At 61.3% G+C, this 57,671-nt stretch carries 49 protein-coding genes and 1 pseudogene (1 of these 50 cut by a window edge); 38 read left to right on the forward strand and 12 right to left on the reverse strand.

Going from position 1 to position 57,671, the window contains the following annotated elements:
• Positions 1–2,191: 2,191 nt before the first annotated feature.
• The 3 genes and pseudogenes from RWV98_RS19375 to RWV98_RS04995 all read left to right on the forward strand — a co-directional run.
• Positions 2,192–2,983, forward strand: a pseudogene (locus tag RWV98_RS19375) (YDG domain-containing protein); the annotation flags it as partial.
• A 1,210-nt stretch (positions 2,984–4,193) separates the two neighbouring features.
• Positions 4,194–5,021 carry an S-layer homology domain-containing protein gene (locus RWV98_RS19380; protein WP_442872100.1) on the forward strand — a complete coding sequence of 276 codons (828 nt, stop codon included), beginning with the start codon at positions 4,194–4,196 and terminating at the stop codon, positions 5,019–5,021.
• A 270-nt stretch (positions 5,022–5,291) separates the two neighbouring features.
• Entirely contained in the window at positions 5,292–6,173 is an 882-nt protein-coding gene (locus RWV98_RS04995) for a helix-turn-helix domain-containing protein (RefSeq protein ID WP_317865694.1), read from the forward strand.
• A gap of 65 nt (positions 6,174–6,238) precedes the next feature.
• Here RWV98_RS04995 and RWV98_RS05000 read toward each other — a convergent pair whose 3' ends face one another.
• On the reverse strand, positions 6,239–7,237 hold the full coding sequence (locus tag RWV98_RS05000; RefSeq protein ID WP_317864193.1) for an ABC transporter permease subunit: 999 nt from the start codon (positions 7,235–7,237) through the stop codon (positions 6,239–6,241).
• Between the two features lie 26 nt (positions 7,238–7,263).
• Complete coding sequence (locus RWV98_RS05005) at positions 7,264–8,754, reverse strand: sugar ABC transporter ATP-binding protein (RefSeq protein ID WP_280960911.1); 1,491 nt, start codon at positions 8,752–8,754, stop codon at positions 7,264–7,266.
• A 616-nt stretch (positions 8,755–9,370) separates the two neighbouring features.
• Here RWV98_RS05005 and RWV98_RS05010 point away from each other — a divergent pair.
• The 7 genes from RWV98_RS05010 (at position 9,371) to RWV98_RS05040 (ending at position 16,491) form a co-directional block, all read left to right on the forward strand.
• A complete protein-coding gene (locus RWV98_RS05010) occupies positions 9,371–10,381 on the forward strand; it encodes a sugar ABC transporter substrate-binding protein (RefSeq protein ID WP_317864194.1) in 1,011 nt (336 codons plus the stop codon).
• 348 nt (positions 10,382–10,729) lie between these two features.
• Positions 10,730–11,494, forward strand: coding sequence for an IclR family transcriptional regulator (locus RWV98_RS05015; protein ID WP_280960913.1), 765 nt, complete (start codon positions 10,730–10,732; stop codon positions 11,492–11,494).
• 112 nt (positions 11,495–11,606) lie between these two features.
• Complete coding sequence (locus RWV98_RS05020) at positions 11,607–13,433, forward strand: sensor domain-containing diguanylate cyclase (protein ID WP_317864196.1); 1,827 nt, start codon at positions 11,607–11,609, stop codon at positions 13,431–13,433.
• Positions 13,434–13,510: 77 nt separating this feature from the next.
• On the forward strand, positions 13,511–14,533 hold the full coding sequence (locus tag RWV98_RS05025) for a LacI family DNA-binding transcriptional regulator (protein WP_280960915.1): 1,023 nt from the start codon (positions 13,511–13,513) through the stop codon (positions 14,531–14,533).
• A 62-nt stretch (positions 14,534–14,595) separates the two neighbouring features.
• A complete protein-coding gene (locus RWV98_RS05030) occupies positions 14,596–15,366 on the forward strand; it encodes an alpha/beta hydrolase (RefSeq protein ID WP_317864198.1) in 771 nt (256 codons plus the stop codon).
• The gene (locus tag RWV98_RS05035; RefSeq protein WP_317864200.1) at positions 15,366–15,863 is read left to right on the forward strand and encodes a GNAT family N-acetyltransferase; all 498 of its coding nucleotides are present in this window, start codon (positions 15,366–15,368) and stop codon (positions 15,861–15,863) included. Before RWV98_RS05030 ends, RWV98_RS05035 begins: the two co-directional genes overlap by 1 nt.
• 322 nt (positions 15,864–16,185) lie before the next feature.
• The gene (locus tag RWV98_RS05040) at positions 16,186–16,491 is read left to right on the forward strand and encodes a DUF6809 family protein (protein ID WP_317864201.1); all 306 of its coding nucleotides are present in this window, start codon (positions 16,186–16,188) and stop codon (positions 16,489–16,491) included.
• Between the two features lie 184 nt (positions 16,492–16,675).
• Here RWV98_RS05040 and RWV98_RS05045 read toward each other — a convergent pair whose 3' ends face one another.
• Genes RWV98_RS05045 through RWV98_RS05055 form a run of 3 tightly spaced genes read right to left on the reverse strand, consistent with a single transcriptional unit; the run spans position 16,676 to position 20,481 of the window.
• Positions 16,676–18,181 carry an AAA family ATPase gene (locus RWV98_RS05045; protein ID WP_317864203.1) on the reverse strand — a complete coding sequence of 502 codons (1,506 nt, stop codon included), beginning with the start codon at positions 18,179–18,181 and terminating at the stop codon, positions 16,676–16,678.
• Positions 18,178–19,491 (reverse strand): vWA domain-containing protein, encoded by a 1,314-nt coding sequence (locus RWV98_RS05050; protein WP_317864205.1) that lies wholly within the window; start codon positions 19,489–19,491, stop codon positions 18,178–18,180. Before RWV98_RS05050 ends, RWV98_RS05045 begins: the two co-directional genes overlap by 4 nt.
• A gap of 15 nt (positions 19,492–19,506) precedes the next feature.
• Positions 19,507–20,481, reverse strand: coding sequence for a leucine-rich repeat protein (locus RWV98_RS05055; RefSeq protein WP_317864206.1), 975 nt, complete (start codon positions 20,479–20,481; stop codon positions 19,507–19,509).
• Positions 20,482–20,758: 277 nt separating this feature from the next.
• Here RWV98_RS05055 and RWV98_RS05060 point away from each other — a divergent pair, with 277 nt between their 5' ends.
• Complete coding sequence (locus tag RWV98_RS05060) at positions 20,759–21,139, forward strand: desulfoferrodoxin family protein (RefSeq protein WP_280960922.1); 381 nt, start codon at positions 20,759–20,761, stop codon at positions 21,137–21,139.
• 668 nt (positions 21,140–21,807) lie between these two features.
• On the opposite strand, the gene RWV98_RS05065 is transcribed toward RWV98_RS05060, so the two are convergent.
• Positions 21,808–24,189, reverse strand: coding sequence for a phosphoketolase family protein (locus tag RWV98_RS05065; RefSeq protein ID WP_317864208.1), 2,382 nt, complete (start codon positions 24,187–24,189; stop codon positions 21,808–21,810).
• 537 nt (positions 24,190–24,726) lie between these two features.
• Between RWV98_RS05065 and RWV98_RS05070 the strand changes: the two genes are divergently transcribed.
• From RWV98_RS05070 to iolG, 8 genes are all read left to right on the forward strand, one after another.
• The gene (locus RWV98_RS05070; RefSeq protein ID WP_280960924.1) at positions 24,727–25,857 is read left to right on the forward strand and encodes a sugar ABC transporter substrate-binding protein; all 1,131 of its coding nucleotides are present in this window, start codon (positions 24,727–24,729) and stop codon (positions 25,855–25,857) included.
• 143 nt (positions 25,858–26,000) lie between these two features.
• Positions 26,001–27,518 (forward strand): sugar ABC transporter ATP-binding protein, encoded by a 1,518-nt coding sequence (locus tag RWV98_RS05075; protein ID WP_280960925.1) that lies wholly within the window; start codon positions 26,001–26,003, stop codon positions 27,516–27,518.
• Positions 27,519–27,521: 3 nt separating this feature from the next.
• Positions 27,522–28,679 carry a sugar ABC transporter permease gene (locus tag RWV98_RS05080; RefSeq protein ID WP_317864211.1) on the forward strand — a complete coding sequence of 386 codons (1,158 nt, stop codon included), beginning with the start codon at positions 27,522–27,524 and terminating at the stop codon, positions 28,677–28,679.
• Between the two features lie 119 nt (positions 28,680–28,798).
• Positions 28,799–30,322 (forward strand): xylulokinase, encoded by a 1,524-nt coding sequence (gene xylB, locus RWV98_RS05085; protein WP_317864213.1) that lies wholly within the window; start codon positions 28,799–28,801, stop codon positions 30,320–30,322.
• 11 nt (positions 30,323–30,333) lie between these two features.
• Positions 30,334–30,975: a DUF4867 family protein gene (locus RWV98_RS05090; RefSeq protein ID WP_280960928.1), complete on the forward strand. Its 642-nt coding sequence runs from the start codon at positions 30,334–30,336 to the stop codon at positions 30,973–30,975.
• Positions 30,976–30,992: 17 nt separating this feature from the next.
• On the forward strand, positions 30,993–32,468 hold the full coding sequence (locus tag RWV98_RS05095; protein ID WP_280960929.1) for an L-fucose/L-arabinose isomerase family protein: 1,476 nt from the start codon (positions 30,993–30,995) through the stop codon (positions 32,466–32,468).
• 260 nt (positions 32,469–32,728) lie between these two features.
• Positions 32,729–33,565 (forward strand): sugar phosphate isomerase/epimerase family protein, encoded by an 837-nt coding sequence (locus RWV98_RS05100; RefSeq protein WP_317864215.1) that lies wholly within the window; start codon positions 32,729–32,731, stop codon positions 33,563–33,565.
• Positions 33,566–33,593: 28 nt separating this feature from the next.
• Complete coding sequence (gene iolG, locus RWV98_RS05105; RefSeq protein ID WP_280960931.1) at positions 33,594–34,610, forward strand: inositol 2-dehydrogenase; 1,017 nt, start codon at positions 33,594–33,596, stop codon at positions 34,608–34,610.
• Positions 34,611–34,870: 260 nt separating this feature from the next.
• On the opposite strand, the gene RWV98_RS05110 is transcribed toward iolG, so the two are convergent.
• The 5 genes from RWV98_RS05110 to RWV98_RS05130 all read right to left on the reverse strand — a co-directional run bounded on the left by RWV98_RS05110 (position 34,871) and on the right by RWV98_RS05130 (position 40,254).
• The gene (locus RWV98_RS05110) at positions 34,871–35,800 is read right to left on the reverse strand and encodes an alcohol dehydrogenase catalytic domain-containing protein (protein ID WP_317864217.1); all 930 of its coding nucleotides are present in this window, start codon (positions 35,798–35,800) and stop codon (positions 34,871–34,873) included.
• 37 nt (positions 35,801–35,837) lie between these two features.
• Positions 35,838–36,788, reverse strand: coding sequence for an ABC transporter permease (locus RWV98_RS05115; RefSeq protein ID WP_280960933.1), 951 nt, complete (start codon positions 36,786–36,788; stop codon positions 35,838–35,840).
• Complete coding sequence (locus RWV98_RS05120; protein ID WP_317864219.1) at positions 36,789–38,276, reverse strand: sugar ABC transporter ATP-binding protein; 1,488 nt, start codon at positions 38,274–38,276, stop codon at positions 36,789–36,791.
• Positions 38,277–38,362: 86 nt separating this feature from the next.
• Complete coding sequence (locus tag RWV98_RS05125; protein WP_317864221.1) at positions 38,363–39,394, reverse strand: sugar ABC transporter substrate-binding protein; 1,032 nt, start codon at positions 39,392–39,394, stop codon at positions 38,363–38,365.
• 41 nt (positions 39,395–39,435) lie between these two features.
• Positions 39,436–40,254, reverse strand: coding sequence for a sugar phosphate isomerase/epimerase family protein (locus RWV98_RS05130; RefSeq protein WP_280960936.1), 819 nt, complete (start codon positions 40,252–40,254; stop codon positions 39,436–39,438).
• Between the two features lie 386 nt (positions 40,255–40,640).
• Here RWV98_RS05130 and RWV98_RS05135 point away from each other — a divergent pair, with 386 nt between their 5' ends.
• The 12 genes from RWV98_RS05135 (at position 40,641) to RWV98_RS05190 (ending at position 51,124) form a co-directional block, all read left to right on the forward strand.
• Entirely contained in the window at positions 40,641–41,666 is a 1,026-nt protein-coding gene (locus tag RWV98_RS05135) for a LacI family DNA-binding transcriptional regulator (protein WP_317864223.1), read from the forward strand.
• 80 nt (positions 41,667–41,746) lie between these two features.
• Entirely contained in the window at positions 41,747–42,895 is a 1,149-nt protein-coding gene (locus RWV98_RS05140; RefSeq protein ID WP_317864225.1) for a Gfo/Idh/MocA family protein, read from the forward strand.
• Between the two features lie 223 nt (positions 42,896–43,118).
• Positions 43,119–44,777: a hypothetical protein gene (locus RWV98_RS05145; protein WP_317864227.1), complete on the forward strand. Its 1,659-nt coding sequence runs from the start codon at positions 43,119–43,121 to the stop codon at positions 44,775–44,777.
• On the forward strand, positions 44,774–45,538 hold the full coding sequence (locus tag RWV98_RS05150; RefSeq protein WP_317864229.1) for a hypothetical protein: 765 nt from the start codon (positions 44,774–44,776) through the stop codon (positions 45,536–45,538). Before RWV98_RS05145 ends, RWV98_RS05150 begins: the two co-directional genes overlap by 4 nt.
• Complete coding sequence (locus RWV98_RS05155; protein WP_317864231.1) at positions 45,493–46,836, forward strand: hypothetical protein; 1,344 nt, start codon at positions 45,493–45,495, stop codon at positions 46,834–46,836. Before RWV98_RS05150 ends, RWV98_RS05155 begins: the two co-directional genes overlap by 46 nt.
• Positions 46,837–46,846: 10 nt before the next feature.
• Positions 46,847–47,413 carry a Pvc16 family protein gene (locus RWV98_RS05160; RefSeq protein ID WP_317864233.1) on the forward strand — a complete coding sequence of 189 codons (567 nt, stop codon included), beginning with the start codon at positions 46,847–46,849 and terminating at the stop codon, positions 47,411–47,413.
• On the forward strand, positions 47,410–47,796 hold the full coding sequence (locus tag RWV98_RS05165; RefSeq protein WP_280960943.1) for a DUF4280 domain-containing protein: 387 nt from the start codon (positions 47,410–47,412) through the stop codon (positions 47,794–47,796). Before RWV98_RS05160 ends, RWV98_RS05165 begins: the two co-directional genes overlap by 4 nt.
• A 56-nt stretch (positions 47,797–47,852) precedes the next feature.
• Complete coding sequence (locus tag RWV98_RS05170) at positions 47,853–49,697, forward strand: phage tail sheath family protein (protein ID WP_317864235.1); 1,845 nt, start codon at positions 47,853–47,855, stop codon at positions 49,695–49,697.
• A 15-nt stretch (positions 49,698–49,712) separates the two neighbouring features.
• Positions 49,713–50,144, forward strand: a complete 432-nt coding sequence (locus RWV98_RS05175) for a phage tail protein (protein WP_280960945.1) — start codon at positions 49,713–49,715, stop codon at positions 50,142–50,144.
• A 12-nt stretch (positions 50,145–50,156) separates the two neighbouring features.
• On the forward strand, positions 50,157–50,525 hold the full coding sequence (locus RWV98_RS05180) for a hypothetical protein (RefSeq protein WP_317864237.1): 369 nt from the start codon (positions 50,157–50,159) through the stop codon (positions 50,523–50,525).
• A 2-nt stretch (positions 50,526–50,527) separates the two neighbouring features.
• Positions 50,528–50,701, forward strand: coding sequence for a DUF6760 family protein (locus RWV98_RS05185; RefSeq protein ID WP_317865696.1), 174 nt, complete (start codon positions 50,528–50,530; stop codon positions 50,699–50,701).
• Between the two features lie 15 nt (positions 50,702–50,716).
• Positions 50,717–51,124, forward strand: a complete 408-nt coding sequence (locus tag RWV98_RS05190) for a phage tail protein (protein WP_317864239.1) — start codon at positions 50,717–50,719, stop codon at positions 51,122–51,124.
• Here RWV98_RS05190 and RWV98_RS05195 read toward each other — a convergent pair.
• Positions 51,100–51,369, reverse strand: coding sequence for a hypothetical protein (locus tag RWV98_RS05195; protein ID WP_317864241.1), 270 nt, complete (start codon positions 51,367–51,369; stop codon positions 51,100–51,102). The genes RWV98_RS05190 and RWV98_RS05195 overlap by 25 nt on opposite strands.
• Before the next feature lie 7 nt (positions 51,370–51,376).
• Between RWV98_RS05195 and RWV98_RS05200 the strand changes: the two genes are divergently transcribed.
• The 7 genes in view from RWV98_RS05200 to RWV98_RS05230 are tightly spaced (at most 21 nt apart) and all read left to right on the forward strand, a layout consistent with a single transcriptional unit that may run on beyond the window.
• Positions 51,377–51,976: a hypothetical protein gene (locus RWV98_RS05200; protein WP_317864243.1), complete on the forward strand. Its 600-nt coding sequence runs from the start codon at positions 51,377–51,379 to the stop codon at positions 51,974–51,976.
• A gap of 3 nt (positions 51,977–51,979) precedes the next feature.
• Complete coding sequence (locus tag RWV98_RS05205) at positions 51,980–52,642, forward strand: CIS tube protein (RefSeq protein ID WP_317864244.1); 663 nt, start codon at positions 51,980–51,982, stop codon at positions 52,640–52,642.
• A gap of 21 nt (positions 52,643–52,663) precedes the next feature.
• Positions 52,664–53,734 carry a phage late control D family protein gene (locus RWV98_RS05210; protein WP_317864245.1) on the forward strand — a complete coding sequence of 357 codons (1,071 nt, stop codon included), beginning with the start codon at positions 52,664–52,666 and terminating at the stop codon, positions 53,732–53,734.
• A 19-nt stretch (positions 53,735–53,753) separates the two neighbouring features.
• Entirely contained in the window at positions 53,754–54,512 is a 759-nt protein-coding gene (locus tag RWV98_RS05215; protein ID WP_280960952.1) for a phage baseplate assembly protein V, read from the forward strand.
• A gap of 13 nt (positions 54,513–54,525) precedes the next feature.
• On the forward strand, positions 54,526–54,900 hold the full coding sequence (locus RWV98_RS05220; RefSeq protein WP_317864247.1) for a GPW/gp25 family protein: 375 nt from the start codon (positions 54,526–54,528) through the stop codon (positions 54,898–54,900).
• A 2-nt stretch (positions 54,901–54,902) separates the two neighbouring features.
• Positions 54,903–57,248, forward strand: coding sequence for a hypothetical protein (locus RWV98_RS05225; RefSeq protein ID WP_317864249.1), 2,346 nt, complete (start codon positions 54,903–54,905; stop codon positions 57,246–57,248).
• Positions 57,249–57,671: the beginning of a baseplate J/gp47 family protein gene (locus tag RWV98_RS05230; RefSeq protein ID WP_317864251.1), read on the forward strand. It continues 978 nt past the right edge of the window; only the first 423 of its 1,401 coding nucleotides appear in the window; its start codon is at positions 57,249–57,251; the stop codon falls past the right edge of the window.

The raw sequence follows: 57,671 nt of genomic DNA on the forward strand, positions 1-57,671 counted from the left end.
CATCAAGGATGTGGAGACCGGCACCGCGATGACCACGGGCAAGGTCCAGTTCTATCTGGGCGAGGCCGCGCTAGGCGCTCCGGTGAGCTACAGCGCCACGAGCGGCTTTGGGAAGCAAAAGGGCTTCGCCCTCTCTGTGGTCTGCGGACCTAGTTCTTTCACGCATCTCAATGTGGGTGACAACACCATTAAGGCCGTCTATACGTCCGCCACCGGACAATCGGTGACCTCCGAACCCTTCACGGTCACTGTCTCCGATAAGATGAATGGCAACAAGTATATCAGCAGTATGATGGTGGAAAATTTAACCGGCGACGGTGTCAACTACGTCGCACCCGTTCAGTTCGGCGTGTCCAACAACGGCGGTGACGTGGGGATTAAAGCCTCCGACTTTGTCATAACCGGAACCAAGGACGGCAATGCGCTTGTGAAGGGTACGGATTTCACGGTAAATTCGACCCCTAAGGACGCGACTGTCCTTGTAAAGGAGCCGGGCACCTATGTCTTTACGGCGACGCTCCCTGATTCCAGCGCCTATGCGGCCATAGAGGTCTCCGACCCTGTCGTCGTTCTGGCCCTTTATCAGGTCTCCTGCACGCTGACCAACCTGACGGCGGAAGCGCAGCCCGCAGCCGTTAAGTACGGCAAGCCCCTCACCGTCACCCTCACGGCGGCGGACGGCTACAGCCTGCCCGACTCCATTTCCGTCACCATGGGCGGAGAAACGTTGGCATTGGACGATGAGGCCGGCTACACCTACGAAAGGCGCGGCGGCACGGTGAGCATCGCCCACGTCACCGGGGATGTGGTCATTACCGCCGCCGGGGCCTACGGCGTGTGGGTGGGCGGCACGCAAGTCACCCCGGAGAATTCGGCCAACGTGCTGGGCGACGGGAAGGTATCCTACAATGCCGCCAGCAATACGCTGTCCCTCAACAGCGCGGCCATCACAGGCACACACAAAGGCGCGGGAATCTACGTGGAGGACAGCACGGACTTTACCATGGCGCTGACCGGCGATAATGTCGTCGGCAACGATGCGGACGCCGCGCTGAACTGCGGCGTCCGGTGCCTAAACAACCAGCTTCTCATAAAGGGCGCGGGCAAACTCACCGTCTACCTCAAACGAGCCCAGGACGGAGGCGGCGTGTCGGGCGTGAGCGCCAACAAGGGGCTAACCCTAAACGGCGCGACGCTGAAGATCATCAACAAGGATACGACCTTAGAGCCCGAAGCCTCTTACGTCGGATTGCAGGCGGATGAAGGGATCACCCTCAGCGGCGCGAATCTTACCCTCACAAACCTCATGACGGGCATCAACGCGGCGGGCGGAGACATCGCGATTGACCAGCGTTCCACTCTAACCGCACGCACGGGGGACAGTGCCATCAACGGCAAAAATGTACTGATCTCCGACTCCAAGGTGGACGTTGAAAGCACCCTGACGGACAAAAACGCCATCATCGCTCTGCTGCATATCACCGTTAACGGCGATGCGGACGTCAAGGCGGTGAGCGACTTCCCCGCGCTCTATGCGGAGCATGCGGCGGATTTTCCCGACGTGCCCGATTATACGAAAAACTGCATCACCATCAGCGGCGGGACCGTCAGCGCCATCTCCAACAAAGACGCCGCAATTTATACGCCCGGCACAATTTCCATCAGCGGCGACACGACCAAGGTGACGGCTAAGGGCTATTATGCCGGCTTGCAGGGCAACGGCGGGATTGCCATTTCCGGCGGCACCGTCAACGCCGCCTCCACCCACGACTGCGGCATCTTTACGCCCGCCGCCCTTGCCATCAGCGGCGACGATACCAAGGTGACGGCCAAGGGCTATTATGCCGGCCTGCGGAGCAACGCGGGCGTTACCATCTCCGGCGGCACCGTCGACGCCGTGAGCACGAACGACGTCGGGATTTTCTGCATGGGCCACATCGAAATCACCGGTGGCAGTATCCACGCAAAAGGCGGGCCCGGCTTTGCCGCCATCGCCGCTAGAACGATGAAAAGCGGTGAGACACAGCCGCCGGTAACCATTACGCTGACTGGCTTGGGGGAAGAAAACGGCTGCAAGCCCATGGCGTCGGACTGGTTTACCGTTACGCTGTCGGACGGAGGAACGGAAACCAGAAGCTGGACCGCCTTCGTCCCGGAGAACGCGGACGCGCTTACCGTTTCCAACGGCGCCATGACCAACGCGGTCAATGAGGTTTGGTTGGGAACGCCCACCGTCACCGCCGTGAGCGTCACCCCACCGGCGGCCATTGTACAGAAGGGCCACACCCGGCAGTTTAACGCCACGGTGGCCGGCACGTATTCCCCGGCGCAGTCCGTGACGTGGACAATCGAAGGCAGCTACGACACCGGCACCGTCATTTCCGAAGCGGGTCTGCTGACCGTGGCCGCCGGTGAGACGGCAACTTCAATAACCGTCAAGGCCACCTCCACCGTAGCCAGCGGCAAGAGCGCCACGGTCATCGTGACCGTCACGGACAAGGCCGCGTTGACGGAGGCGCAGATGTCCCTCGCCATGGATGGCTGGACCTACGGCGAGGCGCCTAATGTGCCCTTGGGCTCCGTGACTGTCACGGACGACAACGGCGGCATCACTTATCAATACAGCGCCGACGGCGGAAATATCTGGGCGGACGATCTGCCCGTTTCCGGCGCGGGCGAGGCTAAGGCGGGCACCTATCAGGTGCGGATGAGCTACGAGGGCGACGTCTACACCGGCACCAAGACGGCCAGCTTTACCGTGGCTCCCAAAGCCGTCATTCTGGGCGTGGGCACCCTCGCGGCCAGCAAGGTCTATGACGGCGACACAATAGCTATACTCACCGGCGCGCCTGCCCTTACCGGCGCACTGGAACATGACGCGGTGACCGCCGGGGGCGGCACTGGCGTGTACGCCACGGCGGACGCGGGGACGGGAATCGCCGTTACCGTCACCGGCGTCACGCTCAACGGAAATGACGCGGGCAACTATACCACCACCGGCACGGTACCCGGCTTGACCGGGACCATCACCCCGGCGGACGGCAAGACCTATTCCAGCTACGCCGACGCGCTGGACGCGCTGCACAAGGTGCACATCGTCACCAACGTGACGCCGACGCTGGGGGACGTGACGCTGCCCGCCGGCTGGGCGTTTACCGGCGACAAGACGGCGCGGATCGCCGCCGGCAACGACAACGGCGGCAAGCAGGCATTTCCGGTGCGGTACACGCCCGCCGATCCAAACTACGCTCCCGTAGACCTGACGGGCGAGGACGCCCTGTTCCCGGTATCCACGGTAGAACTGACCGCCAGCGAAGGACTGGGCATACAAACCGTCGCGGCCGGGCAGCAGTTGACGCTCTCCGGGGTAACGCTTCAAGTGACCGGCGCGGCCCTGCCCAATGAGGGCGACTACGCCATTGCCAACATGAAATGGAGCAGCAGCGCGGAGGCGGTCGCCACCGTGACCGGCGCGGTCTCCGGCGGAAGCATGACCGCCACCGTTTCGGCAGTCGCCGGCGGCGTGACTATGGTGGGTGTGGCCTACCAGAATGGCGACATGCTGGGCTACGTGCTGGTAAAGGTCACGGGCGGTAGCGGCGGGACCGCCAATCAGGTAAGCGACATTACGGACATCGCCGAGACGCTGGATAAGCTGATCGACCCGGAGCGCCCTACCGAAACCGACAAGGCGGCGGTGGACGCCGTGGCAGCCGAGGTGACCAAGCTGTCCGGCGCGGCCAAGGAAAACCTTACCGCCGATGACGTGAAGACGCTGGATGAGCTGAAAAAGACCGTGGGCGAGAACATTTCCGACGCGGACAAGAAACTGACGATCACCATCGAAGACGAAGCCGAGGGACCGGTTCCCGCGCCGGAGAACATAAAGGTGGTGGGCGCGGCCATCGCCTGCGGCGTGGACAGCGGCAACGTGGTGGTCACCATCAAGCCCGTTATGCCCAGCGGCTCCGACACCAAGCTGGAACTGAAAATGCAACTGACGGTGAATAACAACGAAGCGGAGCTGGCGGCACCGATGTTCTTCCAGATGGTCGTGCCGGAGGATATCGACCTGAACAACCTGGAAGCTGTACCATGTGAAGGACGACGGCAGCAAAACGGAGCTTCCTTTTACGAAGGGAGAGGGGCGCGCCATTTCGTTCAAAATGCTGTCCTTCTCCAGCGTGCAGTTCGTGGTACCCACCGGCGGCGCGACGGGCGGCGGCTCCACCACCTATTATACCCTGACCGCCACGGCGGGCGGGGGCGGCAAGATCGCCCCCAGCGGCAAGGTGCGCGTCAGCCGGAACAGCGACAAGACGTTTACCGTGACGCCCGGCGATGGCTACGAGATCGCCGACGTGCTGGTGGACGGCAAGAGCGTGGGCGCGGTGGATTCCTATACGTTTGAAAGGGTCAGGGCAAACCACACCATCGCGGCCAGCTTTCAGGCCGAGGGCCAGCGGCCCGTCTGGTATCCCTTTGCCGATGTGAAGGAGGACGCGTGGTATTACGACAGCGTGAAGGATATCTATGAGCGCGGCCTGATGAACGGCACCAGCAAAACCACGTTTTCGCCGGAGCTTGCCACCACCCGCGGCATGATCGTCACGATTCTGTGGCGGTTGGAGCAGGAGCCGGAGAGCGGCGCGGCCATGTCATTTACTGATGTAACGGCGGGCAGCTACTGCTTTGACGCCGTTCGCTGGGCGGCGGAGCACGAGATCGTCAAGGGCTACACCGCCACGGCGTTCGGCCCGGCGGACACCATCACGCGGCAGGAGCTTGCGGCCATTCTGTACCGCTATGCCCGGTACAAGGGCGCGGACGTAAGCGCGGCCGACGATTTGGCGGCCTTTACCGACCGGCCCGACGGCTGGGCGGAGGACGCCGTGAAATGGGCCGTGGGCGCCGGCGTCCTCTCCGGCAAAGGCAGCGGCGTTTTGGACCCCAAGGGGCGGGCCACCCGCGCCGAGGTCGCGGCCATGCTTCACCGGTTTCTTTCCAACACAGCAAATTGAACGACCCCAGAACACATTTGCCATTACCTTGCTCTCCGGGCGGGGCGGTATCTCTACCGCCCCGCCCGGCCGATTCAAGAACCCGTTTTTACAAGGAAACGGGTTCTTTTTGCCTGTATTCTACTTTTTTTCGCAACGGGAAAGCGTAGCGGGGCGGCGCTTGGCTGAACCGAGTACGCGGTGGAATTGACGCGCGCGGGCAAATTCGGTATAATGAACAAATGATAGCAGCGCAAATGCCGGAAAAGGGAGGAAGCCCACGTGAGCAGCATGTATGAAACAGATTATTTCGCGCGAGTGATGCAAAAATCCGGAATAGACAGAGTGGCGATGCCTTCGCTGCTCTATATCACCAAGCAGCAGGCGGGCGGCAAGAAGCGCGACCGGCCCATGCACGGGCATGATTCGCTGTGCGAGATCCTGCTGGTTTATCGGGGCGTTGGCTCCTATGCCATCCGCAACCATACCTATCCCATTCAGGCGGGCGATATCCTGTATTATAATCAGGATGAAGCGCACGAGGTGCGCGCCATGTCGGATGAGGAGATCGGCACCTACTGCTTCGGTATCGGCAACCTGCATTTAAGAGACCTGCCGGTAAACCACATGATCCCGGAGGACAGCCCCCCCGTGCGACCCTCCGGCGCGATGTTCGGTTTTTTCGAGGGCCTGTGCGAGCGCGCCTATCAAATGCTGGATGATAACCCGATGCACCGGGCCGTGGCGCAGTGTCTGGCCATCGCCTTTTTGCTCGCGGCGATCGGGGTGGAGGACGAAGCGCCGCGCGCCGTCGCTTCCGCGCAGGATACGCAAATGGGCGACCGCATCCGCGAGTATCTGGATATCCATTACACGGAGCCGATCGATCTGAAATCGATCGCGGCGGCGTTCCAGTGCAGCGAGCCGTATATCTCGCATGTGTTCAAAAAGGCGATGGGCTATTCGCCCATCCAATATGTGATCCGGCGGCGCGTCGGGCTGGCGCAGACCTATTTAATCAGCAGCGATTACACCGCCACGCAGATCGCCACCTTGGTCGGTTACGACAATACGAATTACTTTAACACCATCTTTACCAAGGTGGTCGGCGTGTCGCCGATCCGCTATAAAAAACAGTACATAGAAGCGCTGCACGGCAACGTGACGCAGTAGCAAATAAAAACCGGAGCCGCGACCCCTTACGAGGGGACCGCGGCTCCGGTTTTTATGTAAGCTTCTTACGCCTTCTTGGCGTTCTTGCGCATATCGAACACCACCGCGAGGATGATGATCGCGCCCTTGAAAACCTGCTGCACATAGGGCGAAATCTTGAGCAGCATCATGCCGTTTTTCAGCACGCCGAGGATGAGGATACCGGCAATAACGCCGGAGATCCGGCACACGCCGCCCGAGTGGGAGGTGCCGCCCACGGTGGCCGCCGCGATCGCGTCCAGCTCGTAGTTGACGCCGACCGAGGCGTTGCCCGCGCCCGAACGAGCCGCCAGCAGAACGCCGCCGACGGACGCGCAGAACGCGCACCAGGTGTATACCTTGATCAGATTCTTTTCCACGTTGATACCGGCCACGCGCGCGGCTTGATCGTTGCCGCCGATCGCATAGATCGATTTGCCGAACCGCGTCTGTGTGAGCATAAAGCCGGATATCACCGCAAAGATGACGAAGATGACGATGACGACCGTGACGGACGCGCCGCTGATGTTGAACAGCTCAAACTGCGCCACATTTTTCAGGCCGGGCTTTAGCTCCGGGATGGGGTAGGCGTTGGTGTAAAGCAAGGCGAGCGCGCGGGCGATCAGCTGGGTGCCCAGCGTGGCGATGAAAGCGGGGATTTTGGTGTAGGCAATCAGCCAGCCGTTGAGCACGCCGAACAGCGTGCCGACGACCAGACCGGCCACAATCGCGACGACGACCGGGATATCCGGCAGGTTCGGGAACAGGCGGGACGCGCCGTACTCAAACTTTTGCGCGAGCGAGGCGGTCACAACGCCGGTCAACGCGACCAGCGCGCCGGGCGAAAGGTCGATGCCCTTGGAAAGAATACACCACATAACGCCGACCGTTAGGATGCCGGTGATGGATTCGGTGGTCAGTACGGAAACAATATTTTTGGCCGTTAGAAACGTGGGCGATAAAAAGGCCATCAGGATGACCATAAAAACAAAGACGACCCAGATCGAGTTCTTGCTCATAAATTTTTTGGCTTTTGTCGCATTCACAGGAAGTACCCCTTTCTCTTTTTCCCTTATTCTTTTTGACCGTGGCATAGCGCCATGATGTGTTCGGAGCTCCATTTATCGCTGTCGCGCTCGACAACGCCGGTGACCTCGCCCTCGTACATGGCGACGATACGGTCGGCCATGCCCATGACCTCGGGCAGCTCGGAGGAGATCAGGATGATCGCCTTGCCTTGGCCCGCAAGCTGCGAGATCAGCGTGTGGATCTCGGCCTTGGCGCCAACGTCGATGCCGCGCGTCGGCTCGTCCACGATCAGCACGTCCGGATCGGTCAGCAGCCACCGGCCGATCAGCACCTTTTGCTGGTTGCCGCCGGATAGGTACATGATCAGCTGCTCGTTCGAGGGCGTTTTTGTGTTCATCGCCTTGACGTACTTGTCGGTATCCTCCCGGATTTTCTTGTGGTTGATCGGGAAGCCGTAGGCCGGCAGATTCGCCAAGATCGTGTTGTCCATCACGCTGCGGATGCCGACGATGCCGTTGCCGCGCCGGTCCTCCGTGAGCAGGGCGATGCGGTGGGCGATCGCGTCGTGCGGGCTGCGGATGGTCAGCTCCTGACCGTCCTTAAAGACCTTGCCGCTGTCCTTATGGCGCATGCCGAACACGGTCTCCACCGTTTCGGTGCGGCCCGCGCCGACTAGACCCGCGAAGCCCAGTATCTCGCCGCGCCGCACATCGAAGGAAACGTTTTTTACCTGCTTGCCGGAGTTGAGTCCCTGCACCTCGAATACGGTCTCGCCGATCTCGCAGGGGATTTTCGGGAACATTTCCGCGACTTCGCGGCCCACCATTTGGGTAATCAGCGCGTCCACCGTCGTGTCCTTCGCAAAATCATGGCCGACGAACTGGCCGTCGCGCAGCGTGGTCATTTCGTCGCAGATCTGGAAGATCTCGTCCATCTTGTGGGAAATGTAGATCAGGGCGCAGCCGCGCTCCTTCAGCTTTCGGATAATCTGGAATAGATGCACGACCTCGCCCTCCGTCAGCGAGGAGGTCGGTTCGTCCAGAATCATCACGTCGGGGTTATAGGAGACCGCCTTGCAGATCTCCACCATTTGCATCTGGGCGACCGTTAGGTTGCCCATTTTTTCGTCCGGATCAATGTTGAGATCCATTTCGCGGAACAGGTCTATGGTATCCGTCCGCATTTTTTTATGGTCGATATGAATGCCCTTGTACGGTTCGCGTCCCAGCCACACATTTTCGGACACCGGACGTTCAAGCACCGGGCTCAGCTCCTGATGGATCATGGAAATGCCGCTTTGCAGCGCTTCCAGCGGTCCTTTAAAGTCGACCTCCTTGTCGCGGAACCGGATCGTGCCCTCGGTTTTGTGATAAATGCCGATCAGGCATTTCATCAGCGTGGATTTTCCCGCGCCGTTTTCGCCCATCAGTGCGTGTACCGTGCCGGGGCGAAGCTTTAACTCCACGCCGTTCAGCGCCCGTACGCCGGGGAAATCCTTGACGATCCCCGTCATCTCCAATATGTACTCGCTCACTTTGCCACCTCCACTTTTCTTCTCTCCTCTTCGTTGCTTGTCGGGGCGGAACTGACGGGGTCCCGCCTGCGATAATACTATTGTAGCGTATTCTATCCGGCCGCCCCTCCACTATCTTGTAGCGCGTCCGGCGAAAGCGCCCAAATTTTTCACAAAAAACAGGGCATTAAATTTGGTTGTTCCACAATCTTGTTATCTGTCCCGCAAACAGCAGAATCGAAAATATCAAAATGAATTTCCAGTGTGTTCCTGTGTAACGAAAAACGGTGCGCGCGGACGCACGTGCGAAAGAATAAAATATACTAAAATGGAATACAAAAGAGGCGAATGCGGAAATACGTATATATATAATAAGGTATCACTAAGCGCGGGGAAAACAGGGCGTGATCTGGCCGAAAAGGCGGTATTTATGTGTTTTTAAGGGGCGTGCGAACAGGATAGTGGAGTTGCCAAAGTTGGCGGCGGTATATTTGTGCGAAATATCCGGGAAACAACGAAGGGTGAAAACAATATAGTGAAGGTTTTCTATCCGGGGGATGGTATAATGATTAGCATAGAAGCAAGACACTGCAAACAGTGCCGTGCACACAATCGAAAAAGAGAAGGAGAGAATGACATGAAGAAGAAATTAATTGCTTTATTGCTGACGGGGGTCCTGAGCATCGGCCTGTTGGCCGGCTGCGGCAGCACGCCCGCGGCTACGCCGGATACGGACGCGGACACGGGCGCGCAGGGCGGCGACGCGGGCGGCCCCTATCAGGTGGGCTTCTCGATCGCTATGCGCGACCAGTTCTGGACCTCGATGGAGAACGCGATGAAACCCTTCGCGGAAGCCAACAACATAGAGCTGAACACGCTGGACGCCAATCAGGACGTTGCAACGCAGCTGAGTCAGGTACAGACTTGGGCGGCGGACGGCTATGACGCCGCGATCATCGGCCTTGCCAACAACGATTCGGCGGAGGACGTGCTGAAGGCAGCGGGCGATATGAAGGTGGTATTCGTCAACCGCCAGCCCAGCCTTGACCTGTTACAGGACGGCAAGGTCGTTTACGTAGGCACCGATGAAACGCTGTACGGCAAGGAACAGGGCAATTTCCTATCCAAGATCTTTGAGGACGAAGGCAAGACCGAGGTCAACATCGCCATGTTCATGGGCACGCTGGGTCTGGATAACGTGACCAAGCGCACCGATTCCGCGAAGCAGGCGCTGGCGGACAACGGGATCAAGGCCAACTATGTATTTGAAAACACCGCTGAGTGGGACCGCATCAAGGCGATGGACCAGTTCAGCCAGTTCATGGGCACCGGTGAAACGGTGGACGCCGTGATCTGCAATAACGATGAAATGGCGCTGGGCGTTATTGAAGCGATGAAGACCAACGGCGATAAGACCGTGTTCTGCCCGGTCGTCGGTATCGACGCGACCGACGTTGGCTGCGCGGCCGTCAAGGAAGGCACGATGGCTTGCTCCGTGTTTCAGGACCCGGTCGCGCAGGGCGAAGGCACGCTCAAGTGCGCGCTCGGCCTGATCGAAGGCACCGCGGTGGACGGCCTGACCGATAACTACTACAACATTTTGCCCAAGCTGGTCACCAAGGACAATGTGGATGAGTTCATGAAGTAAATAGAGTACGGAATCTGTTCGCTTGATTGCGCTGGCAGGGGGACGGTGCACACGGATCGACCGGTTGCACCGTCCCCCTGCTATGTTGCGCGGCGCTTGGCGTTCGGGCGGATGATCCAATCGCTACCCCACTTTCTTCTTTTCATAGAGGCGTGCAGTTTTATCTCTTCTGTACGTCGCCAAGAGCCGCCGGAAAATTCCGGCGGCTCTTGGTTTTTTGTTGGTCAGCCGTCGATCTGCAACAGTTTTTGGCAGAGATTTTATACAATGTTCCGCTTGTTTTTTGGGGCATAATACTTTAAAATGAAACTTGGTTTCACAATATAAAACCGTTACAGGAGCGAAATTATGGCTGAACATTCCAACGTACAATCACTCGACCGGGCGTTCGATCTGCTGGAAGCGCTGTGCGGCAGCCGGAACGGCATGACGATCGCCGCGCTTTCGCAGCGGACCGGCTTGCATAAATCCACCGTGCACCGCCTGCTTGCCAGCATGTGCGCGCGCGGCTATGTGCTGCGCGATGAAGAGACCAGTATTTACCGCGCGGGCATGCGCCTGTGCGAGCTTGCGGGCTGTATTACGGATAATATGGATGTGATCGACCGCGCCCGCGCGCCGATGGAGCGTTTGGGGCGGGAAACGGACGAGACCATCCATCTGGTCATGCAGGATGATTGCGATATCGTGTATATCCATAAGGTGGAGAGCCTGAGCGGCGGCATTCGCATGTTCAGCCGCATCGGCATGCGCAGGCCGCTTTACTGCACGGCGGTCGGCAAAGCGATTTTGGCCACATGGCCGGAGGACGAAGCCTTCGCGCTGTGGCAGGGCAGCGAGGTGCGCGCCTGCACCGCGCACACGATCGTATCCGAACCGGAATTTTTGCGCGAGCTGATGCGCGTGCGGCGGCAGGGTTACGCGGTCGATAACGAGGAGACCGAGCTGGGCGTGTGCTGCATCGCGGCGGCCATACCGGATTACCGGGGACGCGCGTCCTACGCGCTTTCTATTTCCGCCCCCCTAGCCCGGATGAGCGACGACCGGATCGACGAGCTGCGCCGCCCGCTGCTTGCCGCGCGCAATGAGATTTCCGTGGCGCTCGGCGGGTAAACGGCGCCTTTTGTGTGAAAAACATGCCGAAATATTCCTTGGCGGCAAGGATTGGTTGAACCTCCGGCGGCAGGGACGTATAATAGAAGCAGCATAGAAGGGTGGGAGCGGCATGGGCAAGACGGAAAAGATTGATAAACGCGCCCTAATCCTATTCGGCGTCTGCCTCGCGGTCATCCTCGTGCTGATCAACCTGCTGTTTATCCGTTACCGGCGCGGGTTGGATCAAAACTTTTACACGCTGGAAGAGCAGCTGCTTGATTCGTTTATCGGCGGGCAGCGGGACGCGGCGGAAGCCAAGCTGACCGACCTGCAAAATAACCTGAAAGCCACGGCTGCGCTGATCGAGCAGACCGGCGTCGACCCTAATAGTCCCGGTCTGATCGACTACTTAAAGGAAATGGGCGAGATACACAGCGGCTATCAGGTGCAGTACATACCGCTGGAAACGCTGGCCGCGGGGCTGGAAGAGCAGGGCATTCAGCCGAGCGACTATGAAATATATCAAAAGCTGGCCGCCGGTCAGTCCGTCGTATCCGAGCTGCGGCGCTCCAAAAGGCTGAATGGCACCTATTTCAGCATTGCCGAGCCGGTGCTGCAGGATGGAAAAACCATCGGCGTGCTGCGCAGTCTGCTCGACGCGGAACTGCTTTTAAAGGATACGCAGTCGTCCACGCTGTACGCTATCAGCTTCCAGTGCGTGACCGATTCCTCCGGCACGGTGCTGTATACGCCCAACCGTCAGGACTGGGTGGGGGCCGATCTGGTATCCGGCTTGTCAGAACGCGGTATGAAGGACGCGGTGTCGAAGCGCCTGCGCGCCGCGCTGGGAAGCGCGGACGCGACGACCATTCTGATCGGTGAGGGCGATGGGGAAACGCACTTTGTTTCGTCGGTCGGGCTGAAGTATAACAACTGGCATTTGGTCAAAATTGAAACGACCACCGTACTGGACGAGGCTTCGCGCGAGATCATGCATCGCATGATCTGGATCAGCGGCTCGCTGATGCTGCTCACCTTCCTCGTCGGCCTGTTGTTGCTTGCCGGTGTGCTGCGCCAGCAGCGCAAGCAAAAGATCGAGCATGCGCGCTATGCCGCTATCGCCAATTTTACCGATACGGTCTTGTTTGAATACAATTATAAAGAAGACATTTTAGAAATGACGGACAACGGACACGGGCTGTTTTCCTCTGTGGGCGACCGCATACGCAACCTGCGCGCGCACCGCTTTGATCTGCTGGGGGAAAAGGACCGCGCGCGGTTTCTCGCCATGCTCGACGAGGCGGCGAAGAGCGCCGCGCCGCGCTCGATCGAGCTGTGCTTTGCCGATCCTTCAAGCGTGCGCTGGTACGAATGCAAGGCGCAGGCGCTGGGCGGCAAGCCGGGCAGCCCGGAGATCCTCATCGGCAAGATGACCGATATCACCGCCCGCAAGAGCAAGGAATTGCTGCTGATCGAGCGCGCCGAACGCGATCAGCTGACCGGCTTGCTCAACAAAGTATCGACGGAGCAGGCCATCCGCGCGCTGTTGCAGCAGGATGGACGGGGCCTGTTGTTCATGATTGATCTGAACCGCTTCAAAAAGATCAACGACACCTATGGGCACGACGCGGGTGACCGCGCGCTGCGCGCCATGAGCGAAGCGCTGAGAGCGGTATTCCGCGCCTGCGACCCCGTGGGCCGCATCGGCGGCGACGAGTTTTTGGCGCTCATGGCGGATGCGGACGACGAAACGGTCGCCGCGCGCAAGGCGGAGCAGATCGAAAAGCAGCTGGAACGGATTTCCGCGGCGCAGGGGCTGGAGATCACGGCCAGCATCGGCGTGGCGTGCTGCCCGAAAAACGGAAGCAATTATGACGCGCTGTTCAAGGCGGCGGATAACGCGATGTATCAGGCCAAAAAGCAGGACAGCGGCGTTGTCCTGTCCGATGAAAAATAAAAAAAGCGCCCCTTGCACCGGCCTCCCGGACGTGATATCATGGGAAACAGAATGCTGAAAAATAAGGGGGTGCGGGCATGGCGGTGACCATAGCGAAGATTGCGGAGATCGCGGGCGTTTCACGCGGCACGGTGGACCGTGCGCTCAACAACCGCGGCCGGGTCGATCCCAAGGTCGCCGCCCGCATCCGCTTGCTCGCCAAGGAACTGGGCTACCAACCCAACCGCGTGGGCAAGCTGCTTGCGCTGGCGAAAAACCCGATTCGGATCGGCGTGATCGTGCAATCGGTCGAAACCGCGTTCATGGGCACCGTGCTGCAAGCGGCCGAGCGCACGCGCGACCGCCTTGCGGCCGAAGGGGTGGAGGTGCTGGTGCGTTCCACCGGCACGGTCGACGTCGAGCGTCAGCTTGCCGCGATCGACGAACTGGTGCGCGCGGGCGTGGGCGGCTTGGCGCTTTCCCCGGCGGAGGATGGCCGCATCCGCCAGCGGGTGCGCGAGCTGGCGCCGCATATGCCGATCATCACCTTTAATACCGATCTGCCGGATTCGGGGCGGCTGTGCTACGTCGGTTTGGACAATTACGCGAGCGGCCGCACCTGCGCGGGCCTGATGGCGCTGCTGCTCGGCGGGCAGGGCAAGGTGCTCGTCGTTTCCGGCGTGATGCAGAACCGTTCGCACCGGCAGCGGGTCGAAGGCTTCTGCGAGGAAGCGGCAAGCGAATTTCCGGGCCTGTCCATTCTGCCGCTTGAAACCTGCGGGGACGACCAGCAGCTTTCGCACGATATCGTCTGCCGCGCGGTGCGGCAGCATCCCGATCTGCGGGGCGTGTACATTTCGGTAAACGGCCAGCTTGGCGCGTGCGACGCGCTCAGAGAACTGGGGCTGCGGGGGCGGGTACATCTGATCTGCCATGATTTGTTTCAACAAAATGTGGACAATGTCCGCGCGGGGCTGATCGATTTTCTGATCGATCAGGATGCGGAAACGCAGGGCTCCCGCCCGATCGAATTGCTGTTCGACCGGCTGCTGGTCGGCGCGGAACCGCCGGGGGATAAGCTGCTCACCCGCATCGACATCCGCAACCGCTACAATTTATAATGGGCCTGCCGGGGCTGCGCGTTCCGGCAGACTTTTGCTATTTTAAGGAGGGAAACCAAGCCATGGAACACTATGCAATGCCGTTTGGCGGCAGGCTGACGCGGTATCCGGCGGCGGGCGCGGCGGTAAAGCCCGCGCTCATCCTGTGCCCCGGCGGCGGGTACGAGCACTGCTCGATCCGCGAGGGCGCGCCGGTCGCCCGCGCGTTCGCCCGATTAGGGATCGAATCGTTTGTGCTGGAATACGACTGTGAAAAGCCGCCGCTTGGCCTGCGGCCCCTTGCCGCGTTATCCGGCGCGGTGGCGCTGGTGCGGCGAAACGCGGGCCGGTTTGGGGTAAACGAAGCGCGCATTGCGGTGGGCGGCTTTTCCGCGGGCGCGCATCTGGCGGCGCTGCACGGCGCGGTATGGGAGCGGGCGGACCGCTACCCGGCGGATACCGACCTTGCTTTACACAAGCCGAACGCGCTGGTGCTGGGTTATCCGGTCGTTACGGCGGGCGACGCCGGGCACCGGGGCTGCTTTGACCGTCTGGCCCCGCGTGAACGGCAGGCGGATTTTTCCGTGGAAACACTGGTCACGCCCGCCATGCCGCGCGCCTTTCTCTGGCATACGCTGGACGACGCCACGGTGCCGGTGGAAAATACGCTGCTGCTTGAAGCGGCGCTGCGCGCCGCGGGCATTTCGCACGAAGTGCATTTGTTCCCGCACGGAACGCACGGGCTTGCGCTGGCCGATCTGGAAACCGCTGATCCGCAAAAGGGCCGCCTGCCCGACCGGCATGTGGGCCGCTGGCTTGCGCTGGCCGCCGAATGGCTGAAGGAGCAGGGCTGATGCGGGTACGCAAAGCGACGTTTTCAGATCTCGCCGCCCTGCAACCGCTGTACGCCGCCGCGCGGCGGTTCATGCGTGAAAACGGAAACCCCGGCCAGTGGGGCAGCGCGCGCCCATCCACCATGCAGCTGTTCCGCGATATAGCGGAGGGGCGCGGGCATGTGTTATTGGAAAACGGCCGGATCGAGGCGGCCTTTAGCTTTACCTGCGCGCCCGACCCGGATTACGCGGAGATAGACGGCGCGTGGCTGAATGACGCGCCGTACGGCGTGGTGCACCGGCTGGCTTCCTCGGGCCGTGTACGCGGCGCGGGCGCGGCCTGCCTAGCGTGGTGTATGGAGCGGTGCGGCAATATTCGTATCGACACGCACCGGGATAACCGGCCCATGCGCGCGATGCTCGCCAGACAGGGCTTCACGCCTTGCGGCACGGTGCACCTGCGCGGGGTGGGCGAGCGGCTGGCGTTTCAGAAATCGGACGAGCGCGGCCGCCCTTAAACGCCGCAGTTGCAATCGCCCGCTGTGGCCGGCGTGGTGAGGTCACCACGCCCTACCAATACGGCGCTTTGCGCTGCTGGTGGCTCGCTATGCTCGCAATAAAAAGCGCGGCGGTAGCCGCGAGGACGAATGCGGCGCCCGCCGCGGGGGCAAAGGGGAAAGGAACACCGGCCGGGTTTGGCGCGCCCGCATGTCCCGGCGCTTCGTTTAGCAGGCGTGCGCGCGGAGAATTACGCTATGATAGATTGATTCGGGATAGGTCAAAATACCCCTAGCACTACTTCTGTTTTTTGTTATGATTAGCAAGAAGGAGTGAAATGATTTGAGAACGAATATGCTGGAATTATTGGCGGAGGGAAACCTTGATGCAAGAGCCGCCTCTTTTGATAAGGGCTCTCGCTATGCGAAGGCGCTTCATGAAGTGGTTCTGACGAAAGATCTTGTACTAAAACTATTGGATCATGAAGGGAAAGCACGGTTCGACGCATTTTGTAATGCTAGCAGTGAAGAGGAGACCTTGTTCGGTATCAGCCGGTTCATTACTGGATACCGCCTAGGCACGTTGCTCATGGCAGAGGTTTTTCTTTCAGAGGATGCTATTATGTACGGGTCTGCAAGCTCGGAATAGTAGATTTGGAGTGGTTCGGAACGCCCGATGGGGTCGGCGTGGTGAGGTCACCACGCCCTACAAAATAGTGCAGCAGATGCCGTAGGGCGGCGTGACTCACGCCGCCGCGCGTTTAATTGTTCGCGTCAGCGAACTTCCGAAAATAGGGCCGCGTTGCAACCGATTGTGCAACGCGGCCCTAGTCTTATATTTCGCTTTGCCGCGCGGCGGCGATGTTCTCCATGATCTTTTGGCGGGTATCGTCGAACAGCAGGCGGTCGTTATGCCGGTAGTAGGCTTCGCAGCCAAAGGTTTGAATCAACCAAGAGGTGAAGAAGTTCGCGGTCAGCTCGGTCGCGAAAAGGATGAGCTCCTGACTGTCGGGCAGGGCGTCGTTCAGAAAGGCGAACGCGGCTTCAATCTGGCGGCCCGCCTCGTGGGCAAGCTGCAAACGCTTTTCCGGTTCCGCGGCAAACAGCGCGCGCAGGCGGTCAAAGGCCGCGTCCGTGGGCACGCCTTCGGTGAGCAAGGTCTTTTGCGCGTTTTCCAGCCACGCGGCTTCGGCCAGCAGCGTGCGCTGCGCGTCCCGGTCGGCGGAGCCGGATTCGCGGCGGCGCTCGATGTGCGCCTGCTTTTCGGCAAGGTTCAGTTGAAGCGCGGCGGGCGCGGCCTGTTCCGCGTCGCGGATGCGCTGCAGCGTTTTGTGCAGCGCGTCGGTCAGCGCGTCCTGCCGGTAGGCTTCGCGCGCTGTTTCGGACAGGCGGGCGAGCAGCAGACCCAAAACGCCCAGCCGCTCGTCGAACGGGGCGGCGGCAAGCTCGGCGGCGCGCACCGGCTCGTAGGCGCCCGCTAGGATATCCTCTACCTTGTACACGCGGCGGTACTTCTCGTACAGCGCAAGGTAGTTGGCAAAATCGCCCGCGATGCGCGGCAGCTGGATATACTGCCCGATCACCTCGCGGTCGACCGGCAGGCCGAGCGATTCATAGGCGTAAAGCAGCTCGGAAAGGTCCTCCCAGCCGCGCGCGGTGGCGAATTGCAAGCCGTCCGCCGTGGTTTCGATGCGGTAAAAATGCTCCTTCCGAATTTCCAAATAGGAGATGACCGCCCCGTGCAGCCCGCGCCGGTAGGCGTATTCCTTCCAAACCCCGAAATCCTCGTTTACATCGATGCGCTTGACGCGGTCGAGCGTGACCACGTCGAACTCGCGCACGGATTTATTGTATTCCGGCGGGTTGCCCGCCGCGACGACGACCCAGCCCTCGGGCAGCCGCTGGTTGCCGAAGGTCTTGCACTGTAAAAATTGCAGCATCATGGGCGTGAGCGTTTCCGAAATACAGTTGATCTCATCCAGAAACAAAATGCCCTCGCGGACGCCCGACCGCTCGATCGAGCGGTAGACCGACGCGATGATCTCGCTCATCGTGTATTCGGTCACGGCGTATTCCCGCCCGCCGTAGGAGCGGTGCTCGATATAGGGCAGGCCGAGCGCGGACTGGCGCGTGTGGTGCGTGATCGTGTAGCACACAAGGCCGATGCCGGTCTCCTCCGCGATCTGCTCCATGATCTGCGTTTTGCCCACGCCGGGCGGCCCCATCAGCAAAATGGGGCGCTGGCGCACCGGAGGGATGCGGTACTGCCCGAACGAATCGCGCGACAGATAGGCGCGGATGGCGTTTTTAATCTCTTCCTTGGCTCGTTTGATATTCATATGGTTTCTTCCTCTGCGGGTAATATTTCATCTTCCGATAGCGTCACGCGGATGGCCCACGGCGGCAAATGCTCGGGGTAGCAGCGGTCCCGCAGCATGACGAAGGCCGCGTCGTACGGCGGGCGTTTAGCGGGGTAAACACCCAGCCCGTCGGTAAAGTACAAAAGGCCGCGCAGGTGGCGGAACGCGCCTTCGGCCTGTAGCTTCGCCACGTGGTCGAACACGGGGCGGAAATCGGTGGCGCTGCCGCCGGCCAGTTCAAAATTTGCCATATAGTCCGCCAGTTCGTCCGCGCTCGTGACGCGCTTGTCCGCGCGCACCCGGTCGTCGCACTGCAAAATGCGCAGATTGACGCGGCGGAAAAAGCTTTCGCTGTCGCGCAGCATGGCGTAGGTGTAGGATAGAAACGCGCGCACCAGTTCGCCGGAGGTGGACATCGAGGTATCGATCGCAACGACAAAATCCTCGATCCGGTGCGCTTCGCGCGTTTCCAGCGGCTCGATCAGCGGCATGTTGCCGTAGTGACGCAGGCCGTAGGCGTAATAGCCGTAATCGAACGCGTCCGGGTCGATCGAAACCTCCTCGCCCAGCACGGCGAAGCGATGCAGGAACGCGCGGTAATCGGTCTTTTCGCGGGTCTCTACCCGCAGCTGGTCGAGCACGGCTTCGCCGCCCGCGCCGGATGCGCTGAACACGGTTTCCATGCCGGTTTGCGTGCGCGCGGTGATCTGCTGCCAGCGCTCGTCCTGCCGGCGCTGCTCCTCGTCCTCGTTTTCGGCGTACCAAAGCGTGTGGTCGTCCTCATAAAATTCGCGGGCAAGGGTGGCGCGGTCGTATTCGGATAACGGGGCGCGGCGAAAGCGGCGGTAAATCGCTTCCGCGGTCAGCACCGGCATATCGCTTTGCAGGCTTTCATATAGGTTGCGCCGCCGCACGCTGTGCGTCAGCGGGGTTAGGCAGCGGTAACCCAGCCCGTCGATGATGCTTTCCACCGCGATATCGCAGCACAGGTCCCAAAGCGCCTCGTCGCGCCCCCGGCTTTTGCTGGGATGGCGCAGCAGGCAGTGCAGCGTTAGGTGCAGGTAGGCGCGGCAGACGAGCGAGCGGGCGCGCTCATACCGCCCCGCCAAATGCGCGCCGTTCAAAAACAGGCGCGCGCCGTCGGTCGCCAGCGTGGCGGTATTGTATTCCTCGCCGTGGCGCAGCGCGCCGAGCGCCGCGTCCAGAAAGGGCATGTTCAGGTACAGCTCGGCACGCGCCGTGGATAATATCTCGCGGCCGACCGCGTGCCAATTCGTTTGTTGCGCCATGCCTGCCGCACCTCCTTACAGCTCGAATGATTTGGTTTGCTCCGGCGCGCCCAGCCTGCCAAGCGCATCGAGCAGCAGGCCGAGCGCCTCGGTCTGCCCGCGCTGCCGCGCGCGGTCGCACGCGGCGGAAACCGCGTTAGGCCCCAGCGCGCCGCATTGCAGCAAAAAGGCGAGCGGTTCCGTGTCTCCGTTTTCGGCATAGGCAAGCGCGAGCGCGCCGCCGTGCGCGGCAAGGCAGGCGAAATAGCGTTCGCGCGCCCCTTCGCCCAGCGCGTAGGGAAAGCGCAGGCGGGTGAGCGCGACCCGCGCGGCCGCGTCGAACGCGTGCATGCGCAAAAGCCGTTCCAGCGCCGCGTCGTACTGGTGAAACTGGATCGCGCCGCGCGTGAAGCACTGCCGGTAGGCATGGCCCGCGCCGCCGATGCGGTAGCGGAACACGTGGGGCGCGGACAGTTCCTCCAAATCCTCCACATACTCGGGGAAGATCAGGCGCGCTTTGCCGCCGTTTGCTAAATCCAAAGCGGCGGTGATTTCGCCCGCGTGTTCGCTGAGCAGCTTTTGCAGCAGGCTGGTTTCGCCGGAAAGAAAACGCAGGCGGATCAGCCGCAGCGCCGCGCAGTTCATCAGCGCGCCGCCGCCCAGCGTATCCGCCGCGTCGGTGAGCGAAAGCTCGGAAAGGCTCCGGCAATTAAAAAACGCATACGCGCCGATGCGGCGCAGGCCTTGCGGCAGCGTAATGCTATGGATGGCGGCGGCGTTGTGCACCGGCGCGGGCCCGCCGCAGGTAACGCGAACGGAAAACGCGTCCGCCGGGATCGCGGGCGCGCGCTCGGCCAGCGCGTAGTCGCCAAGCGCGACGACCGGCTTGCCGAACAGCGCGTCCGGCAGCGTTACATGCTCGTCGCGCGTTTCACAGCGCAGCAGGCAAAGCCCGTCCGCTTGCTCGCGGCAGGTAAGCAGCAGATCGTTTTCTCCCGCAAGCTCCCGCATGGCGCAGCCCTCCTTCATTTTAAAAATGAATTTCATGCAGCTATAATAGCCGCTTTACGGTTATTATAGCACGTCCCGCGGCGGCGTAAAAGCGAATCGCCGTATTTCCGGGGCGCGCCAAGACCGAATCAGCATAGTAGACAAGAAAGAGGAGAAAATATTATTAATATTTATTATCAATAAATAAAGAAAATCACTAGACAAAGCAGTAAAACGATGGTATACTTTAGGCATAAAGGAAATACCATGAACGAAACATATTTGGGAGGAAAAAACCATGTGCGAAGTTAAGTTTTATAAATGCAGCCATTGCGGCAATCTGGTAGGGATGATCCATGACGCGGGCGTACCGATCGTCTGCTGTGGCGAGAAAATGACCGAGCTTGTTCCGGGTTCGGTGGACGCCGCCGCTGAAAAGCATGTGCCGGTCATCCGCGTGGAAGGCGATACGGTAACGGTATCCGTTGGTTCCGTGGCGCATCCGATGGCGGAGGAGCACTTCATTGAGTGGATTTATTTGCAGACCGAGCGCGGCGGCCAGCGCAAGTGCCTTGCGCCCGGCGAAGCGCCCGAAGCAACGTTTGCGCTTGCCGGAGAAAAGCCGGTTGCGGCGTATGCCTACTGCAACCTGCACGGCCTGTGGAAAGCGGACGTATAACCGGAACATAAACAAAAGAGCTTGTTTCGCAACAGGCTCAAGACAGACAAAAAGACCGGCGAAAGCCGGTCTTTTTGCGTTTTCAGGCGCTCGCCGTATTCCATGTAAATGACAAGCTCTGACCACGCCTCGGTAAAATCTGATGTCATCATTATTCTGGATCGGACCAATATTAGGAATCCGTAGCCAATGTCATTTGGTGAAGCATAGCTGGCTCCTAAACGACGTAGCACCACCCATTGGCCTCCCCCCAACGAGGGCATATGCGTAAACTTAAGCAGCGTATGCATAGCGCGCTCTTTGGGCTTCCCCCGACGAGGCATAAGCGTAAACTTAAGCTGCGCGCGCGATCTGGCCTTCCCCCCACGAGGGGAAGGTGGCGCGCGCCGCAGGCGCGTGACGAAAGGGGGGCGTAAGGAATTGCGCTCTTTAAGGCAGCCACGCACATCAATGCTGCCAATTCATGCGCCCCCCATCAGACCCGCGCTTCGCGCGGCCCAGCTTCCCCTCGTCGGGGGAAGCCCGAAGGGCGCTCTGTGCGCGCGCAGCTTAAGTTTACGCATATGCCTCGTCGGGGGGAGCCTATGGGACGTTTGCCACGTATTTACCATTAGTTTGCCCTGAACGAAATGGCATTGAATCCATCCCTTTGGTTTTTGGGTTATGGCTTACTGCCATTTCCAGTCGCGGACCTCGGGCAGGTCAAGGCCGTACTCGTGGATATACTGCTTGTGCTCCACAAGCTTGTCGCTCATCCGTTGGTGCAGATACGCGCCCCGGTTGCCAAGCTGCGGCAGGCGGAGCAGAGCGTCCTGCACCAGATGGAAGCGATCCAGATCGTTCTGCACGCGCATGTCGAAGGGCGTGGTGATCGTGCCCTCTTCTTTATAACCGCGCACGTGCAGGTGCCGGTTGTGGCGGCGGTAGGTCAGCTCGTGCACCAGCGTCGCGTAGCCGTGGAAGGCAAAGATAATGGGCTTGTCGCGCGTGAACAGCATGTCGTATTCCGCGTCGGACAGGCCGTGCGGGTGCTCGGCCTTGGGCTGCAATTTCATCAGGTCTACCACGTTGACCACGCGCACCTTGATATCAGGCAGGCTTTCCCGCAGGATGGAGACCGCCGCGAGCGTTTCCAGCGTCGGCGTTTCGCCGCAGCAGGCCATGACCACGTCGGGCTCGCCGCCCTGATCGTTCGAGGCCCATTCCCAAATGCCGATGCCCTGCGTGCAGTGCTTGACGGCCTGCTCCATGGTCAGCCATTGCGGGCGCGGGTGCTTGGAGGCAACGATTACGTTGACATAGTTGCGGCTGCGGATGCAGTGGTCGAAGCAAGAAAGCAGGCAGTTGCCGTCCGGCGGCAGGTATAGGCGCACCACATCGGCCTTTTTGTTGGCGATATGATCTAGGAAGCCGGGGTCCTGATGGGTAAAGCCGTTGTGATCCTGCTGCCATACGTTGGAGGCGAGGATCAGGTTCAGCGAAGCGATCTTCTGCCGCCAAGGCAGCTCGCTGCACACCTTGAGCCACTTGGCGTGCTGGGCGGCCATCGAATCGATGATGCGGATGAACGCCTCGTAGCTGGCGAAAAAGCCGTGGCGGCCGGTCAGCAGATAACCCTCCAGCCAGCCCTCGCACAAATGCTCGGACAGCATGGAATCCATGATGCGGCCGTCCCGCGCGAGAAATTCGTCCGAGGGCAGGGTTTCCGCGTTCCACACGCGGTTTGATACCTCGAACGCGGCGGTCAGCCGGTTGGAAGCGGTCTCATCCGGGCCGAACACGCGGAAGTTGCGGCTCTCCTCGTTCAGTTTGAGGATATCCCGCACGAACTTGCCCATTTCGAGCATATCCTGTCCTTCGACCGCGCCGGGCGCGGGCACCGAAATTTCATAATCGCGGAAATCGGGCAGGCGAAGCTGACGCAGCAGCAGGCCGCCGTTCGCGTGCGGGTTGGAGCCGATGCGCTTGAGCCCGGTAGGAGCGAGGGCGCGCAGCGCGGGGATCAAACGGCCCGCTTCGTCGAACAGCTCTTCCGGCCGGTAGCTGTGCAGCCAAGCGTTCAGCATTTCCAAATGCTCGGGGCGATCCATCATGATCGGCACCTGATGGGCGCGGAAGCTGTTTTCGATCATTTTGCCGTCCACTTCCTTGGGGCCGGTCCAGCCCTTGGGCGTGCGCAGCACGATCATCGGCCAGACCGGGCGCGAAGCGTCGCCGGTTTCGCGGGCGTGCTTCTGGATGGCGAGGATCTCCTCGATTACCTGATCCATGGTCTCGGCCATTTTCCGGTGCATGATCATCGGGTCGTCGCCCTCGACGAAGTACGGCTTCCAGCCGCAGCCCTCGAAGAATTTCCGCACCTCGTCATGCGAAATGCGTGAAAACACCGTGGGGTTGGCGATCTTGTAGCCGTTTAAATGCAAAATGGGCAGCACGGCGCCGTCCGTGATGGGGTTTAAGAACTTGTTGGAGTGCCACGAGGTCGCGAGCGGGCCGGTCTCGGCCTCGCCGTCGCCCACGGTCACGGCCGCGATCAAATCCGGGTTGTCGAACACCGCGCCGAAGGCGTGCGCCACGCCGTAGCCGAGCTCGCCGCCCTCGTTGATCGAACCGGGCGTTTCGGGCGCGACATGGCTCGCGATGCCGCCGGGGAAGGAGAACTGCTTGAACAGGCGGCGCATGCCCTCCGTATCCTCGCTGATGTTGGGGTAAACCTCGCTATAGGTGCCCTCCAAATAGGTGTTGGCAACGAAGAAGTTGCCGCCGTGGCCCGGGCCGGACAAAAGGATCATATCAAGGTCGTAGCGCTTGATCTCGCGGTTCAAGTGCACGTACACAAAGTTTTGCCCGGGCACGGTGCCCCAGTGGCCCACGATCTTCTTTTTGATATGCGTGGGCTTTAACGGCTCGCGCAAAAGCGGATTGTCCAGCAGATAAAGCTGGCCCGCGGCAAGGTAGTTGGCGGCGCGCCAATAGGCGTCCATCTTTTGTAAAAGCGAATCGGTCAGCGCGCCCTTTTCCTCGCATGGGGTAGGGTCGGTCAGCGTCATAGTATTGCTCCTTTCAGCAGTAGGTCCTGTTGGGGTTTTCTCTTCTGCGTTTATTGTACGCCGTCGTGTCGCGCACTACAAGGGATGAATTGTTAAATTTTTAGCAAATCATGTGATTGGGTCAAAAAAGGCCCATGCAAGGCAAAAACGCCTTTTTTCAGGCAAAATTAACCCCTATTTCGTTATTTGTACAAAAAATAAAGTCGTTTTTGTGCGAAATGACTAATAAAAGTTGATGTGTTTTGAGCATGTTTGGTTAAATCGCAAGAATCGTAATAAAACGTTTAAAAAATGCCGCGCGGGTGAGCAAAACGGTACCGAACACCGCAAGAAAAGTATAGCGAAATCGAAGGAAAGTGAGATATAATTAGCTCACAAAATGAATCGCTGAAACGCAGAAATATACAAAATGAGGCAATAATATGAATATTTTTGGGTTTTAAAAAGCGATGAGCATCCCCTCGGGCAAGTGCGCCCTTTTCTAGGTGTAGACCGTAATGAGGCGGTTTATGATACACATTTTAAGGAGGATGAAAAATGAAGAAGAGGTTACTGGCCATGTTGATGGCGGGCGCTATGGCGCTTTCCCTAACTGCGTGTGCAGGCACCACCACCGGTAGCGATGCGGGCGGCGGCGACGAACCCTCGGACAGCTCGGCGTCGGGCGGCGAGACCAAGGATATCAAGGATATCGTCGTCGGTCTTTCCGTAGGCAACACCACGGAGGAACGCTGGAACCGCGAAATCCAGATGTTCGAGAATTACGCGAGCGACAAGGGCTTTACCCTGAACACCCAAATCGCCAACAACGACGCTAACAAGCAGGTTTCCCAGTGCGAAAACCTGATCAATCAGGGCGTTGACGTGCTGATCGTACAATCGCTGGACGCGGAAGCCGCGGGCCCGATCGTTGACGCCGCGCACGACGCGGGCATCAAGGTCATCGCGTACGACCGGTTTATCATGAACTCCGATCTGGATTACTACATCACCTTCGACTCCTACAAGGTCGGTAAGGTAGAGGCTGAATTCGTCGTCAAGGAAGCGCCGAAGGGCAACTACATCTGGCTGAAGGGCGCGCCGGAAGACAACAACGCGCACCTTGTCGCACAGGGTCAGGAAGACGTTCTCAAGCCGTACATCGATTCCGGCGACATTAAGATCGTGCTGGACCAGTGGTGCAAGGGCTGGGATCCGAACGAAGCCCTCAAGCATGCGGAAAACGGCCTGACCATGGCCAACAACGACGTACAGGGCGTTATCGCCTCGAACGACGGCACCTGCGGCGGCGCGGTACAGGCGCTTGCGGCGCAAGGCCTTGCGGGCAAGGTTCCGATCTGCGGACAGGACGCCGACCTCGCGGCTTGCCAGAGAATCGTGGAAGGCACCCAGACCGGCACCGTTTATAAGCCGCTGGCTCCGCTGAATCAGGCTGCTTGCGAACTGGCTGTCGCCATCGCCACCGGCGCGGACCCGATGAGCGGCGTTGATTCGAGCCTTGGCACTTGGACCAAGCTGAACAACAACCAGAAGGATGTCGATTCTTTCACGGTAGACGTAGAAGCGGTTAACAAGGACAACATCTACGACATTATCGTAAAGCGCGACGGTTTCCATACGCTTGAGGAAGTTTACGCGAACATCCCCAAGGATCAGTGGCCGGCGTAATCTCTACGTAAGGGCGACTAAAACAAAGTAGAGTGCGGGGTGCACGGCTGCGACGCGCAACCATGTGCCCCGCTCTTTTTCCCAAAAGAACTCCGCGCCCTTCGCGGAGACAGGACGTATTTTGTGAATTTGGGGGTGTTACTATGCCAGATTATATTTTGCAGCTGCAAAATATTACAAAGATATTCCCCGGCGTGAAAGCGCTGGACAACGTTACCTTTGATGTGCAGCGCGGCCATGTGCACGCGCTGGTCGGTGAGAACGGCGCGGGTAAATCCACGCTGATCAAGATCATCAGCGGCGTTTATCCGAACGGCACGTACGACGGCAAGGTGCTGTTCGACGGTCAGGAATGCAAATTCCGCAGCATCAAGGACGTGGAACGGACCGGTATCGCCTGTATCCATCAGGAACTGAATCTGGTGCCGGATATGAGCGTGTCCGAGAATATCTTTATCAACAACCAGCCGAGCAAGATGGGCGTGATCGATTTTGATAAGCTTTATTATCAAACGGTCGAGCTTTTGAAGCGCGTCGGTCTGGATACGAATCCGAACGAGCTGGTCCGCAACCTCGGCACGGGCAAGCAGCAGCTGGTCGAGATCGCCAAGGCGCTTTCGCGCGACGTCAAGCTTTTGCTGCTCGACGAGCCGACCGCCTCGCTGACCGAAGCGGAGGTAGACATCCTGCTCGACATGGTGGATAAGCTGCGCCGGCAGGGCGTTACCTGTATCTATATCTCCCACCGTCTGGACGAGATCATGCGCCTGTGCGACGATATCACCGTCCTGCGCGACGGCCAGACCATCGAGACCCGCGCCCGCAAGGACATGGACAAGGATACGATGATCTCCCTCATGGTAGGCCGCGAAATGACCAACCTGTTCCCGCGCGTCCCGCATACCCGGGGCGAGGTCGGCTTTGAGATCAAGAACTTCACGGTGCCGCATCCCGAAATCCCGGGCCGCGATTTGATCCAGAACGTCAGCCTCAAAGCGTATAAGGGCGAGATCCTCGGTATTTCGGGCCTGATGGGCGCCGGACGAACCGAGCTATTCACCGCCGTTTACGGCGCGTTCCGCACCAAGGGCAGGGGCGAGGTCTATATCGACGGCAAAAAGGTCGAAATCAAAAACCCGATCGACGCGCTGAACGCAGGCTATTTTCTGGTCACGGAGGACCGCAAAAAGCTGGGTCTGAACCTGATCATGAGCATTAAGGAAAACACCACGCTGGCTTCGCTCGACAAGGTGTCGAAATTCGGCATCCTCAACGAGGACGCCGAGGTGGCGTATACCACCAAGTATGTCGAAGAAATCCGCACCAAGACGCCTTCGATCGAGGTGGCGGTCAACACGCTTTCGGGCGGCAACCAGCAAAAGGTCGTTTTGGCCAAGGCGCTGATGAGCGAGCCCAAGGTCATGATCCTTGACGAGCCGACGCGCGGTATCGACGTCGGCGCAAAATATGAAATCTACAAAATCATGAACGAGCTGGTCGAAAAGGGCGTTGTGATCATCATGATCTCGTCCGAAATGGAAGAGATCCTCGGCATGAGCGACCGCATTATCACGGTCGCGGGCGGCGAGGTCACCGGCGAGTTTGAGATCGCGGAAGCGACACAGGAAGTACTGATGCGCGCAGCAGTAGGGAGGGGCTAAACTATGTCTAGTACAGATACAAAAAAGAAATCGATTAGCGGCAAGCTTGATATCCGCACCCTGACGATGGTCATTGTGCTGATCGTTTTGTGGGTTGGCTTTACCGCGGCAACGGGCGGCAACTTCATCACCACCCGTAACCTGTCCAACCTGATCCGTCAGGCGGCGTTTACCGGCATTATGGGCGTCGGCATGACGCTCGTCATCGTCACCGGCGGTATCGACCTGTCGGCCGGTATGGTCATGGGCTTTGTCGGCTGTATCATGGCGGCCTGCCAAGTATGGTTCGGCCTGCCCACGATCGCGACGATCGCCATCGGTCTGGTGCTGGGCGCGGTCATCGGCCTGATTGAAGGCGGTCTGATCGCCTACACCGGCATCGCTCCCTTTATCGTCACCTTGGGCGCGCAGCTGATCTTCCGCGGCGGCATGCTGGCCGTCACGGGCGGCCAGACGGTCGCGCCGTTCCAAGAATCCTACAAGTTCTGGGGCACCGCGTATGTGCTGCCGCTGTGGGGCTGGGTCATCGCGGTCATCGCCTGCGTGGCCATGCTGGGCATTGAGCTGAACAAGCGCCGCGCCAAGAAGAAGTACAACAGCCTGCAGGAAACCATGGGCGAAATGATCGTCCGCTGGCTCATCTTCTGCGCGCTGGTTCTGGTCGCGGTGTACATCTTAAACTCCTTCAAGGGCATTCCGATCCCGGTGCTCGTCATGGCGATCGTGGTCGTCATCTTCACCTTCGTTTCGCAGAAGACCACCTTTGGCCGCAGCGTTTACGCGATCGGCGGCAATATCTCCGCGGCGCGCTACGCCGGCATCAATGTAAAAAAGAACCTGACCGTGGTCTACTGCCTGAACGGCTTCCTGTGCGCGGTCGCGGGCGTGATCTACACCGCCCGTCTGAACGGCGGCACGGCGCAGGCGGCAAACGGCAACTATGAGCTGGACGCGATCGCGGCGGCCGTTATCGGCGGCACCTCGATGACCGGCGGCGTGGGCAAGGTCGCGGGCGCGATCCTCGGCGCCGTGATCATGATGTCGATTGACAACGGCATGTCGATGATGAACCTTGACGCTTACTGGCAGTTCATCGTCAAGGGCCTGATTCTGGTGGCCGCTGTTTGGTTCGATACGCAGACGCAGAAGAAGGGCAAATAAAAATACGATTTGGAACATACCGTTCCAGGCGGGGGGACGCTGTTTCAGGAATACTGTGACAGCGTCCTTATGCCATAACGGGCGTATCCGATCGGTTGTTTAACGAGAGGGGTGTAGGAATGGAGTATCTTCTTGGCATCGATATCGGCACCTCGGGGACAAAGACGGCGCTGTTCGATACGGCGGGCAAGCTGGTCGCGTCTAAAACCTATGAATACCCGATGGCGCAGCCGAAAAACGGCTGGGCCGAGCAGGACCCGCGCGATTGGTGGCGGGCCGCCGTGCAGGGCATCCGCGGCGTGCTGCGCGAATCCGGCGCCAAACCGGAGAGCATTCGCGGCGTCGGCCTTTCCGGGCAGATGCACTCGCTCGTCCTCTTGGACGAGCACGACGAGGTGCTGCGCCCGGCCATTCTCTGGTGCGACCAGCGAACGGCGGCGGAGTGCGACGAGATTCACGAGACCATCGGCAAAAGCCGCCTGATCGAGCTGACCGCCAACCCGGCGCTCACGGGCTTTACCTCGGGCAAAATTCTCTGGGTGCGGAGGCACGAACCCGAGCTGTTCAAGAAATGCCGCCGCATCCTGCTGCCCAAGGACTATATCCGCTTAAAGCTCACGGGCGAGTACGCGACCGAGGTGTCGGACGCTTCCGGCATGGGGCTTTTGGACGTGCCGCACCGCCGCTGGTCGGACGAGGTGCTGCAAAAGCTGGGGATTAATCAGGACCTGCTTTGCCGCGTCTACGAAAGCCCGGAGGTCACCGGCACGGTGACGAAGCGGGCGGCGGAGGAGACCGGCCTTGCGGCGGGCACCATCGTCGTCGGCGGCGCGGGCGATAACGCGGCCGCCGCCGTGGGAACCGGCGTTGTCACGGACGGCAAAGCCTTTGCGACCATCGGCACCTCGGGCGTGGTGTTCGCCCATACGGATAAGCTCTCCATCGATCCGGCGGGCCGGGTGCACACCTTCTGCTGCGCGGTTCCCGGCGCGTGGCACGTGATGGGCGTCACGCTGGCCGCCGGGGCTTCGCTGCAATGGTTCCGCAACCAGCTCTGCGGGGACATCATTGAAATGGCAAAGGAGCGGCAGATCGACCCCTATGTGCTCATGGACCAAATGGCGGAAGCCGTGCCCATCGGCGCGGAACGCCTGCTGTTCCTGCCCTACCTGATGGGCGAGCGCACGCCGCATCTCGACCCGGACTGCCGGGGCGCGTTTGTCGGCCTTTCGGCCATCCACACGCGGGCGGAGATGATTCGCGCCGTGATGGAGGGCGTGACCTATTCGCTGCGCGACTGCGCGGAGATCCTGCGCGAAATGGGCGTGGCGAGCGAGCGCATCGTCGCCTGCGGCGGCGGCAGCCTGTCGCCCCTGTGGCGCGGCATGCTGGCCAACGTGCTGCGGTGCGAGGTATCGACCGCGGCGAGCCGCGAGGGCCCGGCGCTCGGCGTGGCGCTGCTCGCGGGCGTGGGCGCGGGGCTGTATGAAAGCGTGCCCGCCGCGTGCGAAGCGGTCATTCGCACCGAATCGCCGCTCCGGCCCGAAGCGGAAGCCGCGGGGCGTTACGAGGCGTATTATCAAGTATACCGTTCGCTTTATCCCGCGCTGCGCGATAGCTACGCGGCGCTGGCAAAGCTTTAAGGAGGCGAGACATGGAACTGCAAAGCGTATTCAGCGAAGCCTTCGCGCCCTATGGGCGCGTGGTAAGCGGCGTCAATGTGAGCGAGCTGCGCGAGACCCTGCGCCGCGAGACCGAAAAACCGGAGGCGGGCACCCTGTACGAGCCCTCGGTCGCGGCGCTGGAAAAGCTGCCGGTGTTTGGAATTCTGCAAAACAGCGTGTACGGCGGCCAGCCGATCCAGATCGGCTGCTGCAACGGAACGAATACCAAGCTGAACTGTCTGGAATACCACCGATCGAGCGAAATTAACATCCCGGACGACGACATGGTCTTTCTGCTCGCGCGCCAGCAGGAGATAAAGGGCGGCAAGCTTTCCACCGGCAGGGTGGAAGCGTTCCGCGCGCCGGCGGGCGCGGTGGTGGAGTTGTATGCGACCACGCTGCACTACGCGCCGTGCGACGGCGCGCGCGGCAAGGGTTTCCGCGTGGCGGTCGTGCTGCCGCGCGGCACCAATACGGAAAAGCCCGCGCAGATGGCCGGGGGCGGGGAAGAGGACCGTCGACTTTGGGCGAACAATAAATGGCTGCTCGCCCACCCGGACAGCGCGGAAGCCGGGCAGGGCGCGTATGTGGGCCTGACCGGTGAAAATTTGGATATTGCATCCGATCTTTAGAACGGAGGAAATAAAAAATGAACAATATCCCGGTAATAAAAATGGGCATTATCTCGGTCAGCCGCGGCTGCTTCCCGATCGCGCTTTCGGAAAAACGGCGCGCGAACGTGGTCAAAGCCTACGGTGATGGGCTGTATGAATGCCCGGTGTGCGTGGAGACCGAAGCGGACGCGAAACGGGCGGTGGACGATGTGAAGGCCGCGGGCGTTAACGCGCTGGTGGTTTTCCTCGGCAACTTCGGGCCGGAAACGCCGGAGACCCTGATCGCGGACTGGTTCGACGGGCCGATCATGTACACCTCGGCCGCCGAGGGCGACGGCGACCTGCACGATGGCCGGGGCGACGCCTACTGCGGCATGCTGAACGCCTCGTACAATCTGGGCCTGCGCGGCAAGCGCGTGTACATACCGGATTACCCCTGCGCGACCGCCGGGGAAGCGGCGGCGCAGATTCGGGAATTCCTGCCGGTCGCGACCGCGCTGGTCGGTCTGGCGGGCCTGAAGATCTTTGCCTTCGGCCCGCGGCCGAACGACTTCCTCGCGTGCAACGCGCCGATCAAGGCGCTGTACGATCTGGGCGTGGCGGTGGAGGAGCATTCGGAGCTCGACCTGCTGGTGGCCTACAACAAGCACAAGGACGATCCGCGCATCCCGGCCAAGATGGCCGAAATGGCGGCGGAGGCCGGCAACGGGGAAAGCAAGTTCAGCGGCATCCTGCCGCGTCTGGCGCAGTACGAGCTGACGCTGGAGGACTGGATGGCCGAGCATCTGGGCGCGAGCCAATACGCGGCCTTTGCCAACAAGTGCTGGCCCGCGTTTCAGACGGAGTTTGGGTTTGTGCCCTGCTATGTCAACGCAAGGCTGACCGGACGGGGCATCCCGGTGTCGTGCGAGGTGGATATTTACGGCGCTCTGTCCGAGTATATCGGCGTTTGCGTTTCGGGCAAGGAAGTCACGCTGCTGGATATCAACAACTCGGTGCCCGCGTCCATGTATGAGGAAAGCATCGCGGGCAAGTCGCCTTACCGCCACCGCGAGACCTTCATGGGCTTCCACTGCGGCAACACCTGCCCGAGCCTGCTGCGCGACCCGCACATGGGCTACCAGCTGATCATGAAGCGCGATCTGGAGCCCGATTTGGCGGAGCCGGACATCACGCGCGGCACGATGGAGGGCGACCTCAAGGCGGGCGATATCACGTTTTACCGCCTGCAATCCACGGCCTCGACCGAACTGCGCGCCTATGTGGCCGAGGGCGAGGTGCTGGATGTGCCGACGCAGTCCTTTGGCTCGATCGGCGTGTTCGCCATTCCGGAAATGGACCGCTTCTACCGCCACGTGCTGATAGAAAAGCAATATCCGCATCATGGCGCGGTGGCCTTCGGGCATTACGGCAAGGCACTGTTTGAGGTGTTCAAATACCTCGGCGTGCAGGATATCGCCTATAACCGCCCCGCAAGCCTGCCATATCCGACGGAAAATCCGTTTCGCTAAAGGCCGCTGAAAACCGTGCCGCGCTCCCAAAGCGCGCAAGAAAGGCATGGAAATAAAACGGTAAAGCGATATAATAATGGTATCCTGATGCGTTTCGTTGCCGCACGGCATTCCGGTTCGGTTTCGATTCTTTCTCTCTTTTCTTTTTTCTTTTTCCTGTGCGCGGCCGCGGCTGCAAGCGCAGCCGCGGCCGGCATGGGAAGCATCATTTCAGGCGCGCGCGCATCTTGGACAATACTGAAAAAGAAGGGTTGTAAGCTATGCTGAAACTTGGATTTAACGAGGCCACCTGTAAAGAAAATTCTACGGTTGAGCGTGACCTCGCGCTGTGCGAAAAGTACGGCTACGATTATATTGAACTGCGCCTAGACATGCTCAAGGCATATTTTGAAAACCATACGATGGATGACCTTAAGGCGTTTTTCGCGGGCAGCCATTTAAAGCCGTTCGCCTTCAACTCCATCGAGGATATCAACTTCAACACGCCGGAGCAGTGGGAAAAGCTCGTCGACCTGTTCACCTTCGGCTGCAAGACCGCCGAGGCCATCGGCAATCCGTACATGATCGTCGTGCCCACCATGGGCCCCGACATGGACCGCAAGACCGAGGCCGAGGTGTTCGAGGATTCGGTCAAGGTTTTGAACCGGCTGGCCGATATCGCCGAGCCTTACGGCGTGAAGCTGTCGTTTGAGCCCATCGGCGACCGCCGCTGGTGCTGCAATTCGATGCGTCAGGCGTGGGAGATCGTGCAGGCGGTTAATCGCGACAGCGTGGGTCTCACGGTCGACTGCATCAATTTCTACATGCATGACAAGTGCGCGGACCTTGAATATCTGCGCAAGATCCCGGCCGAAAAGATCTTTGTGTATCACATCAACGACTGCGAAGACCTGCCGCTGCGCGTGCTGGATCACTGCCACCGCATCATGCCCGGCAAGGGCTGCATCCCGGTCGCGGATATCTCGCGCGTGATGAGCGAAATCGGCTACGACGGCCCCGCGTGTCTGGAACTGTTCCGCCCGGAATACTGGGCCATGGACGCGGAAGAAGTCATCAAAATGGGCGCGGCATGCTGCGCGCCGTTTTTAAAAGCATAAGCTTGTTTGACAATAGGAGGAAAATGAAATGGAAAAAGTGAAAATCGGCGTACTGGGCGCGGGCCGTATCGGCCGCCTGCACATCACGAATCTGGTACAGGCCGTGCCGAACGCGGAGGTAGTCGCCATTGCCGACCCGTTTCTGAACGACGACACGGTGGCGTTTGCCAACGCGCTGGGCATCACCAAGTGCTCTAAGGACCCGCAGGATATCTTTGCCGATCCCGCGATCGACGCGGTATTCGTCTGCACCTCGACCGACGCGCACGCGGAGATGATCTCACGCGCTGCCGCCGCGGGCAAGCACGTGTTCTGCGAAAAGCCGATCCATACCGATCTGGGCAAGATCCGCGAAGCGATCGACGCGGTGGAAAAGGCGGGCGTCAAGCTGCAGGTCGGCTTTGTGCGCCGCTTTGACCATAACCATAAGAAGGTGCACGACGTCGTCGCGTCCGGCCGTCTGGGCAAGCCGCACATCGTCAAGGTATCCTCGCGCGATCCCGATCATCAGCCGATGTCCTACATCGCCACCTCGGGCGGCATCTTTATGGATATGACCATTCATGATTTCGATATGGCGCGCTATCTGGCGGGCAGTGAGGTCACCGAGGTCTGCGCGTACGGCGCGGCGCTTTCGGGCGAGGGCTATGAAAAGTATGACGATGTGGATACCACCATCATCATGCTCAAGTTTGAAAACGGCGCCATCGGCGTGATCGACAACAGCCGCGCCTCGCACTACGGCTACGATCAGCGCACCGAGGTGCACTGCGACAAGGGCTGCGTGCAGGTCTCGAACGATCTGGACGATCAGGCCATGATCTCCACCGCCGAGGGCGTGGAAATCGCCAAGCCCACCTGGTTCTTCCTAGAGCGCTACAACAACGCGTTCATTCAGGAGGCCAAGGACTTTGTCGAAGCCATCCAGAACGATACGGAAACGCTTGTCGGCGCGAAGGACGGGCTGATGCCGGTCGCCATTGCCATGGCCGCCGCGAAGTCCTTCCACGAAGGCCGCTCGGTCAAGCTGAGCGAAGTTCTGTAAGACAATCTAATTAAAAGCCGCCGCTCCCCGGTCGCAAAGGGGAGCGGCGGCTTTCTAAATCGTGGTGTGTGGGTAGCACATTACAAGACCAAAGCCCTCTCAAACGGAGGGCTTTGGTCTTATGTAGGAGAAAAAGAAGAAGAGATGGTCAGTCGTTAATGCCGTTCGGGTAGATGATGACCCGGCTGGCCTGCTGGGCGTTCAGCAGCTCGATGCCGCGCACGATGTCTTTCAGTTCCAGCTTGTGGCTGATGATGCGGTCAAGCTCCAGCGCGGGATTTTTCGAGCAGCTTGATCGCGAGGGGAAAGGTGTTGTGCGCGCAGTAGGAGCCCATCACGGTAAGCTCGTTGCGGACGATCACGGCGGGGGGCACCTGACTGACCGCGTTGGCGTTCTGGCCGAAGATCAGCAGCCTGCCGCCGCATTTCAGCAGCCCGACCGCCTGCCCGAACACCGGGCCGACGCCGACCGCGTCCACCACGATATCGCAGGTCTCGCCCCATTCGCGCAGCAGAATGGCCTGCACGTCCTCGCGGGCCGGGTCGATCGCCAGATCGGCGCCGCATTCCAGCGCTTTTTGCCTGCGCACGGCGGACATTTCGCATACCGCCAAACGGCGCACGCCGTACAGCTTCATCGCGCGGATAAAGGTCAGGCCGATCGGCCCCATGCCGAAAATGGCCACGGTGTCCGCCGGGGTGGGGTTCAGCTTGCGCATGGCGTTCATCACGCAGGCAAGCGGTTCGGTCATCGCGGCGAGATAGGAGGGGATGGCCTCCGGCATATCCATCAGCTGCGCTTCGGGAACGACGCAGTACTGGGCAAAGCCGCCGTTTCGCTGCTGGCCGAAGATAACCGCGTTCGGGCACAGGTTGTCCATGCCGGTGGTGCAGTAGGCGCAGGTATGGCATTTCATGATGTTATCGACCACGACCTTGCCGCCGGGGCGAAAGCGCGTGACCGCGCTCCCGGTCTCTTCCACGAAGCCGAAAAATTCATGGCCCAGTATCACGCCGGGATCGGCGTGCTGTCCGGGCGGCACGTGCAGTACATGCAGGTCGGACCCGCAAATGCTGGCCGCGCCCACGCGGATGAGTACGTCGTCCGGCTTTGTCACCCGTGGTTTTTCCACGGTTTTCACGTTCAGTACGCCGTTGCCTTCAAATACGGCGGCAAGCATGGTGGACATAGAAAAGACACCTCCTAAACGGTATGCACGGGTAAGATTACCCCTTTTTCTTATTTTTCATGGTATCCAGAAACACGGCGAGAATGATGATGCCGCCGGTCACGAGCTTTTGATAATAGGGGGAAACGTTGTTGATCGTCAGCCCGTTTTTCAGCACGTACAGCAAAACCGCACCGATGCTGGTTTTCAGCACGCTGCCCGAGCCGCCCGTCATCATCGTACCGCCGATCACGACCGCCGCGATGGTCTCCATTTCATAGTTTTCACCGGCGGAGGGGGAAGCGAAGTTCAGGCGCGAGGTCATCAGCAGGCCGCCGACGCCGGCGAGCAGGCCGCAGAGCACGTAGGCGATCATTTCGTATTTCGAGGTGCTGATGCCGGATAGGCGCACGGCTTCCCGGTTGCCGCCGATCGAATAAATATAGCGGCCGGTTTTGGTCTTGACGGAGAAAATCCAGAACAGGATGTAAAGGGCGACGGTCAGCAGCAGCAGAAACGAGACGCCGCCCAGCTTCGCGGTGCCCATCCAGTCGAACCCGGTGGGGAATTCGGAAAAGGGCATGCCCTGCGAGATGATCAGGGATATGCCGTAGCAGATGCCCTGCGTGCCCAGCGTGGTGATAAAGGCCGGGATACGGATGTAGCCGATCAAGTAGCCGTTCACCACGCCGACCAACACGCCGCACGCAATGCCGATCAGCGCCAGACCGGGAATGCCGACGCCGCGCGTGGCGAACACGCCGATCAGGATGCCCGCCGTGCCCATCAGACGGCCGACGGAAATATCGATGCCGCCGGTCAGAATGACGAGCGTCTGGCCGATCGCCACGATGCCGATGACCGAGGCTTGAATCAGAATGTTTTGAATATTGCCAAGGGAAAAGAAGTCCGGATTGAGAAAGGCGAACACAATGCAAATGATGACAAACGCAATGTAAATGCCGTAGCTGAGCACCATATTGGAAAGGGAAACCTTGCTTTTAGCCATTTAATTCACCCCAAACGAATAGTTCAAAATCGTATCCTTGGTCAGCTTGCGCACATCGGTCAGTTCGGCGCATTTCTTGCCGTCCTTCAAAACGATCACGCGGTCGGCCGCGCGGAGGATCTCGTCAATATCGGAGGAGATCATGATGATCGCCTTGCCCGACGCCGCGAGATCGAACATGATGCGGTAGATTTCTTCCTTCGCGCCCACGTCGATGCCGCGCGTCGGCTCGTCGAAAATCAGGATCTCGGCGTCGCGCAGCAGCCACTTGGCAATGACGACCTTTTGCTGGTTGCCGCCCGACAGATTCATGGCGAGCGCGTTTTCGCCCGGCGTGCGGATACGCAGCTTTTCGATATACTCACGGGCGATCCGGCTTTCCTTTTGCTGATCGATCAGGCAGCCCGAACGCACCTTGTCCATGGTTGGCAGAGAAATGTTGTCCGCGATCGAGCGGATCAGAACGAGCCCTTCGCCGCGCCGGTCTTCGCTGAGGTAGGCGATCCCGTTTTTTACGGTTTCTGTGTAATTTTTGACCGGAAGCGGTTTTCCGTGCAGGGTGATCTGGCGCGGGCCAAGGTTATCGATGCCGCAGAGCGAGCGGGCCAGTTCGGTTTTGCCCGCGCCTACCAGACCGGTCACGCCCAATATTTCGCCCCGGTGCAGGCTAAAGCTGATGCCCTCTTGTTTGTTCAGTACGGTAGGCATGCGCTGCACGTCCAGCACGATCTCATCGGTCGAGAAGCTTTGCTTCACCCGCTCCTCGACCTTGTGGCCGGACACCATGGTGACGAGCTGTTCGGGCGTGACGTCCGAAATGCTGTGCGTTTCGATCTTTTTGCCGTCACGCAGCACGGTTACGCGGTCGCCGATCTCGTAAAGCTCGGGCATGCGGTGCGAAATATAGACGATGCCGATGCCCTTGCTTTTTAAATTGCGGATAATGCCGAACAGCGTTTCGATCTCCTTGGGAGATAGGGATGCGGTCGGTTCGTCAAATACAATGATCTTACACTGGCTGGAAACCGCTTTGACGATCTCAACGATCTGCTTTTTCGCAATGCCAAGCGTTTGCACCAGCGCGCGGGGGTCCAGATCGTAATCAAGGTCGCTTAGGAACGCGCCCGCCTGCCGGTGCATTTCCTTCCAATCGATCAGGCCGTGTTTTTTCAGCTCGCGGCCTTGAAATATGTTTTCCGTCACGGTAATGTACTCGTTCACCATCAGTTCCTGATAGATGATGCGCACGCCCAGACGGAGCGCGTCCTTGGGCCGCTCGATGGCGACGGGGCGGCCCTCCAGCTGGATCGTGCCTTCGGTGGGCGTATACGCGCCCGCGAGAATTTTGATCAGTGTGGATTTGCCCGCGCCGTTTTCGCCAAGCAACACATGGACCTCGCCCGGCCGAAGATCAAAATCCACATGATCGAGCGCGACCACGCCCGGGAATATTTTTGTAATGCCGCGCATTTCCAGAATGTTGTCCATATCCGCACTCCTTGCCGGTATCAGAATGGTAGAGCGCGGGCCGGGCCTTGCGCCGCGCACCCGGCCCGCGCTTTCCGTTTCGGTTTTTATTTACCGCTGTATTTGGCGGCATAGGCCATCCATTCTTCCACGTTGGAAGCGTCCGCGACTTCAAGGTCGGTGTTTACCTTTTCCTCTACCGTTTCACCTTTGAGAAAGCGGTCTGCCAGTGTAACGCCCTCTATGCCCATATCGGCGGGCTTCTGTGCGACCGAGCCGCATAGGCCGCCTTCCTCGATGGATTTGAACGCGTCGGTGATGCCGTCAAAGCCCAAAATATCGATGGTGAGACCTGCTTCCTTGGTCGCGCGCAGCGCGCCCAGCGCCATCATATCGTTGCAGCAATAGATGAAGTCCACATCCTTGTTGGAGGTGAGCAGGTTGGTGATCACATCGTAGCCCTTGTTAAAATCGGAATCGGCATTTTGCGAGGCGACGATATTCACCGAATCGCCCGCCGCGTCGATAAAGCCTTGCTTGCGCAGTTCCATGTTTTCCTGTCCGGGCACGCCGGTGAGGATGATGACGTTGAGCGTCTTGCCCTTTTCATCGGCTACCTTTTTAGCGTATTCTCCCGCGACCTTGCCGCCGTTATAGTTGTCCGACCCGATGTAGGTCAGTGTGTGCGCGCCCTGCTTGTCGAGCGCTTCGCGGTCCACCTCGGTATCGAGAATGACGACGGGGATGTTTGCCTCGTTTGCCTTTTTAATGCCCGAAATGATGCCGGTGGTCGAGCACGGCGTGATCATGATCGCCTTCACCTTTTTCTGAATCATCGTTTCCATCAGTTGGAGCTGCTCGGCCGCGTCGCCGTGGCTGGTGCCGGACTGCGCGATCAGCGTGTAGCCGAGCTCCTTGCACTTTTCCTCGGCACCGTTTTTCATGGCCACGTAAAATTCGTTGTCCAGCGTCATAGGGAGCAGCGCGATCTCGCCCGAACCGGCGGCGGTGCCGGTATCCTCCGCGCCGTTATCGGCGCCGTCCGAAGCGGGGGGCGTTGAGCCGCAGCCGGTGCAAAAACCGGCCAAAAGGAGTGCTGCGAGAATGGCGGAGAGCATTTTCTTGTTGGTGCGTTTCATTTTTCTTCCTCCTTGCGTTTCGGTTGTTTCCGGGTTTCTGATTATTCAAAAGTCCCGCGCGCAATGGCGAGGTCTCTTTTGACGATCTGGAAGGGATCGGCGCACAAATGGCAAAGGGGTTCGGTATGGTAGTAATTTTCCAGCAACAGCCATTCGGCGCACCGCGTTTCGCGAATCACGGCGGCGGTTTCAAAAAAGCCGCTTTCGCCGGCGCCGAGCAACGAGCCGCTCAGCTTGCCGTTATAGCCGTCCTTTAAGTGGATTTGCGCCACGTGAGGGTGCAACGCGCGGAGGATGGCGGCGGCGTTCTGCCGCCCGTGCAGAAAATAATTTTGCGTATCAAACATGATTTTGAAGTTTTCACAGCCGACCTGACGCACCATACGCAGCGTTTCGGCGGCAGACAAGGCGTTTTCGCTGGCGATGGTGATACCGCAGGGCGCCGCGATCTCGCAAAACAGCTTGAGCTTTTCGCAGGTGTTGTAAAAATCGCGCTCCGTGCGGATCGCGCCGTCGTTGAAGCTGGGCAGCTGAACCACGGGGATTTGCATTGCGGCGGCGGCCTCGATGCCGCGCTTGACGCCGTCCGTGCAGATCATACCGGCGCGGGAATCCATGGGCCGCGTTAAGCCGAAGCGGTTCAGGTGGTCTACCGTCATGCTGGGCAGTGATATACCAGTCTCGGCGGCCATATCCAGATAAGCGCGCTGGATCGTGCGGCTGGAAAGCGGATACGATCGTTCATAAGGGCCGAAATCCAGTTCCATGCCCGCAAAGCCGAGCGCGGCGGCCGTACGCAGGGCGTAGGGACCGGGCATGGGAAAGGCCCACTGACAAATGCCGAATTTAAAAGCGCTCATAAATTTCGTCCTTTTTGAATACGGTCATCGAAATTCTAATTAAATTCTTATAAACTTAGCTTGGGTTTATTAAATCATTTTAAAGAGAGTGTGTCAATAAGAATTGTGCAAAAATTATAGAATCTGCTGATAATTGGCGATTATATGCAAATATAACCGAAAAAATCTGTGCGCATTGCGAAAAACAAAAGATATTTTATTAAAATTTAATAGAAAAATTAAAATACATCTTGATTTTTACGGCGACCATGTTATGATGAAAAAAGAAAACAATCTCGCTTCCATGATCATGACAGCGCACGTATTTCACGCCTGCGCCTTTATGGAAATATCGACTTTGAAAGGTAAGTCATGTATAATGGAAGCATATAGACTGGAGGTCGGCTATGAATATCAAAGAAATAGCGCGTACAGCCAATGTTTCCATTTCAACCGTATCCTTGGTTTTGAATAACAAACCGGGTGTAAAAAGCGAAACGCGGGAACGGGTCGTACATCTGCTCCATCAAAACGGGTATGAATTGAAGGCTCCGGCGGCAAGGCAAGGGGTAATCGGCAACCTGCTGTTTGTCCGCTATCGCGGTTCGGGCCGTTTGATGGAGGTAAAGGACGATTTTTTTATTCAGATACTCGACGGGGTGGAAAATCAGGCGCGCCGGATGAGCTTTAACCTGTCCATTGCCAACGCGGGACGCGATAATTTGGCGGAGGTGCTCGCGGGGGCGGAAAATACCGCCGCCGGCGTGATCCTGTTCGCCACCGAGTTTGAGCCGGAAGGCGCCGCGCTTCTGGAAAGCTGCCCGGTGCCGCTCGTTGTGCTCGACGAGGATTTTCCCAACGAGCCGATCAACACCATTGGCGTGGACAATATGGGGGCGATTTTCACCGGTGTTTCCTACCTGCACGCGCTGGGCCATACGGATATCGGCTACCTGCACAGCACCGAGCATACGGGCGCGATCCCCGAGCGCGAACGCGGCTACCGCGCGGCCATGGCCCAGCTTGGCCTGCCGGTCGCGGAAGAGCATATTTTTATGCTCGACCTGTTTATGAGCAAGGTGTACCAGCAGATGAATGAAATATTGGAGCGCAAACCCTCTTTGCCGACCGCGCTGATCGCGGATAACGACATTTTGGCGGTGGGCGCGATGCGCGCGTTGCAGGATCACGGCTACCGGATTCCGAGCGACCTGTCCATTCTGGGCTTTGACGACAGCTATGTCTGCTCGGTCGCAAACCCGGCGTTGTCCACCCTGCGCAGCCCGAAGGCGGCGATCGGCCAGCAGGCGGTCAAGCGTATCAAGGACATGATCGACGATCCGGGCGGCAGCGCGATGAAATCCCGCCTGTGCGCCCGGCTGATGAAGCGCGGCACGACCGCGCCCCCGCCGGACCGGGCAAACAAAGCGTGAACGGCCTCGCCGGGCGGCATTACCGGCAAAGGCCGCCCGGCGGACCATCAATCAAAACAACAGGATAGGAGCGATACGACATGAAACTGAAATTCGGCATGGTAGGCGGAGGCGGGGGCTTCATCGGGGATGTGCACCGCCACGGGGCGCTGATGGACGATCTGGCGGTGCTGGCGGCGGGCTGCTTTACCCGCAACGCGGAGAAAAACCGCGCGGTCGCGGAAAAGTGGAACGTTAACGATCCGGCCCGCGTGTACGGCAGCTATACGGAAATGGCAAAGGCCGAGGCGGCGCGGGAGGACGGCATCGATTTTGTCTCCATCACCACCCCGAACGACACGCATTTCCCCATCGCAAAGTGCTTTTTAGAGCACGGCATCCACGTCATGTGCGACAAGCCCCTTGCCCTAAACGCGAAAGAGGGGCGCGAGCTGCAACGGCTTGCCAAGGAACGCGGCCTGCTGTTCGGCGTGACCTATACCTACACCGGCTACGCCATGGTCCGGCAGGCGCGCGAGATGATCGACGCGGGCGAGATCGGCAAGATCACCTGCATTCAGGGCGAATACCCGCAGGAATGGCTGGCCGTATCGCTGGTGGCCGAGCACTCCGAGCAGGCCACTTGGCGGCAGGACCCCGCGCGCTCGGGCGCGTCGGGCTGCTGCGCGGATATCGGCACGCACGTTGAGTGCCTGATCGCGCAGATGACCGGCCTGCACCCGAAGCGCGTCATCGCGCGGTTCGACCGCATCCCGCCCGAGATGCCGCTTGAATCCAACGCGCAGATGATGGTGGACTTTGACGGCGGCGTGCCCGGCCTGCTATGGACTTCGCAGGTCGCCATGGGGCACGAAACCGAGCTGAACGTGCGCATTTTCGGGGAAAAGGGCTCGATCGAGTGGAGTCATCTGCGCCCGTGGGAGCTGCGCGTCACCCGCATCAACCAGCCGCCGCAGACCTACACCGCGAACCGCGATTATCTGTACCCGGCGGCAAAGGAGCTGTGCCGCCTGCCCTCCGGCCATATCGAGGGCTTCTATGAAGCCTTCGGCAACCTGTACCGCGGCTTTTGCGTCCACCTGCTCGCCAGAAAGACCGGCGGCGACCCCGGCGCGTTCCGCTATCCCACCATCGACGACGGCGTGCGCGGCATCGAATTTGTCGACGCTTGCCTCGAATCCAACGCCAAGGGCAACGTTTGGGTCCCGGTAGGCCAAACGGAAGCTTAAAATAAGATGAAAAAACAGTCTCTGCGCACCTGTGCGCAGAGACTGTTTTTGTGTGTATATGAGAAAATATTTTATTTCTATTTTATGAATAATGCACAATAAAAACGAAAATTCGACAAAATATTGCAAAATCATTGACAAGGAAGTTTGGGGTTGATATCCTTAAGAAGTAAAAACTGGTTTGCAATGTGGGCGTTCACGCGCGGAAGAACAGAGGGAGCCAATGATACGAAATTTGTATTATCCGATGAAACCGCTGAAAGCGGAGGATTTTACGCTGGAGCAGCAATACGGCTGCGACGCGCGCGCCGATCTGGCCAAGGACGCGCTGGGCGCGGGCGTGCTGCGGGGCTTGCAGGTGACCGAGCGGCATGGCGCGCTGTGGGTCGGCGCGGGCCGCGCGGTCGATGGGGAGGGGCGGCAGATTCGGGTGCCGCAGGACACGCTTTTGACCGTGCCGGAGGACCTGCTCTCGAGCGGCTATGTGACGCTGCGCTACCGGGAACAGCCGGTCGGCCCGGCGGCGGATACCGGTGGGGCGGAGGACGCCGCCCCGGCGGGCCCCCGATATGGCCGGGTAGAGGAGACCTTTTCGCTGGCGGTGCGCAAAACGCCGCCGTATGATCCGCTGCCGCGCAGTATGGAAGCGCTGCTGCAGGAGCAGGTGCTGATAGAAAACGAATCGGTGCGCGCCGTGCTTTGCGCGCCGCGCTTTTTGTGGGCTGGACGCGGCTGTACCGTCACGCTGCGGCTCACGGCAAGGGAAACCGTGCGGGAAGAGGCGCTGTGGGCGGTATCGCTTCGGCTTGCCGCGCCCGGCTTTCTCTGCGGCGGCGCGCTGGATGGGGCCGAGCTGCGCGGACAATGGCGGCTGGTACCCGGCCAAACGGAGGAGCTGCGCCTTTGCCTCGCCCCGCGCCGGGCGGACCGGCAGCCGGAAAAGCCCGTGCTGCTTTGCGCCGCGGGCGCGCTGCAGCTCGTTCGCGGGGAAATGCTCGTTTACAACAAACGGGACGCGTTGTTTCAACCGGCTTGGCGCGGCGGTTCGCCCGAGGAGCTTTACCGGCGCGCGCTGGGAGAAGCGATGGCGGACAGCGGGGAATTGCCGCTGGCGCATATCAGGCCCGGCGGCCAGCCCGGGGCAACGGACGCCTTGTGGCAAATCCGCGATCTGCGGCGCTTTGCGCCCGGCGGCGCGCTCGCGCTCACGGCGGCCAGACTCGCTTCGGCTTGTCCGCCGGTGTGCCCGCCCGCGCCGGAACCTGCGCCCGCGCCGCAGCCGCGGCAGGCGAGCGGCGTGGTGGAGCTGACGCCGCCGCACGGCTGCTTTCAGCGGGGGCAGACCTATTATTCGGACTGGGTTGAGCATGGCCTTGGCGCGGTGCCCGTGCTGGCGGAAGCGCGGTGCCTGCTGCCCACGGAACGGGGCGGCGAGCAAAGCGTTTGCCGGCCCCAGCTATTCGCCGGATGCACGGGCCGGATGCTGCCCGATGTGGATACCGGGATAAGGGCGGATGAAGCGCAGGGAAGGGTACAGCTCGCCGTTTATTTTCACAAGCGGTGGCAGGCGGATTGCTTCCGCCTGCGCTGGCATGTGGTTTCGGCGGAAAACGATACGGAAACCGGGGACGGCGCGCGCCTGACCGGCGTGCACCCGGCGCAGGTCAGGCTGCCGCCGGGCGGTAAAACGGTGTTTTGCCCGGTGTTTGCCGGTAAGGGCGCGTGGTCGCCCTGCCTGTTCCGCGCCAAGGGCGGGCGGATCGAACAGGACGGCCGCTTTACCGCCCCGCTCGAGCCGGGCGCCTACGAAATTACCGTGCAGCGCGAGGGCCACCCGGAGGAGCGCTCATATGCCATGGCGGTCGTGGAGGAGCAGACGTGACGGGCGCGGCGTGGCGGCGCGAGCGGCTGCTGAGCGAGAGCGGCGCGGCCGAGCGGTGGCTGTACAGCGAAGGAGAAGAACGCTGGGATGTGCTGATCACCAAGCAGCGCGGCTTACAGCGCGTGCTGCTGGCGGAAGGCGAACCCGCGCGCACCATGACGCGGGACGGCGCGCTGTATTACGCGCTGCCCTATCGGGAGGGCGCGCCGCTGCGCGCATGGTGCGAGGGGCGGCCGCTGGAGGAGCGCCGCGCGCTGTGCTTGGCGCTGCTGGCGCTGACCCGGCAGAACGCGCTGGTGTGGCGGCTGTTTCCGCTGTTTGCCAAGGGGCGGCGCCTTGCGGCGGACGCGGCGGGCGGGGTGTTTGCCGCATACGATATCGAGCTGCGGCCCGGCCCGCCTCTGACCGACCGCGACCGGATGGCCGCGCTGCGCGCGGAGGTGCAAGACCTTTTGGGCTGCGCGCTGCCGCCTTGCGCGGATCGGGAAGCGCTGGACGCGGCGGTGCGGTGCGCCGCGGAGCCCGCGCCCAGAACAAAGCCGCCGCCGGTTTGGCCGCGCGTGGCGGCGGGGGCGCTGGCGCTCGGGGTCGTTTTGGCGCTTTTGTGCGCGGTGGGCGCGCTGCTGCGCTGGCACGACGGCTGGCGTGGCCCGCCGGTCAAACGGATCGGCACGGAAACGCTGGCCGCCGCGGATGAGAGAGGGGGCGATGCGCCGTGCGCCGATGGGGCCCGCAGGGGAAAAACGATTACTTTCATATAGGCCCGGTATTTCTTTACCGCCCGCTCGCGGTCTTGCTGGCGGCGCTGTGCGCGGTGCTCGTCTGCCTGTGCGGCGGCTCGGCGGTCCGGTATGCGAAGGCGCGTTTATCGCCCCAACCCTACCCGGTATTCGCGTATGACGCGAAGGCGCTGGGCGGCTTTACCGGCACGGGACGCATCCGCGACGCGCGCGGCGTGATCCGGTACGAGGGCGCGATCGCGGACGGCCTGTGCACGGGCGAGGGCGTCGTGTACGACGGGGCGGGGCAAATGGTATTCAGCGGCACGCTTGCGCAAAATGAATACCAATACGGCGCGGCCTATCAAAACGGCGTGCTGCGCTATCGCGGCGCTTTTCAAAACAGCGTTTACGAGGGCGAGGGCACCTTGTACCGCGCCGATGGCGGGACCGAATACGAGGGCGGCTTTTACGCGGGCCGGCGGCAGGGACACGGCGTGGCCTACCGGCAGTCCGGCGGCGTTTTATACGAAGGCGCGTTCGAGGCCGGGCTATACCACGGCGTAGGCACGCTGTATGAGGAAAACGGCCGCCCGGCCTACGCGGGCGAGTTCCGGCGGGGCGCGCCCGAAGGCGAGGGCGTTTTTTACGGCGCGGAGGGCCAGCCCCTCTATGAGGGCCGGGTGCGCGCGGGCCGGCCGGACTATCTCTCTTTTCTGGGCGGAAGCGTCGCGGACGCGCTCGCGGCGCTGCAAACGCCGTGCGAGATCTATACGGCAAAGGATAAGACCGCTTTTTGCAGCCGTGCGCTGAACGTTCTGTTCCTAACAGAGGACGCGCCGGTATTCCAGCGCAAGGCGGCCCAGTGGCCCGGCACGGCTTCGGGCGAAAGCGTGGAGCTGGACCCGGAAACGCAGACAGACCAAATGACGGTGACCGAGGTGCTCTTGCTTTCGGACAGCCTGCCCGAGCTTTGTCAGGGGCTGACCACGCGCGGCGATATCGAAGCCGCTTTGCGCGAGGCTGGCTGCGAGAGCGCGTGGGAAAAGAACACGCTGCCGGACGAGCGGGACTTTTTCGCGGGCTACGCGCTCCCCTATGAGCGGCAGCATGTGCTGCGCGAACTAAACGATAAGACCGAGCGGGCGGGCGACCATGTGATAAAATTCAACGACGTCCCGCCCACGAAAACCGCCGCGCGCGCGGCGCGGCTCACCTTTGAGCAGGGCGGGATCCGCTACGTATATTCGTTTCTCGGCGACAGCGCCGAGTATTTGTACAGCGGCGCGCGCCTTGTGATCAAGCAGGCCGAGCCGCCGCATCCGGGCAAATCGAAGTAGGAGGCGCGGCATGAAGGATGAATTCGCAAGGGTGAGCGGCGCGCTGCTTTCGCTGCTGCGCGACGGACTGAGCCCGTGGCCGCTCGCCGCGCGGGAGGATATCGCGCTCGCCTCGCCCGCCGGGATCGGCGGCGATTGCCGCATGGGCGTGTTCCTGTATGATTTGCAGGATCATACCGAGGTATCGCCCGCGCAGCTCCGTTATACGGAAGCGGGGCGGCGCGTGCCGCCGCCCGTGCCCTTCGCGCTTTCCTACATGCTCTTTTGCAGCGAGGGGCAGGCCTTTGGCGGGCGCGACCCGGCGGAGGCGCACGCGCTGCTCAGCGCGGCGGTGGCCGCGGTGAACGGGAACCGTTCGCTTTGCCTTGCGGAGCAGGAGGAGCCGGTCGCCTTGTCCTTTGCGCGGCTGCCGCTTGCCACCAAGGTGCAGCTGTGGAGTTCGTTTCAAAAACCGATGCAGCCGGCGGTGTTTTTGGTCGCCGCGCCGGTATACGCCGATTTGCGCCAGCCCGAACCGCTGCCCCCGGTGCGGCAGGTGCGGGTGCATGGCAAACGGAGAGAGGAGGCGGGCCGATGAGCCAAGCCGTGGTCACAGGGGCTATGCTGCGCTGCTCCTTCGGTTTGGCGCCGGCGCCGTTCAACGTGCTGCCCACGGCGCGGGTGTTCGTCTGCGGCCGCCCCGTCGCGGCGATGATGGACAACGTGCCGCTCGCCGGCATTCCGCCGTTCGGCATGTGCTCTTGCCCGGCGAACCCGGCGGTCGCGGCGGCGACGGCGGCGGCGCTCGGCGTGCTCACGCCGATGCCCTGCATGCCGGTCTGCCCCGCGCCGTGGGCGCCGCCCAAGCCAAACGTGCTGATCGGCGGCAAACCGGCGATCGACGCGGGTGCCAAGCTGATGTGCGCGTACGGCGGCGTGATACAGATCGTCAGCCCCGGGCAGGTGCAGGTTACTTTGTGAGAACCAAACCGTAAATAGCCAGTAAAACTGGATCGACAGGAAAGGAAGGCATAAAAATGGCGGAATACTTATCCCCCGGCGTGTATGTGGAAGAGTTCGATTCCGGCGTCAAGGCGATGGAGGGCGTGGGCACCTCGACCGGCGGCTTTATCGGCATGGCGGAGCGCGGACCGGTGGACGGCAAGCCCGTGCTGGTGACGAGCTTTGCCGATTACCAGCGCGTATTCGGCGGCTATCTGCCCGAGGAATCCTATGGCGAGCGGCGCTTTCTGCCCTACGCGGTGGACCGCTTTTTTGCAAACGGCGGCTCAAGCTGCTATGTGATGCGCGTAAAGCCCGACGGCGCGGCGGCAGCTTCCGGCACGGCCACGATCTGTCTGGGGGAGGAGCCGCAGACGGACGACGACCCCGTGCAAACGATACAACTGACCTTTGCCGCGCGCGACATCGGCGCCGCGGGAAACAGCCTTTCGCTAACGCTCGAAACCGCGCCCAAATCCCGCAGCGCGGTGCTGGAACAGCAGGATAACGGCGCAAAGCTGCGCCTGAAAAACGCATCCCAGTTCGCGGAGGGCGACGCGGTGACCTTCGGCTGCACCATTGTGGGCAGCGACCAAAAAGAGACGCCCGTGGTGGCGGACGCGATCGTCGCCGCCAAAAGCGGCGACTGGATCACGCTGAAAGAGCCGCTGACCTATCAGGTGATGAACGGCGCGGAGCAGGTCGATACGCCGCTGCCGGCCGGTAAGCTGGTGGATACGGCGGCGGTGCCCAAGCTGGCGCTGAACGCGCTGGGCTATCGGGCGACGGTGCAGGCGGACGGCGAGCAGGAAGTATACGAAAACGTTTCCCTTTCCGCTTCGTCGGATAGGTGGCTGCCCGAGGTGCTCAAGGCTTCCAAATGGATCGCGGCCTCGGCGGCGAACAAGACCATCAAAAAGAAGGAATTGCCGCAAGGCGCCGTATGGCTGACAGCCGTCGTTGGCGGCAGCCCGCTCGTGCAGTTCCTTTCCGGCGGCAGCGACGGAACGCCCGCGACTACCGCGGTATCCGCCTATACGGGAACGGACGGCGGCCCGGGCAAGCGCACCGGCCTGCGCGCCTTTTTGGAAATAAACGATGTGAACATCATGGCCATGCCGGGCATCACCGATCAGGGGACGCTGCTGGAAATGGTGAGTCAGTGCGAAAACAGCGGCGGCTGCTTTACGGTGCTGGATTGCCCCTCTGGCGCTGTTTCGGTGGATGATCTGGCCACCTACCGCGAAGCGTTCGACAGCAGCTATGCGGCGCTGTACCATCCTTGGCTGCAATTTTTCGATCCGCTGCTCAAGGCGAACCGGTATTTTCCGCCCTCCGGCGCGCTCGCCGGGGTCTACGCGCGGGTGGATCATACGCGCGGCGTGCACAAGGCGCCCGCCAACGAGACCGTAACGGGCTGCACCGGCCTGCAAGTGACCTATAACGAGGCCGAGCAGGGCAAGCTCAATCCCAAGGGCGTCAACCTCATCCGCGCGCTGCCCGGGCAGGGCATTCGGGTGTGGGGCGCGCGCACGCTGTCGAGCGACGGCAACTGGAAGTATATCAACGTGCGCCGCCTGTTCATCTTCTTGGAAAGCTCGATCAAGGCGAACACCAGCTGGGTGGTGTTCGAGCCGAACGACCAAACGCTGTGGTCGCGCGTGGAAAGCACGATCCGCGCGTTTTTGACCACGCAGTGGCGAAACGGCGCTTTGACGGGCGGCAGCCCGGACGAGGCGTTCTACGTCAACGTGGGTACGAGCACGATGACGCAGGATGATATCCTGAACGGCAGGCTGATCTGCGAGATCGGCGTGGCGCCGGTGCGTCCGGCTGAATTTGTCATCTTCCGCATCACGCAGAAGATGGAAGAAGCGTAAAGGGAGGGCGAGGACATGGCAAGCATTTATCCGTTTAAAAAATATAATTACGATGTTTCGATCGACGGCAAGTCGGTCGGCGGTTTTTCCGAGGTGAGCGCGCCCGACGTGACGATTGACCCGATCGAATACCGCGAGGGCAATTTTAAGGCGAACACCGCGGGCAAGCAGCCCGGTCTGGTCAAATACGGCAACGTAACGCTCAAGTGGGGCACAACGGCGGTGACCGATTTGTACAACTGGGCCAAGGAGGTGGAGCACGGCACGATCAACCGCAAAACGGTGACCATTTCTCTGCTGAGCGACACCGGCGACGAGCTGGCCAAGTGGAGCCTGACGGACGCGTGGCCGACCAAGTACACCGCGCCGGATTTCAACGCGACCAACAACGAGGTGGCGATTGAAAGCTTGGAGCTGGTGCACGAAGGACTGACACGGGAAAAGTAAGGAGAATAAAAAATGGAATTACAGACCGTTTATCCCTTCCGCCTGCCGCGCGGCTATGTGGATGAAAAGGGCGAAATTCACCGCGACGGCGAGATGCGCCTTGCCACCATGGCGGATGAGATCATGCCGATGAACGATCCCCGCGTGCGCCAAAACCCCGAATTTCTGACCGTGATACTGCTCAGCCGGGTGGTCACGCGTCTGGGCACGCTGCCCGTAGTCACGCCCGAGGTGATCGGGGCGCTTTACACGGCGGACGCGAATTTTTTGCAGAACATGTACCAGACGATCAACGACGCGGAGGACCCGGTCATCCACGTCACCTGCCCGCACTGCGGGAAGGAGTTTACCGACACCGTAAATTTTACCGAAATGGGCTGAGGCTGTACGGAAAGAACGAGCTGTACCGCCAAATGTCCTTCATCTGCTATTACTTCCATTGGTCGATGGAGCAGGTGATGGCCCTGTCCCATCTGGACCGCCGCCGCATCTGCGATGAGATCGGCCGGATCAACCGCGAGATCAGCGGCGAGAGCAAAAACATATTTGAACTGTAAGGGGAGGAACGTAAAATGGCGGAGCTGCTGACCGGCTGCCGGTTTCGTGTGTTCGCGGGCGGGATCGAAATGGGCTTTCAGCGCGTTTCCGGCGTTCGCCGCGAGATCGAGATGGAGACCTACCGCGAGGGCGGCGTGAACGACCGGCTGCACGTGTTCCCCAAAGGGCCCGGCGGGGAAAAGACGCTCACCATGGAAAAGGGCGTGGCGGCGGGCGCGGCGCATCCGTTCCATCAGGTCGGTCTGGCGCTGGTGACGCCGCTCATCGTGCAGATACTCGACGGCGCGGGGCAAACCGCTAAGACCTATACGTTTCTCGATCCGATCGTCAAGAGCTGGCAGCCGGGCGAACTGCACGCCGCGGAAAGCCGGTTGCTGATCGACCAGTTTGAGATCAGCTATTCCAGCTTTTTGGAGGTGTGAGCGGTATGCGCCTTGTATGCGCGGGGCGGCGGCTGCGCACCTGCGTCCGGCCGCTCGCGGGTCTGTTGCGCGCGGCCGGGCAGATGCGGCGGCTGACGCTGCGCCACGCCCGCCGCCCGCCCGCCGTGACCCATACCCATGTGCTGCACGTGTCCCAAACCGTGCTGACGCGGCAGGTGCGGCAGCTCAGCGTGGTGTACGCGCCCGTTTCGGCGCGGCGCGCAGATATCGCTTTGGCATTCCACGCTTCTGGTGCCCGTGGTGCTGCGCGCGGCGCAGCGGCAGGCGCGCGGCGAATGGCGCGCCCTGTTTCGGCCCGCGGCGGCGGCGCGCACCGTACGGGTGCTCGCCCCCGCGTTCAGCCAACTGTTCCGCCGCATGATCGAGGAGGAACAGCGCTATTACCACACCCGGCCCACGCAAACGCGTCAGCTTTTGTGGCGGCTGCTCGGCGCGCGCAGCACGCTGCATCTGCTCACGCAGTTTTACGCGGGCGAGGTGCCGTATCACATGCTGGGCGGCATGGGCGGTACGGCGGCCGCGCGGCTGCTGCCCGCGGTGCTGGGCGGCGGGAGGCTTCCGGACGCGGGGGGAAGGCGGGCCGACCCCGCCCTTCGCCTGCTGCAGGGTCAGAAGGAAACGCTCAAGCTTTCCTATCACCGGCAGACGCGCGAAACGATCCGGGCGGATGCCGGCGCGAAAACGCGGGACGAAGCGGCTTCGTCCGCGCCCCGCGCCCATGCGCCCGAAGCGCCGCGCCTGAGCGAGCAGGAGATGCGGCATATCGTTCAGCGCGTCTTTCGCGAGCTGGCCCGCGGCCACGCGCGCGACCGGCTGCGCGGAAAGGAGTAAGCGATGGACCCCACGATTCTGGCGTTTGAAAAGGCGCAGGTGTTTTCCTGCGACGAGCAGGGCAGGCCCGATTGGAAGCAGCACTTTTCGGTGCAGTTCAACCCGTCCTCCATTTCGATCACCGAGCCGATCGGGGACGACGCGGCCGCCTCTGTCACGGCGGATAAGGCGCCGCGCCGCCGCCTGTTCGGCAACAAGCCTTCGCTGCACTTTTCGGCGAAGCTGTTTTTCAATACCATTTTGGGGCTTGACCTGCCGACCGGCGACGTGCGCGACCAGCTGCGCAAGTTCTACTATTTCTTTAACGACCAAGCGCACACGGCCGCCGGAACCGGCGACCGCAAGCTGATCTGCTTTGCGTGGTCGACGATTCAGGTGTACGGTTTTTTGGCCGGTATGCAGGTGAGCTATACGATGTTCGCGCCGAACGGCACGCCCGTGCGGGCGGAGGCCGATATCGCGATAGACGGGCGCTACTGCGGCAATAACGGCGATTATCTGCGCGAAGGGCCGGGCGACGAGGCCGCGCGCGCGGCGCAAACGGCGCGCGATGTGCTGGAACGCGCCCAGCGGACGGCAAGCGGCGCGGCCGGGTGGCGCGATGTGGCGTTGGAGCTGGATTTGGCCAACCCGCGGCTGATGACAACGTGCGGAACAAAAGGCTGACGCGAAGGGGGCCCGGCAGATATGCAGACCTTTGAAGAACTGAAAAAGCATTATGGCGGGTTCGACCTGCCCATGGCCTCGGTGAAGATCGGCGGGACGGAGCTGTGGAACAGCGGCCTTTTCACGGTGACCGAGATACGGATCGAAATGAGCTGCGGCGAAGCGGCGGGATACGCCGGGATCCGGCTGGACGAGCTCGCGCACGAAAGCGATCTGACCGGGCGGCTTGACAAGCTGTTGCAGCTGGGCGAAACGGTAAGCGTCGCCCTCGGCTACGCGGGGCGGGTAAAGCAGGTGTTTTTGGGCTACCTCAGCGGCGTTGCCTACGAGATGGGGCCGCGCTGGGAGCAAGCGCCCCTTCGGATACAGCTGGACTGTCTGGACGCCAAGGGACTGATGCGCCCGGTGCGCTGCTTTGCCAGCGGCGGCAAGCAGAGCAAGCTGGTGAGCGAGATACTGGGCCGCGCGGCCTACCGGGGCGCGCTGGGCAAAAAGAAGACCGCTTCCATCCCGGCTTCGCGCGATACCGAGATGCTATGGGATGGCTGGAGCGACTGCGAGATGCTGTGCCGGATCGCGCGGCGGCAGCATTTTTTGTTTTACTGCGCGGGCGGCGAAACGCATTTCCGGGAGGATGAACCGGCGGGCGCGCCCGTCGCCGCGCTGGAATGGGGCGACGCGGCCGATACGCTTTCGCTGCATTATTCCATGGACAAGCTGGTGGGGCGCGTGCAGGTCGCGGGCGCGAACCCAAAGGGCGAGCGGGTCAAGGCCGAGGTAAAGCGCGGCGCCAAGACCCCGCACGCGGGCCGGAGCCTATCCGGCCGCCTGCCGCCGGAGGGCGAGTGCCTGCCCCTTGCCGGGGCGAGCACGCCGGAGACCCTGCGCGCCGAAGCCGAGGCCCGCATGCGCGAGCATGAAAAGGAATATGCCACCGGCTCTTCCGAGGGCGTGGGCCTGCCCGAATTATTGCCCGGCGCGGCGGTGACCGTGCGCGGCGCCGGGCTGGGCGGCAGCGCGATGCTGCTGGAGACCGTGCACACGCTGGAAGCGGGCGGCTATCGCACGGCGTGCCGGTTCCGGCTGCTTTAAGCGGAAGGAGTGGGAAATCTTGAGCGAATGGGATACGCCGTTTGGGGCCGCCGCGTTTGAGATCGGCGTGATCGAAGCCTCGGGCGAGGAAAAGGACAAGGGGCTGGTGCGCGTGCGCCTGCCCTTCATGCCGGAGGGCAAGGACGTGCTGGAGGGCGTGGAGGTCTTGCAGCTGCCGGGCGGCCCGAAGGACGGCAGCTTTCTGCTGCCGGAAAAGGGCGCGCGCGTGCTGGTCGGCTGGATGGGGGCCGAGCGGCGGCCGGTGGTGCTCGGCAGCCTGAACGACCCCGCCGGTACCTTGGCGCAGCAGTGCGGCAAAAAGGGAAACGCGGTAAAGCGGCTGCATACGAACAGCGGCGCGGGCCTTGCGTGGGACGAGGACGCCGGACAAAAGTCCCTTTCAGTGGAAACGCCGGGCGGTTTGCGCCTGACGCTGTCCGACAAGGCGAACACGGTGCGCGTGACGGGAAAAGGCGGCAAGAACGTGATCGAGATCAGCGAAAAGGATCAAAAGATATCGGTTTGCGCGGAAAAGGGGATCGAGCTGGCGGTCGGCAGAAACAAGCTGACGATCCATACCGACGGCATCGAGCTTTCCGGCGGCAAATTCACCGTGAAAACCGATTCGATCGCGCTCAACGGTAAGCAGAAGGCCGCGATAGAGGGCGCTAACGTGACGCTCAGCGGCAGCCAGACCAAGGTGGAGGCAAAGGTCAATCTTTCGCTCAAGGCAAACGGCATCGCGTCGCTGGACGGCAATCTGGTCAAGATCAAGTGAGGAGGATGGCGGCATGGCGCAGGAGATCAAATTTCCGCCGCGGCTCGACGCGGCAGCCGGCTTCGCGGAAACGGACGAGGCCGAGCAGATCCGCCAGTCGGTGCGTCTGATCCTGCTGACAAACGTGGGCGAACGGCCGATGCGGCCGGAATTCGGCAGCCGTATACGGCAGTACCTGTTTGAGCCGATGAACGAAACGACGCGCCAGCTTTTGAAGCAGGAGGTCGTCGGCGCGCTGACGCGGTGGGAGCCGCGCATCCGCGAGCTGGAAGTCGAAGCCGACACGGGCGGCCTTCGCGCGGGCCGGCTGCGGATGGATATCCGCTATGTCGTCCGCGCCACGGGCGCGCCCGACCGGCTGGACGTGGCGCTAAGCGGGGAGGCGTGACCATGAACGGAGAACAGGATTTGCACGCGCTCCTCCGCTCGTATTTGCCGGACTGGCCGGCTGACGCGGGGGAGAGCGACCCCGCGCGGGCGCTGCTGGAAGCTTCCGCGCCGCTTTTCGAGCGCACGGAAGCGCTCATAGGGCGCATGATGGAAAAGCACCGCGCCGTTTTTCTGGATATGCTCGCGGGCGAAAACCAACCGGGACGGCCCGCGTGCGGCTGGGTGCGGCTTTTGCCCGCGCCGGACGCGCCGCCGCGCGTGCTTCCCGCCGGCACGCGCTTTGTTGCCGAAACGGGCGGCACGGTGGAGACCGCCCGTGCGGTGTGCCTATCGGCCAACCGGATCGAGCGGATCGAGCTGGTCGAGCCCGCGAAAAGCCTGCGGCTTACGGTACCGGCCACGGAGGACGGCTCTTTTCCGTCCCTTTGCCCCGGGGACCGCGCGGCGGGGCAGTATCGGCAGACGGTGTGGCGCGCTGTGTTTGCGGACGGTTTTTTCACGGGCGCGCCCTTTCTGCTGCGTCCCGCGCCGGTCTGCGGCGAACCATGCGAATGGACGCTGCAAAGCGCGGAAGGCACGGAAACGCTTTTGGCCAAACCGGAAGAGGGGTGCGTTTGCCTGACGCCGGCCGATCTTAACGCGGGCCATGCCGGGGAAATAATCGTGGAGGGAAAAATACCGGCCGGCTTTCGCGTGTCCGCCGAAGCGTGCGCGGCCGTGCTTCCGGCTTGCGAGCGCCCGCCGGACGCGGTGCTGGTGGAAGAGAACCCGGCGGACGGGGATGATTTCATGCCGTTCGGCGACCGGCTCCAGCTGGAAAGCTGCTGCTATCTGGCGTGCGATACGCTGTTTGGGCGCGTATCGTCGGTGATCGAAGCGGGCTTTGCCCTTACGCTGTCGGAACGGGCGTTCGGCATGGAGCTGCTCGATCAAACGGAGCCGGAATACCGGCTGGTCATGCGCCGCATGCCCGAGCCGTATAAGCCGCCCGTGTACCATGCCGTACCGCAGCAAGTGGTGTGGGAGTATTGGAACGGGCAGGTCTGGACGGCCCTGCCCGGCTGCGAGCGGCAAACGGGCCTGTTTGCGCAGGCCGGCGCGGAACGGGCGCGCCTGAAGTTTGCGGCGCCCAAGGATTGGGAACGGATCGAATGGCAGGGGCGAAACGCGTTTTGGCTGCGTCTGCGCCTGAAACGAGCGGACGATTGCTATGGGTTGCCCTGCCGGCAAATGGTGCCGCGCGTGCGGGGGCTGACCTTCCGCGCGGGGGAAGCGCCGCTTGAGCCGAGAGAAACACGCCTTGACGGCGACGGCGCGCTGGACGGCTTGACCGCGACCCGGCCGCCGGTCATGTACTGGAAGCTTGCGTGCGCCGACCCCATACAGCTTTTGTGGCGCGTGGAGGACGCGGCCGAGGAAGCGTGCTCCACACCGCAATGGGAGTATGGCTTGGCGGACGGCGGCTTTCGTCCCCTTGCCCTGACGGACGGGACCGGCGGCCTGTGGCGCACCGGCACGATCACGCCGTCCTTTCCGGCGGCGTTTGCACGGTCGCGGCACTTTGGCGAAAGCGGCTTTTGGCTGCGCGTGTGGAATCCGCCGCAAACGCGGGGCGCGCTGTACAGCCACGCGGTATGGGCTAGGGCGGAGCAGATGGGCGACGTACCGGCGGGCGCGCTGCAACCGTGGGAGCAGGTGGAAGGCCTCGCGGGGGCCGTTATACTGGGCGCGTTTGGCGGCGATACGCCGCCTGAAACGGATGAACAGGCGCGGCGGCGGGCCGGGCATGGGCTGCACCACCAATTTCGCGCCGTTACGGCGGAGGATGTGTCCATCCTGCTGTGCGATGCGTTTCGAGAGGTTGCTTTTGTAGCCTGCGGCCATACGGATTTGGGCGCGCTGCGCGTTGCCGTGCTGCTGTGCGATAACAGGCAGACGGCGTTTGAGCAGGTCCGGGAACGGATGGAGCGGTTTTTAAAGGATCGCTTGCCGCTTGGCGTAGGGCGGGTGGAGATCACCGAACCGGATCAAGCGAAGGTTTGCGCGGCGGTCTCGGTCGCGGGCATCGCGCCGCAGGACTGGCCCATGGCGGAAGCCGGGCTGCAACAAGCGTTTGAGGCTTACCTCGATCCGTTGACGGGCGGCGGAGGCCGCGGGTGGCCGCTTGGCGTTCGTCCCACGGAAAGACAGGTGGCCGATCGGCTCGATCAAGCGCTGCGCAAGGCGGGCGGCTGGGTCGAGACCTGCCGCCTGTTTGCGGAGGAGCCCGTGGCCGGGCAAACGTGGTGCGCGGTCGCGGCGGGCGAGCTGTACGCGCAGCGCTGCGAAGAGAAAGGGGCGGAGTAAATGCCGGAACCGATCGGTCTGGACGAAGGGGGATATGACGCGCTTTATCAGGCGCTGGTACAGGGCGTGTCCGCGCGGGTGCCCGGCTGGACGGACGCATATGCCGCGTCGCCCACGGTTACGTTTGCCGAAACCATGGCGTGGCTGATTGACATGCAGCGCTTTTACATCGACCGGATCACGGAGGAGCACCGGCTTTGCCTGCTGCGGCTGCTTGGCGGGCGGCTTACCGCCGCGCGCGCCGCACACGGCGTTATGCGGCTGGACAGCGCCGGGCGGTGCGGGGTTTTGTCGCGCGGCACGCTGTTTTATGCCGGAGAAATCCCCTTTGAAACCGATGCGGCGCTGACCTTGCGCGGCGAAGCCGCGCTGGTGCCGGTCACCCAGTGCCGCACCGAAGCGACCTGCGAAGCGGACTACGGC

Origin of the sequence: Agathobaculum sp. NTUH-O15-33 (assembly GCF_033193315.1) — a bacterium.
In the GTDB taxonomy this organism is placed as follows: Bacteria; Bacillota; Clostridia; order Oscillospirales; family Butyricicoccaceae; genus Agathobaculum; species Agathobaculum faecihominis_A.

Bases quoted from the DNA above. Each gene is read 5' to 3' on its own strand.
- RWV98_RS04995 (WP_317865694.1), top strand. From the start codon at position 5,292: ATGTATGAAACAGATTATTTCGCGCGAGTGATGCAAAAATCCGGAATA.
- RWV98_RS05010 (WP_317864194.1), top strand. From the start codon at position 9,371: ATGAAGAAGAAATTAATTGCTTTATTGCTGACGGGGGTCCTGAGCATC.
- RWV98_RS05015 (WP_280960913.1), top strand. From the start codon at position 10,730: ATGGCTGAACATTCCAACGTACAATCACTCGACCGGGCGTTCGATCTG.
- RWV98_RS05020 (WP_317864196.1), top strand. From the start codon at position 11,607: ATGGGCAAGACGGAAAAGATTGATAAACGCGCCCTAATCCTATTCGGC.
- RWV98_RS05025 (WP_280960915.1), top strand. From the start codon at position 13,511: ATGGCGGTGACCATAGCGAAGATTGCGGAGATCGCGGGCGTTTCACGC.
- RWV98_RS05030 (WP_317864198.1), top strand. From the start codon at position 14,596: ATGGAACACTATGCAATGCCGTTTGGCGGCAGGCTGACGCGGTATCCG.
- RWV98_RS05035 (WP_317864200.1), top strand. From the start codon at position 15,366: ATGCGGGTACGCAAAGCGACGTTTTCAGATCTCGCCGCCCTGCAACCG.
- RWV98_RS05045 (WP_317864203.1), bottom strand. From the start codon at position 18,181: ATGAATATCAAACGAGCCAAGGAAGAGATTAAAAACGCCATCCGCGCC.
- RWV98_RS05050 (WP_317864205.1), bottom strand. From the start codon at position 19,491: ATGGCGCAACAAACGAATTGGCACGCGGTCGGCCGCGAGATATTATCC.
- RWV98_RS05055 (WP_317864206.1), bottom strand. From the start codon at position 20,481: ATGCGGGAGCTTGCGGGAGAAAACGATCTGCTGCTTACCTGCCGCGAG.
- RWV98_RS05060 (WP_280960922.1), top strand. From the start codon at position 20,759: ATGTGCGAAGTTAAGTTTTATAAATGCAGCCATTGCGGCAATCTGGTA.
- RWV98_RS05065 (WP_317864208.1), bottom strand. From the start codon at position 24,189: ATGACGCTGACCGACCCTACCCCATGCGAGGAAAAGGGCGCGCTGACC.
- RWV98_RS05070 (WP_280960924.1), top strand. From the start codon at position 24,727: ATGAAGAAGAGGTTACTGGCCATGTTGATGGCGGGCGCTATGGCGCTT.
- RWV98_RS05075 (WP_280960925.1), top strand. From the start codon at position 26,001: ATGCCAGATTATATTTTGCAGCTGCAAAATATTACAAAGATATTCCCC.
- RWV98_RS05080 (WP_317864211.1), top strand. From the start codon at position 27,522: ATGTCTAGTACAGATACAAAAAAGAAATCGATTAGCGGCAAGCTTGAT.
- xylB (WP_317864213.1), top strand. From the start codon at position 28,799: ATGGAGTATCTTCTTGGCATCGATATCGGCACCTCGGGGACAAAGACG.
- RWV98_RS05090 (WP_280960928.1), top strand. From the start codon at position 30,334: ATGGAACTGCAAAGCGTATTCAGCGAAGCCTTCGCGCCCTATGGGCGC.
- RWV98_RS05095 (WP_280960929.1), top strand. From the start codon at position 30,993: ATGAACAATATCCCGGTAATAAAAATGGGCATTATCTCGGTCAGCCGC.
- RWV98_RS05100 (WP_317864215.1), top strand. From the start codon at position 32,729: ATGCTGAAACTTGGATTTAACGAGGCCACCTGTAAAGAAAATTCTACG.
- iolG (WP_280960931.1), top strand. From the start codon at position 33,594: ATGGAAAAAGTGAAAATCGGCGTACTGGGCGCGGGCCGTATCGGCCGC.
- RWV98_RS05110 (WP_317864217.1), bottom strand. From the start codon at position 35,800: ATGTCCACCATGCTTGCCGCCGTATTTGAAGGCAACGGCGTACTGAAC.
- RWV98_RS05115 (WP_280960933.1), bottom strand. From the start codon at position 36,788: ATGGCTAAAAGCAAGGTTTCCCTTTCCAATATGGTGCTCAGCTACGGC.
- RWV98_RS05120 (WP_317864219.1), bottom strand. From the start codon at position 38,276: ATGGACAACATTCTGGAAATGCGCGGCATTACAAAAATATTCCCGGGC.
- RWV98_RS05125 (WP_317864221.1), bottom strand. From the start codon at position 39,394: ATGAAACGCACCAACAAGAAAATGCTCTCCGCCATTCTCGCAGCACTC.
- RWV98_RS05130 (WP_280960936.1), bottom strand. From the start codon at position 40,254: ATGAGCGCTTTTAAATTCGGCATTTGTCAGTGGGCCTTTCCCATGCCC.
- RWV98_RS05135 (WP_317864223.1), top strand. From the start codon at position 40,641: ATGAATATCAAAGAAATAGCGCGTACAGCCAATGTTTCCATTTCAACC.
- RWV98_RS05140 (WP_317864225.1), top strand. From the start codon at position 41,747: ATGAAACTGAAATTCGGCATGGTAGGCGGAGGCGGGGGCTTCATCGGG.
- RWV98_RS05145 (WP_317864227.1), top strand. From the start codon at position 43,119: ATGATACGAAATTTGTATTATCCGATGAAACCGCTGAAAGCGGAGGAT.
- RWV98_RS05160 (WP_317864233.1), top strand. From the start codon at position 46,847: ATGAAGGATGAATTCGCAAGGGTGAGCGGCGCGCTGCTTTCGCTGCTG.
- RWV98_RS05165 (WP_280960943.1), top strand. From the start codon at position 47,410: ATGAGCCAAGCCGTGGTCACAGGGGCTATGCTGCGCTGCTCCTTCGGT.
- RWV98_RS05170 (WP_317864235.1), top strand. From the start codon at position 47,853: ATGGCGGAATACTTATCCCCCGGCGTGTATGTGGAAGAGTTCGATTCC.
- RWV98_RS05175 (WP_280960945.1), top strand. From the start codon at position 49,713: ATGGCAAGCATTTATCCGTTTAAAAAATATAATTACGATGTTTCGATC.
- RWV98_RS05180 (WP_317864237.1), top strand. From the start codon at position 50,157: ATGGAATTACAGACCGTTTATCCCTTCCGCCTGCCGCGCGGCTATGTG.
- RWV98_RS05190 (WP_317864239.1), top strand. From the start codon at position 50,717: ATGGCGGAGCTGCTGACCGGCTGCCGGTTTCGTGTGTTCGCGGGCGGG.
- RWV98_RS05205 (WP_317864244.1), top strand. From the start codon at position 51,980: ATGGACCCCACGATTCTGGCGTTTGAAAAGGCGCAGGTGTTTTCCTGC.
- RWV98_RS05210 (WP_317864245.1), top strand. From the start codon at position 52,664: ATGCAGACCTTTGAAGAACTGAAAAAGCATTATGGCGGGTTCGACCTG.
- RWV98_RS05220 (WP_317864247.1), top strand. From the start codon at position 54,526: ATGGCGCAGGAGATCAAATTTCCGCCGCGGCTCGACGCGGCAGCCGGC.
- RWV98_RS05225 (WP_317864249.1), top strand. From the start codon at position 54,903: ATGAACGGAGAACAGGATTTGCACGCGCTCCTCCGCTCGTATTTGCCG.